44 protein-coding genes (1 of these 44 only partly in view) are annotated in these 57,383 nt (G+C 72.9%); 10 read left to right on the top strand and 34 right to left on the bottom strand.

All coding sequences use genetic code 11. The annotated features are described in order from the left end of the window. The 5 genes from WFI16_RS09765 to WFI16_RS09745 all read right to left on the bottom strand — a co-directional run. Positions 1–236 carry the 5' portion of a branched-chain amino acid ABC transporter ATP-binding protein/permease gene (locus WFI16_RS09765; RefSeq protein WP_419897636.1) on the bottom strand. It extends 1,573 nt beyond the left edge of the window, so the window shows 236 of its 1,809 coding nt (coding positions 1–236); its start codon is at positions 234–236; its stop codon lies beyond the left edge, outside the window. Further along, positions 236–1,099, bottom strand: a complete 864-nt coding sequence (locus WFI16_RS09760) for a branched-chain amino acid ABC transporter permease (RefSeq protein ID WP_419897635.1) — start codon at positions 1,097–1,099, stop codon at positions 236–238. The genes WFI16_RS09765 and WFI16_RS09760 overlap by 1 nt, the downstream gene beginning before the upstream one ends. Before the next feature lie 20 nt (positions 1,100–1,119). Then, entirely contained in the window at positions 1,120–2,307 is a 1,188-nt protein-coding gene (locus WFI16_RS09755; RefSeq protein ID WP_419897634.1) for an ABC transporter substrate-binding protein, read from the bottom strand. 131 nt (positions 2,308–2,438) lie between these two features. Further along, positions 2,439–3,512 (bottom strand): mandelate racemase/muconate lactonizing enzyme family protein, encoded by a 1,074-nt coding sequence (locus tag WFI16_RS09750; protein WP_419897633.1) that lies wholly within the window; start codon positions 3,510–3,512, stop codon positions 2,439–2,441. Continuing rightward, a complete protein-coding gene (locus tag WFI16_RS09745; protein WP_419897632.1) occupies positions 3,512–4,621 on the bottom strand; it encodes a mandelate racemase/muconate lactonizing enzyme family protein in 1,110 nt (369 codons plus the stop codon). The genes WFI16_RS09750 and WFI16_RS09745 overlap by 1 nt, the downstream gene beginning before the upstream one ends. 113 nt (positions 4,622–4,734) lie before the next feature. On the opposite strand from WFI16_RS09745, the gene WFI16_RS09740 reads away from it, so the two are divergent. Beyond that, the gene (locus tag WFI16_RS09740) at positions 4,735–5,640 is read left to right on the top strand and encodes a LysR family transcriptional regulator (RefSeq protein ID WP_419897631.1); all 906 of its coding nucleotides are present in this window, start codon (positions 4,735–4,737) and stop codon (positions 5,638–5,640) included. 3 nt (positions 5,641–5,643) lie between these two features. On the opposite strand, the gene WFI16_RS09735 is transcribed toward WFI16_RS09740, so the two are convergent. Beyond that, positions 5,644–6,621 (bottom strand): tripartite tricarboxylate transporter substrate binding protein, encoded by a 978-nt coding sequence (locus WFI16_RS09735; protein ID WP_419897630.1) that lies wholly within the window; start codon positions 6,619–6,621, stop codon positions 5,644–5,646. A 134-nt stretch (positions 6,622–6,755) separates the two neighbouring features. On the opposite strand from WFI16_RS09735, the gene WFI16_RS09730 reads away from it, so the two are divergent. Continuing rightward, complete coding sequence (locus tag WFI16_RS09730; RefSeq protein WP_419897629.1) at positions 6,756–8,534, top strand: ABC transporter transmembrane domain-containing protein; 1,779 nt, start codon at positions 6,756–6,758, stop codon at positions 8,532–8,534. Between the two features lie 22 nt (positions 8,535–8,556). Here the strand turns inward: WFI16_RS09730 and WFI16_RS09725 are convergent, their stop codons facing one another. After that, positions 8,557–9,378 carry a lytic transglycosylase domain-containing protein gene (locus WFI16_RS09725; RefSeq protein WP_419897628.1) on the bottom strand — a complete coding sequence of 274 codons (822 nt, stop codon included), beginning with the start codon at positions 9,376–9,378 and terminating at the stop codon, positions 8,557–8,559. Positions 9,379–9,547: 169 nt separating this feature from the next. Here WFI16_RS09725 and WFI16_RS09720 point away from each other — a divergent pair, with 169 nt between their 5' ends. Next, on the top strand, positions 9,548–10,552 hold the full coding sequence (locus tag WFI16_RS09720) for a magnesium and cobalt transport protein CorA (protein WP_419897627.1): 1,005 nt from the start codon (positions 9,548–9,550) through the stop codon (positions 10,550–10,552). Positions 10,553–10,670: 118 nt separating this feature from the next. Here WFI16_RS09720 and WFI16_RS09715 read toward each other — a convergent pair whose 3' ends face one another. The 7 genes from WFI16_RS09715 to WFI16_RS09685 form a co-directional block, all read right to left on the bottom strand. After that, complete coding sequence (locus WFI16_RS09715) at positions 10,671–11,984, bottom strand: hemolysin family protein (protein ID WP_419897626.1); 1,314 nt, start codon at positions 11,982–11,984, stop codon at positions 10,671–10,673. A 99-nt stretch (positions 11,985–12,083) separates the two neighbouring features. Further along, a complete protein-coding gene (locus WFI16_RS09710; protein ID WP_419897625.1) occupies positions 12,084–12,818 on the bottom strand; it encodes an aspartate/glutamate racemase family protein in 735 nt (244 codons plus the stop codon). 16 nt (positions 12,819–12,834) lie between these two features. Next, positions 12,835–13,875, bottom strand: a complete 1,041-nt coding sequence (locus WFI16_RS09705; RefSeq protein ID WP_419897624.1) for an amino acid ABC transporter substrate-binding protein — start codon at positions 13,873–13,875, stop codon at positions 12,835–12,837. A gap of 82 nt (positions 13,876–13,957) precedes the next feature. Then, complete coding sequence (locus WFI16_RS09700; RefSeq protein WP_419897623.1) at positions 13,958–15,220, bottom strand: NAD(P)/FAD-dependent oxidoreductase; 1,263 nt, start codon at positions 15,218–15,220, stop codon at positions 13,958–13,960. Continuing rightward, positions 15,220–15,570 (bottom strand): RidA family protein, encoded by a 351-nt coding sequence (locus WFI16_RS09695; RefSeq protein WP_419897622.1) that lies wholly within the window; start codon positions 15,568–15,570, stop codon positions 15,220–15,222. Before WFI16_RS09695 ends, WFI16_RS09700 begins: the two co-directional genes overlap by 1 nt. Before the next feature lie 64 nt (positions 15,571–15,634). Further along, positions 15,635–16,546 carry an NAD(P)-dependent oxidoreductase gene (locus WFI16_RS09690; protein WP_419897621.1) on the bottom strand — a complete coding sequence of 304 codons (912 nt, stop codon included), beginning with the start codon at positions 16,544–16,546 and terminating at the stop codon, positions 15,635–15,637. Between the two features lie 14 nt (positions 16,547–16,560). After that, on the bottom strand, positions 16,561–17,292 hold the full coding sequence (locus WFI16_RS09685; protein ID WP_419897620.1) for a GntR family transcriptional regulator: 732 nt from the start codon (positions 17,290–17,292) through the stop codon (positions 16,561–16,563). A gap of 133 nt (positions 17,293–17,425) precedes the next feature. On the opposite strand from WFI16_RS09685, the gene WFI16_RS09680 reads away from it, so the two are divergent. Beyond that, positions 17,426–18,148, top strand: coding sequence for a cupin domain-containing protein (locus WFI16_RS09680; protein WP_419897619.1), 723 nt, complete (start codon positions 17,426–17,428; stop codon positions 18,146–18,148). A gap of 38 nt (positions 18,149–18,186) precedes the next feature. Here the strand turns inward: WFI16_RS09680 and WFI16_RS09675 are convergent, their stop codons facing one another. Together WFI16_RS09675 and WFI16_RS09670 are read right to left on the bottom strand one after the other, a co-directional pair. Continuing rightward, positions 18,187–20,448, bottom strand: coding sequence for a calcium-binding protein (locus WFI16_RS09675; protein WP_419897618.1), 2,262 nt, complete (start codon positions 20,446–20,448; stop codon positions 18,187–18,189). 153 nt (positions 20,449–20,601) lie between these two features. Beyond that, positions 20,602–21,666 (bottom strand): Bug family tripartite tricarboxylate transporter substrate binding protein, encoded by a 1,065-nt coding sequence (locus tag WFI16_RS09670; RefSeq protein ID WP_419897617.1) that lies wholly within the window; start codon positions 21,664–21,666, stop codon positions 20,602–20,604. An 88-nt stretch (positions 21,667–21,754) separates the two neighbouring features. Here WFI16_RS09670 and WFI16_RS09665 point away from each other — a divergent pair, with 88 nt between their 5' ends. Together WFI16_RS09665 and WFI16_RS09660 are read left to right on the top strand one after the other, a co-directional pair. Continuing rightward, on the top strand, positions 21,755–22,234 hold the full coding sequence (locus tag WFI16_RS09665; protein ID WP_419897616.1) for a thermonuclease family protein: 480 nt from the start codon (positions 21,755–21,757) through the stop codon (positions 22,232–22,234). Positions 22,235–22,323: 89 nt separating this feature from the next. After that, positions 22,324–23,235: a heme-dependent oxidative N-demethylase family protein gene (locus tag WFI16_RS09660; RefSeq protein WP_419897615.1), complete on the top strand. Its 912-nt coding sequence runs from the start codon at positions 22,324–22,326 to the stop codon at positions 23,233–23,235. Positions 23,236–23,256: 21 nt separating this feature from the next. Here the strand turns inward: WFI16_RS09660 and lon are convergent, their stop codons facing one another. The 3 genes from lon to WFI16_RS09645 form a co-directional block, all read right to left on the bottom strand. Continuing rightward, positions 23,257–25,629 carry an endopeptidase La gene (gene lon, locus WFI16_RS09655; protein ID WP_419897614.1) on the bottom strand — a complete coding sequence of 791 codons (2,373 nt, stop codon included), beginning with the start codon at positions 25,627–25,629 and terminating at the stop codon, positions 23,257–23,259. A gap of 1 nt (position 25,630) precedes the next feature. After that, the gene (locus WFI16_RS09650; RefSeq protein ID WP_419897613.1) at positions 25,631–26,020 is read right to left on the bottom strand and encodes an Hsp20/alpha crystallin family protein; all 390 of its coding nucleotides are present in this window, start codon (positions 26,018–26,020) and stop codon (positions 25,631–25,633) included. A gap of 187 nt (positions 26,021–26,207) precedes the next feature. Beyond that, positions 26,208–27,410 (bottom strand): MFS transporter, encoded by a 1,203-nt coding sequence (locus tag WFI16_RS09645; RefSeq protein ID WP_419897612.1) that lies wholly within the window; start codon positions 27,408–27,410, stop codon positions 26,208–26,210. 210 nt (positions 27,411–27,620) lie between these two features. Between WFI16_RS09645 and WFI16_RS09640 the strand changes: the two genes are divergently transcribed. The 3 genes from WFI16_RS09640 to WFI16_RS09630 all read left to right on the top strand — a co-directional run bounded on the left by WFI16_RS09640 (position 27,621) and on the right by WFI16_RS09630 (position 31,901). After that, positions 27,621–28,985, top strand: a complete 1,365-nt coding sequence (locus WFI16_RS09640; protein ID WP_419897611.1) for a GDSL-type esterase/lipase family protein — start codon at positions 27,621–27,623, stop codon at positions 28,983–28,985. A 188-nt stretch (positions 28,986–29,173) separates the two neighbouring features. Beyond that, complete coding sequence (locus tag WFI16_RS09635; RefSeq protein ID WP_419897610.1) at positions 29,174–29,548, top strand: hypothetical protein; 375 nt, start codon at positions 29,174–29,176, stop codon at positions 29,546–29,548. Between the two features lie 169 nt (positions 29,549–29,717). Further along, a complete protein-coding gene (locus WFI16_RS09630) occupies positions 29,718–31,901 on the top strand; it encodes a TonB-dependent siderophore receptor (protein ID WP_419897609.1) in 2,184 nt (727 codons plus the stop codon). Positions 31,902–31,958: 57 nt separating this feature from the next. Here WFI16_RS09630 and WFI16_RS09625 read toward each other — a convergent pair whose 3' ends face one another. From WFI16_RS09625 to WFI16_RS09610, 4 genes are all read right to left on the bottom strand, one after another. Continuing rightward, complete coding sequence (locus WFI16_RS09625; protein WP_419897780.1) at positions 31,959–34,082, bottom strand: transglycosylase domain-containing protein; 2,124 nt, start codon at positions 34,080–34,082, stop codon at positions 31,959–31,961. A 77-nt stretch (positions 34,083–34,159) separates the two neighbouring features. Next, on the bottom strand, positions 34,160–39,859 hold the full coding sequence (locus WFI16_RS09620) for an alpha-2-macroglobulin family protein (RefSeq protein ID WP_419897608.1): 5,700 nt from the start codon (positions 39,857–39,859) through the stop codon (positions 34,160–34,162). Between the two features lie 8 nt (positions 39,860–39,867). After that, positions 39,868–45,168, bottom strand: coding sequence for a lysozyme inhibitor LprI family protein (locus tag WFI16_RS09615; protein WP_419897607.1), 5,301 nt, complete (start codon positions 45,166–45,168; stop codon positions 39,868–39,870). A 93-nt stretch (positions 45,169–45,261) separates the two neighbouring features. Then, a complete protein-coding gene (locus WFI16_RS09610; protein ID WP_419897606.1) occupies positions 45,262–45,870 on the bottom strand; it encodes a CGNR zinc finger domain-containing protein in 609 nt (202 codons plus the stop codon). 94 nt (positions 45,871–45,964) lie between these two features. Between WFI16_RS09610 and WFI16_RS09605 the strand changes: the two genes are divergently transcribed. Then, the gene (locus tag WFI16_RS09605; RefSeq protein ID WP_419897605.1) at positions 45,965–46,888 is read left to right on the top strand and encodes a DMT family transporter; all 924 of its coding nucleotides are present in this window, start codon (positions 45,965–45,967) and stop codon (positions 46,886–46,888) included. A 3-nt stretch (positions 46,889–46,891) separates the two neighbouring features. On the opposite strand, the gene WFI16_RS09600 is transcribed toward WFI16_RS09605, so the two are convergent. The 11 genes from WFI16_RS09600 to WFI16_RS09550 all read right to left on the bottom strand — a co-directional run bounded on the left by WFI16_RS09600 (position 46,892) and on the right by WFI16_RS09550 (position 57,212). Beyond that, the gene (locus WFI16_RS09600; protein WP_419897604.1) at positions 46,892–48,061 is read right to left on the bottom strand and encodes a right-handed parallel beta-helix repeat-containing protein; all 1,170 of its coding nucleotides are present in this window, start codon (positions 48,059–48,061) and stop codon (positions 46,892–46,894) included. Between the two features lie 84 nt (positions 48,062–48,145). Continuing rightward, a complete protein-coding gene (locus WFI16_RS09595; protein WP_419897603.1) occupies positions 48,146–49,741 on the bottom strand; it encodes a hypothetical protein in 1,596 nt (531 codons plus the stop codon). A gap of 98 nt (positions 49,742–49,839) precedes the next feature. Beyond that, positions 49,840–50,406, bottom strand: coding sequence for a hypothetical protein (locus tag WFI16_RS09590; RefSeq protein ID WP_419897602.1), 567 nt, complete (start codon positions 50,404–50,406; stop codon positions 49,840–49,842). Then, positions 50,403–50,711, bottom strand: coding sequence for a hypothetical protein (locus tag WFI16_RS09585; protein ID WP_419897601.1), 309 nt, complete (start codon positions 50,709–50,711; stop codon positions 50,403–50,405). Before WFI16_RS09585 ends, WFI16_RS09590 begins: the two co-directional genes overlap by 4 nt. Further along, positions 50,708–51,370: a hypothetical protein gene (locus WFI16_RS09580; RefSeq protein ID WP_419897600.1), complete on the bottom strand. Its 663-nt coding sequence runs from the start codon at positions 51,368–51,370 to the stop codon at positions 50,708–50,710. Before WFI16_RS09580 ends, WFI16_RS09585 begins: the two co-directional genes overlap by 4 nt. A gap of 4 nt (positions 51,371–51,374) precedes the next feature. After that, positions 51,375–52,400 (bottom strand): DUF1190 domain-containing protein, encoded by a 1,026-nt coding sequence (locus tag WFI16_RS09575; RefSeq protein WP_419897599.1) that lies wholly within the window; start codon positions 52,398–52,400, stop codon positions 51,375–51,377. 4 nt (positions 52,401–52,404) lie between these two features. Beyond that, positions 52,405–52,830 (bottom strand): DUF350 domain-containing protein, encoded by a 426-nt coding sequence (locus tag WFI16_RS09570; protein WP_419897598.1) that lies wholly within the window; start codon positions 52,828–52,830, stop codon positions 52,405–52,407. A 16-nt stretch (positions 52,831–52,846) separates the two neighbouring features. After that, the gene (locus WFI16_RS09565; RefSeq protein ID WP_419897597.1) at positions 52,847–54,016 is read right to left on the bottom strand and encodes a glutathionylspermidine synthase family protein; all 1,170 of its coding nucleotides are present in this window, start codon (positions 54,014–54,016) and stop codon (positions 52,847–52,849) included. 8 nt (positions 54,017–54,024) lie between these two features. Next, the gene (locus tag WFI16_RS09560; RefSeq protein ID WP_419897596.1) at positions 54,025–55,191 is read right to left on the bottom strand and encodes a glutathionylspermidine synthase family protein; all 1,167 of its coding nucleotides are present in this window, start codon (positions 55,189–55,191) and stop codon (positions 54,025–54,027) included. A gap of 108 nt (positions 55,192–55,299) precedes the next feature. Then, positions 55,300–56,235, bottom strand: a complete 936-nt coding sequence (locus tag WFI16_RS09555) for a lytic transglycosylase domain-containing protein (protein ID WP_419897595.1) — start codon at positions 56,233–56,235, stop codon at positions 55,300–55,302. Further along, positions 56,232–57,212 carry a glutathione S-transferase family protein gene (locus WFI16_RS09550; RefSeq protein ID WP_419897594.1) on the bottom strand — a complete coding sequence of 327 codons (981 nt, stop codon included), beginning with the start codon at positions 57,210–57,212 and terminating at the stop codon, positions 56,232–56,234. Before WFI16_RS09550 ends, WFI16_RS09555 begins: the two co-directional genes overlap by 4 nt. Positions 57,213–57,383: the final 171 nt, after the last annotated feature.

The following is a 57,383-nucleotide window of genomic DNA, read 5'->3' as shown; positions in this document are numbered from 1 at the left end:
ACATAGCCGATGGCCAGCTGGCCGGCGAAGCCGACCACCAGGTTCAGCCCGGCGACCAGGATCCAGTAGATGGCGGCCCGCGTCGCGATCAGCGCCCAGTAGTCGTTGCCCGAGAAGGGCAGCAGCAGGGCCAGCACCAGGATGCCGAGGAAGGGCAGCACGGCGCGCGGCAGCAGGCCGGCGCGCGGGGCGGGCAGCGGCTCGAAGGCGGCGGTGGCAGGCTTGGCGCTGTCCATCACACCCTCCGCTGCGGCGCTGCGCCGAACAGGCCTTGCGGCGCCGCCAGCAGGATGACGATGAACAGGGTGAAGACCGCAACGCTGGAGAAGATGCCCCCCACCGTGAAGTTGGCCGCCTGCTGGAACAGTCCCAGCGCCAGCCCGCCGATGACGGCACCACGATTGTTCCCCAGCCCGCCCAGTGCCACCGGGATGAAGCCGTAGAAATTCAGCAGCGGCCCGTTGGCGAAGAAGGCCAGGAGAAGCTGGCCGCCGGAGAAGCCGGCCAGCGCGCCGATGGCGCCGGCCAGGGCATAGCTGGCGACGCGCAGGTTGCGCTCGGGCAGGCCGAGCGCGCGGGCGGCGAAATTGTCCTCGGCGACGGCGACGAAGGCGCGGCCGACGAGCGTGTGCTTGTAGAGGTATTCGAGCCCCAGGATGGTCACCGCGCAGGCGACCACCGGCAGCCAGTATTTCTGGTCCCACGGCCCATGCGCCGCGCCGAGCTCGAGCAGGCGCGGGAAGGGGCGGGGCTCGGTGCTCCATTCGATGGCGGTGACCTGCTGGATCATCAGGGCCAGCGCCAGGGTCGAGAGCACGTAGAGATGCTGGTCCAGGCTTTTCAGCACCGGCCGGACGGCGACGAATTCGGTCACCACGCCGATCGCCGCTGCCGCCAGCAGGGTCAGCACCAGCCCGGGCAGCACCGGCAGCTGGAACTGCAGGATGAAGAGCGAACCGAAGACGCCGCCCAGCATGCCGAGCTGGCCCGCCGTGAAGCTCATCACCCGCGAGGTGGCGAACATGGTGTTGTAGGTGATGCCGATCAGCGCATAGATCGCGCCGACCGCCAGGCCCGAGGCGAGGATGGAGGCCAGCATGCTGCCCGCGCCCCCGTCGCTCAGCCGTAGCCCGGGGCGAGGGCGAAGGCGCCGTGCTTCGCCGTGTTCGCCGCCGACATCACCACTTCTTCCGTGGGATAGCCGTTGTGCTCGTCGGGCGTGAAGCTGTAGGTGCCGAAATAGCCGGCATGCTTCGTGAGCGAATTCCAGTGGCGGATGATCGCCTCGCTGGAGGACGAGCCGGTCGCCTCCACCGCGCCGGCGATCAGGTTCACCGCATCGACGCCGGCCGCCACCCACCAAAGCAGCGTGTCATCCAGCGCCACCTTGCCCTGCAGCCGGCTGACCAGCTCCTGGCTCTTCGCCGGCAGGTTGCCGTCGGCGCCGTAGCTGCAGCTCTTGTAGCCGATGGCATAGACCTTGTCCCAGTTGGACGGGCGGCTGAGCAGCCGGCCGATCTCGCCCGAGGCCATCGAGGGGTGGCCGACGAAGGGCACGTCCCAGCCCATGTTGCCGCGGGTGTTGAACAGCCGCGCCTCCATGCCGGTGGAGACGCTCCAGATGATGATCGCCTCTGTCCCGGCATTGCGGGCGCGCAGCATGTCGGGCGTCATGTCGGGCTGGGTGGCGTCGATATTGGCCTGATAGACCACCTCGGCACCGTCCTTCTGGAAGGCGGCGACCGAGGCCTTCAGCGCACTGACGCCATAGCCGGTGGTGTCGCCGATCACCGCGACCTTCCGCACCTTCAGCACGTTCAGGCAATAGGCGCGCACCGCATCATCCCACTGCCCGTTCGAGGGCGCGGTGCGGAAGGCGTTGGGATAGCGCTTGGTGTCGATCAGCTGGTCGACCACGCAGGGGTGGATGTTGGGCATCTTGGCGCGCGCCATGATCGCCGTCACCGCCAGCGATTCACCGGAATTGGTCGGGCCCCAGACGGCATGCACCTTGGCCTGGCTGATCATCTCCTGCGTGGCGTTCACCGCCTTGGTGGGATCGCCCTGGGTGTCGCGGGTGATGATCTCGATCTTGCGGCCCTTGACGCCGCCATCGGCGTTCAGCGCATTGGCGGCGAAGAGCACGCCGCGGTTGAAGCCGATCGCCGGCGCCGAGCTCGGCCCGGTCATGGCGGCCAGCCAGCCGATGCGGATGGCCTCCGTCTGCGCCAGGGCCGGCCTGGCGAGCGGCGTGGCCGCAAGGCCGGCGAGCGTGGCGCGCGTGAGATCGCGGCGGGTGATGCGCATCCTGTTCCTCCCATCGGTCCGGCCCCGTCTTGCCGCGGGCGCCTGGTCCGTCATTGCTGCAGAAGCCTGGCATTGAGGCAGAAGCCGGGCGGGCCGGCCCGTGAAAAAGCCGTCACGCCGTGCCGCCCGGGCTAGAGCCGGGCGATGTAGTCCTCGTCGAAGGTGAAGCCCCAGCCGGGCCGGTCCGGCACCACCACCGCGCCGTCCCTGAATTCCAGCCGCTCGCGGTAGAGCGGCGAGAACCAGGGCATGTATTCCAGGAAGCTGGCATTGCTCAGCGCGCCGAGCAGCTGGGCGCTGGTCTCGGGGAAGAGGTGGCTGGAGACCGGCAGGTCATGCGCCGCGGCCAAATGGCCGACGCGGATGAACTCGCTGACGCCGCCGACGCGCTGCAGGTCGGGCATCAGCACATCGGCCGAGCGCAGCTCGATCATCCGGCGGAAGCCGTAGCGGGTATAGTCGGTCTCGCCGCTGGCGATCGGCGTGTCGAGCGCGGCGGCGACGCGGGCCAGGCCCTCGACATCCCAGGCCGGCAGCGGTTCCTCGAACCAGGTCAGCTGGTGCTCTTCCAGGCCGCGGCCGAGGCGGATGGCGGCGGCCTCGGTCATGCCCTGGTTGGCGTCGGCCATCAGCTTGATGTCCGGGCCGATGGCGGCGCGGACCGCGGCCACCCGCTTCAGGTCTTCCTCCAGCCCGAGGCCGAGCCGCATCTTCATCGCGGTGAAGCCGGCTTTGAGAAAACCCTCGGCCTCGGCGACCAGCTCCGGGATGCTGCGTGACAGCCAGAGCCCGCCGCTGTGATAGGCCGGCACGCGCGACTGCGCGCCGCCCAGCATGCGGTGGATCGGCAGGTTCGCCGCCTTCCCCGCCGCATCCCACAGCGCGCCATCGATCGCCGAGATGCCGACGACGCTGACGCCCTTGTGGCCGAGGAAGTTGATCTCCTTCCAGGCGCGCGCCCAGAATTCGCCGATCATGCTGGCGTCATGACCGACGATCACATCGGCCAGGGCATCGACCATGGCGCGCAGCACGGCGGTGCGCCGGTCGTTCAGCGTGAAGATCAGGTTCTCCCCAGAGATGCCCTGGTCGGTGCGGAGCGTGACCAGGATGCAGCCGAAGCCACGGATCTCTCCGAGCGCGCTGCCGATGGGTTCTTCCAGGGGCAGCTGGACGACGCGCGTCTCGACCGCGGTGACCTTCATCACAGGGCGCTCCGCACAACAGCGCCATCGGCATAGCGCGCCAGCACCGCCGGATCGGGATCGCAGCCCAGGCCGGGGCCGCGCGGCACCGGGACCATGCCGTCCTTCACCCGCACCCAGGGATCGAAGGGGTTGGCTTCCATCTCCAGCCAGAGGACCTCGATCATCGGCTCCTCCAGCATCGCCGCGGCGACATGCAGGGTCGCGATGAAGCCGGGACCGAAATAGGGGCAGTGCGGCACCAGCTCGACCCCCTCGGCGCGGCAGAGGCGGATGACATCCAGCATCTCGCCGATGCCGCCGATCTTGGTGACGCTGGGCTGGGCGACGTCGATGGCATCCGCCTCGATCAGCGCCTTGAAGGCGAACAGCCCGGCGACATTCTCGCCGGCCGCCAGCGGGATGCCGAACTGCCGCAGCCGGGCCAGGCTCTGGGCGTCCTCGGGCGGCCAGACGGGTTCCTCCAGCCAGCGCAGCCCTTCATCGGCAAGCGAGCGGGCCATGCGCTCGGCCGGCTGCGGCGTCCAGGCGCAATTGACGTCCAGCATGATCGCCGCCCCGGGCGCCGCCTGCTGCGCCGCCAGCACCGAGGCGCGGGTCACCTCGTGCAGCTTCAGCGACCGGTATCCCGCGGCCGCCGCCGCCGCGCAGTTCTTCGCGACCAGCGCGTCATCGCCGTAATGCAGCAGCGAGGCATAGGCCGGCAGCCTCTCCGGCGCCGAGCCGCCCAGCAGCCGCCAGATCGGCTGGCCGCAGCGCTTGCCGAGGATGTCCCACAGCGCGATCTCGACGCCGGAGAAGGCATAGGTGAAGGGCCCGTTGCGGCCGAGCAGATGCGTGCCGTGCAGCACCTCGCGCCGGGCCCGCTGGATGTCGCCGGAATCACGCCCCAGCATCAGCGGCGCGACGATGGAATCGAGCGCCGCCCGCGTCGCCGGGATGGCGGCATGGCCGAAGGCCTCGCCCCAGCCGACCAGACCGTCCTCGGTCTCCACCCGGACCAGCAGGATCTGCATCCGGTCCCAGAGCTGCCCGGCGAAGCGCTGATACGGCCCGCCCATGTCGAAGGGCAGCGACACGACCTGGCTCTCGATGGCGGTGATCTTCATCCGCGCGACGGCTCCTCCTGTGGCGGCGCGCTCTGCGGCGCGCTGAGAGGAGGCTAGGCAGCGACGAAGATAAGCTCAATTGTGCAGGACTTATTTCTGTATAAGCTTAGCTGATGCCGCTTTCTTTCCGCCAGTATGAGGTGATCCGCGCCGTCAGCCGGCATGGCTCGGTGACGTTGGCGGCGGCGCAGCTCGGCATCTCGCAGCCGGCGGTCAGCATGCTGCTGCGCGACGGCGCGGCGCTCGCCGGCTTCCCGCTGTTCCGCCGCCGCCAGGGCCGGCTGCAGCCGACGCCGGAGACCCGGCTGCTGCTCGGCGACCTCGACCGCGTGTTCGAGGGGGTCGAGCGGTTGAACCGGCTGGTGGAAGACCTGCGCGACAGCAGCGTCGGCTCGGTGCAGATCGCCGCCACGCCGACGCTCGCCGACAACCTGCTGCCGCCAGCGCTGGCGCTGCTGCGCCGCGCCCGGCCACGGCTGCAGCTGGTCGTGCACACCATGGACAATCCCGGCGTGATCGATGCGGTGCAGCGGGAGCGGGTGGATCTCGGCCTGGCGCTGACCCCGGTGGGCGAGCCGGAGCTGCGCCGCATCGAGCTGGCGCGCGGCCCCCTGGTCGCCGTGGTGGCGCGCGACCATCCGCTGGCCGGGCGCGGCGTGGTCAGCCCGCGCGATCTGGCCGACTTCCCGCTGATCTCCTTCAGCCGCAGCCTGCCGCTCGGCCACTTGGTGGAGCAGGCCTTTCGCGAGGCCGGGGTGCCGCGGCGCATCGCGCTCGAGGTGACGCAATCCTCGCTCGCCGCCGCCATGGCGCGCAGCGGGATCGGCGTGGCGGTGACCGATCCCTTCCTGCTGCTGGAGGCGCGCGACCATGGCGTGGCGCGGCTGGTGCTGCGGCCGGCGCCGCTGGTCAGCGCGCTGGCCCTGCTGCCGCGCCAGGCGCAGCCGCCGCGCGCCGCCCTGCTGCTGCTGGCGGCGCTGCGGCGGCTGGCGCGGTCGCTGCCGGAATTCCCGGCCTAGCGCCTATTCCACCTGGACATTGGCGGCGCGGATCACCTTGCCCCAGCGGTCGATCTCGGACTGCAGGAAGCCTGCCGCCTGCGCCGGGTCGCTGCCGACCACCTCGAAGCCCATCGCCTCCAGCTTCGCCGCCATGGCGGGATCGCGGACGATGGCGGCGCTTTCCTGCGACAGACGCTGCACGATCGGCGCCGGCGTCGCGGCGGGCGCCAGCAGCAGGCACCAGGTGGAGGAGACGAAATCCGCGATGCCGGCCTCGGCGAAGGTCGGGATCGCCGGGGCGAAGCGGGCGCGGGCGGCGCTCGATATGCCGAGCGCGCGGATGCTGCCGGCATCGATCTGCGGCTTCAGCGTCGAATAGGTGTCGAACATGGCGGCGATATTGCCGGCCAGCAGGTCCTGCAGCGCCGGCTGGGTGCCGCGATAGGGCACATGGGTCATCCGCGTGCCGGTGCGCGCCTGCAGATCCTCCATGGTCAGGTGCGCCGCCGCGCCGACGCCGCTGGAGCCGTAGTTCAGCCCGCCCGGATTTTTCCGCGCGGCGTCGAGCAGCTCGGCGACCGACTTCACCGACGACTTGCCGCTGCCGGCCAGGATCAGCGGCGCCGAGACCACATGCGAGACCGGCGCGAAATCCTTCACCGGATCGAAGGGCAGCCGGCCGGCGAACAGCGTCGCATTGGCCGCATGCGCGCCGATCACCATGACCAGGGAATAGCCGTCGCCCGGGCTGCTGGCGACGCTGCCGGCGCCGATGATGCTGTTGGCGCCGGGCTTGTTCTCGATCACCACCGACTGGCCCAGGCGCTTGCCCAGCTGCTCGCCCAGCAGGCGGGCGGCGATGTCGGTGGTGCCGCCGGGGGCATAGGGCACCACGATGCGGATCGGCTTGCTGGGAAAGGTGTCGGCGCGCACCAGCGCGGGGGCGGCGAGCAGCGCGGCGGCCAGCGGGGCCAGGGCGCGGCGGGGCAGGGTGGTCATTCGGCGTTTCTCCGGCAATGCATCAGGACCCCTCTTTTGACGCGGGGGATGGCTGGCAGCATGACCATGCCTGCCCCAGATACCAAGCCCCCACGGCCAGGCTCCTGGTCGCGCCCGCCGGAGTGCCGCCCATCTTGTCCGAACCTTCCTCCAGCGCCCCGGCCCGCCCGCCCGCCGGGCTGCTGTCGCTGCGGCTGCTGCTGCCCTTCCTGCGGCCCTACCGCGCCCGCGCGCTCGGCGCCGCGGCGGCGCTGCTGACGGCGGCCGGGCTGACGCTCGGCCTCGGCCAGGGGCTGCGCCACCTGATCGATGGCGGCTTCGGCGGCGGCGGGGCGGCGGTGCTGGACCAGGCGGCGCTGGCCATCTTCGCCGTCATCACCGGTCTGGCCCTGGCCAGCGCGGCGCGCTTCTACCTGGTCACCTGGCTGGGCGAGCGGGTCTCGGCCGACTTGCGCAGCGCCGTCTTCAACCATCTGCTGCGCCTCTCGCCCGGCTGGTACGAGACGGCGCGCACCGGCGACCTGCTGTCGCGGCTGACCGCCGACATTGCCCTGCTGCAATCGCTGATCGGCAGCGCCATCTCGATGGGGCTGCGCTCGGCGCTGACCGCGGTCGGCGCCTTCGCCCTGCTGGTGGCGACCAGTCCGAAGCTGGCGGCCCTGGTCGCCGTGGTGGTGCCGCTGGTGGTCGGGCCGCTGATCCTGTTCGGCCGGCGGGAACGCGCGCTGTCCAAGCTGGCGCAGGAGCGGGTCGCCGATCTCGGTGCCATGGCCGAGGAAAGCCTGAACGGACTGCGCACCCTGCAGGCCTTCACCCAGGAACGCGCCACCGAGGCGCGCTTCGCCGCCGCCGCCGAGGCCTCGGTCGCCGCCGCCCGCCGCCGCATCCTCAGCCGCGCGGCGCTGATCCTGGTCGTCATCCTGCTCGGCTTCGGCGCCATCACCCTGTCGCTCTGGGTCGGCGGCCATGACGTGGTGGCCGGGCGGATGACCGGCGGCGAGCTGTCCGCCTTCGTCTTCTACGCGGTGATGCTGGCTTCGTCGGGGGCGGCGGTCAGCGAGTTGTGGGGCGAGGTGCAGCGCGCCGCGGCCGCCGCCGACCGCCTGGCAGAGATCCTGGCGGTGGCGCCGGATATCGCCGCCCCCGCGCAGCCCCTGTCGCTGCCGGCCCGCGCCGAGGGCCGCCTGCACTTCGACAATCTGTCTTTCAGCTATCCGACGCGGCCGGGACAGTCGGCCTTGTCCGGCATGAACCTGGTGATCGAGCCGGGCGAGACGGTGGCCTTCGTCGGCCCTTCCGGCGCCGGCAAGACCACCATCTTTCAGCTGCTGCTGCGCTTCCACGACCCGCAAGCGGGGCGGATCCTGTTCGACGGCGTCGACATCGCCCGGCTGGACCCGCTGGCCTTGCGGGCGCGGATCGGGCTGGTGCCGCAGGACCCGGTGATCTTCAGCGCCGATGTCGCCACCAACATCGCCTTCGGCCGCCCCGAGGCGACAGCGGAGGAAATCCGCGCCGCCGCCCGCGCGGCCGCCGCGGAAGAGTTCATCGACGCCCTGCCGCAGGGCATGGCGACGCATCTCGGCGCCAAGGGGGTGACGCTCTCGGGCGGGCAGCGGCAGCGCATCGCCATCGCCCGCGCCATCCTGCGCGACCCGGCGCTGCTGCTGCTGGACGAGGCCACCAGCGCGCTCGACGCCCGCTCCGAGCAGTTGGTGCAGCAGGCGCTGGCCGAGCTGTCGCGCGGCCGCACCACGCTGGTGGTGGCGCACCGGCTGGCCACCGTGCGCAATGCCGATCGCATCGTGGTGCTCGACCAGGGCCGCATCGTCGCCACCGGCCGGCACGAGGCGCTGATGGCCGAGGGCGGCCTCTATGCCCGGCTGGCGGCGCTGCAATTCGCGGAGGGGTGAGGCGGCGCGCGGCTCCGGCGGCTCAGCGCCGCCCGGCCGGCCGCAGGCAGGCGATCCGCGGCCGTGCCGCCGCGGTGCGCACCAGCGGCGGCGGGCGGCCGGCGCGGCGCGCCTCGGGGGTCAGGAAGCGGCGCGCCTCGGCCCGGCCGCCGATCAGCAGGGTGGGCGTCAGGCCGGGGGCGCAGATATCGCGCGCCAGATTGCCGGGCAGCGGCACCCCGCCGCCGCTGTTCCAGGCCGCCCCCATCCGCGCCAGGGTGACGCGGCGCTGATAGGCGGCGCCGCGCTCCGCCTCGCCGGAATGGTAGCGGGCAATGGCCGCGCCCCAGTCGCCGGTCCGTCCCTGCAGCTCCTTCAGGAAGCGGATGGCGTAGCGAAGGTTGGCCGGCGGGTCGAAGGCCTCGTCCAGGGTGGCGAAGGCGGTCGGGTGGTGCAGCAAATTGACCTGCATGCAGCCGACATCGATCGAGCGGATGCCGCGCGCCTGCAGCGCCGCCACCTCGGCCACCGCCGCCGCCTTGCTGGGCGGCGAATGGCTCTCGCCATTGACGTTGTAGGACCAGGGCCAGGGGGTGGGGGCGCCGGTCGCCGGATTGCGCTGGCCGCTCTCGACCAGGGCGATGGCGCCCAGCAGCCCGGGCGGGATGCCCGAGGCCGGCTCGGCGGCGGCGATGGCGCGGGTGCAGCGCGGCCAGTCCTCGGCGCCCTGCGCCAGGACCGGCCTGGCGAAGCACAGGGCGAGGAGGGGCACGGCGAGAAGCGGCAGGGTGAGCCGGGGAAGGGCGAGCCGGGGAAGGGCGAGACGGGGAAGAGCGGCGGGCAGGCGGGGGGGCATGGCGCCCATCTGGCCCTGGATTCCTGACCAATCCATGGCCAGCGCCGCCTTCCGCGCCGATTGTGATCGGCCCGGCTTAATTCGCGGACAGGCTGCAGCCCCGCCGGCCTGGTGGCGTTGACCGCCCGGGCCGGCCGCTGCCATGGCTCCGCCCCCCCTCCGCGCAGGCTGCCGCCCTATGGATCTTCCGCATTCCCCTGCCGTGCTGCCGCCGCCGGGCATCACCGCGGCCGTCGCCTATCGCGACGGCCACCGCCTGGCCGAGCTGCCGCCCGAGGCGCTGGGCAGCCATCTCGGCCAGCCGGGGGTGCTGACCTGGATCGGCCTGCGCGACCCGGATGCGGCGCTGCTGCACCAGGTGGCCGGCCAGCTCGGCCTCGACCGGCAGGTGGTCGAGGAGCTGGCCCTGCCGCATCGCCGCCCCAAGGTGATCGAGTACGAGGGCGTCATGCTGGTGGTGGCCATCACCATCGGCATCGAGGACCATCTGCCGCAATTCGGCGAACTGACGCTGATCCTGGGCGAGGATTTCCTGCTGACGCTGCGGCGCGGCCCGCTCTGTGCCTACCGGCCGCTGCGCCAGCGGCTGGAAGCGGCGCCCGAGCTGCTGGCGCGCGGCCCGGATTTCATCGCGACCGAGCTGCTCGACTTCCTGGCCGACCAGTTCGTCGCCGTGGCCACGGCGATGGAGGGCGGCGTCGAGCAGATGGAGCAGCGGCTGGTGCTGCATGGCGCGACGCAGCTCGACATCCGCCGGCTCTACCGCATGCGGCGCGACCTGCTGCGCATCCACAACGCCATCTCGCCGCTCGCCGAGATCTGCCGGCGGCTGTCGCGGGTGGAGAGCCCCTCGATCGACGCCCAGGCGCGGCCCTATTTCGGCGAGGTGGCCGACCGGGCGCAGCGGCTGGTGGAATGGTTCGCCGCGCTGCGCGAAAGCCTGGCCTTCGCCTTCGAGGCCGGGCTGATGATCGGCCAGATGCAGCAGAACGACACGACGCGGAAGCTGGCGGCCTGGGCCGCCATCCTGGCGGTGCCAACCGCCATTGCCGGCCTCTACGGCATGAATTTCGAGAACATGCCGGAGCTGAAATGGCGCTATGGCTATCCGGCGGTGCTGCTGGTGATCGCCGGGGCCATTCTCTTCCTCTACCGCCGCTTCAGGAAGGCCGGCTGGCTCTAGAGCGGATGGCCTGCGGAAGGACGCAGGCAATCCGCTCTAGCCCTTTGTTGGATCGCGCGATTCAGGCTTTTCGGTGATTCCACGTCAAGCCATCGCGCTCTAGCCCCGGCGCGGCCGGTCAGCGGCCGCGCGCCACCCGGTGCAGCTCGATCGCCGCCTTGGCCGGCTGCGCCAGGACCTTGTCGATGCGGTGCCCGTCCAGGTCGACCACCTCGAAGCGCCAGGCGTCCAGCTCGATATGCTCGCCGGTGCGCGGCAGCCGGCCAAAGGCCTGCAGCAGGTAGCCGGCCAGGGTCTGGTAGTCGCGCTCGGCCGGCAGGCGGATCGACAGGTGCTCGGCCATCTCGTCGGCCGCCAGCCAGCCGGCCAGCAGCCAGGAGCCGTCCTCGCGCTGCACGGCGGCGGGCTCGTCGGTGTCGGCATCGGCGCGGAAGGCGCCGGCGATGGTCTCCAGCAGGTCGGCCGGGGTCACCACACCCTCGAAATGGCCGTATTCGTCATGCACCAGCGCCATCGGCACCGCCGCCTCGCGCAGCACCGAGAGCGCGTCCAGCGCATCCGCCGTGTCGGGAATGACCGGCGCCGGCTGCACATGCTGGCGGACGTCGAGCGGCTTGCCGGACAGCACCTGGGCCAGCAGCTGGCGGGTCTGGACGACGCCCAGCATGGCATCCGTGCTGCCCTCGCCCACCGGCAGGCGGGAATGCTGGGTGGTCATCAGCAGCTCGCGGATGCGCTCCTCGCCGGCGGCGAGATCCAGCCAGTCGACCTCGGTGCGCGGGGTCATGACGCCGCGCACCGGGCGGTCGCCCAGGCGCATGACGCCGGCGATCAGGTGCCGCTCGGCCGCCTCGATGGTGCCCGAGCCCTCGGCCTCGGCGACCACCGAGCGGATTTCCTCGTCGGTCACCACCGCGGCCTGCTCCGGGCCGACGCCCAGCAGGCGGAAGACCAGCCCGACCGAGGCGTCCAGCAGCCAGGCGACCGGCGTGCCCACCCGGGCCAGCAGCCGCATGCCGGGGGCGACCAGGCAGGCCAGGGTCTCCGGGCTGCGCAGCGCGAAGCGCTTCGGCACCAGCTCGCCGATGACGATGGAGAGATAGGTGATGACGACGATCACCAGGCCGAAGCCCAGGGGGCCGGCCACGCCGGGCGAGACGCCCTGTTCCTGCAGCCAGGCGGTCAGCCGGCCGCCCAGCGCCTCGCCCGAGAAGGCGCCGGCCAGGATGCCGACCAGCGTGATGCCGATCTGCACGGTGGAGAGGAAGCGGCCCGGCTCCTCGAGGAGCGCCAGGGCCGCGCGGGCGCCGGGGCGGCCCTCATCGGCCAGGACCTGCAGGCGCCGCGGACGCGACGACACCACCGAAAGCTCCGACAAGGCAAAGATGCCATTGAGGAGGATCAGCGCCACAACGATGACGATTTCGAGCATGATTCGTCGAGCATAGCGCCAAAGCCGGGCACCACGCTAGGCAAGCATGAAAAGAAAGATCGGGGGAAAGTATTCCCCCGAATCCCCCTTCTATTTCTTTCAGAAAGCCCGCGGGCGCAGGCCGGCGTGGAAATAGGTGATCATCGAATAGATGTCATAGACAGGTATTCCAAGCTCACGCTGCAGGGCGGCGGCGTAGGGGGGCATGTTGGTGCATTCGAGCACGATCGCGCCAACCTCCGGATGCCGGGCGACCAGCCGGCGGCCGGCCTCGAGGATGTCCTGCTCGGCCAGGTCGACATCCATGTCGTCCTTCTCCGCCCTGATCAGCACGCGGAAGAACTCCTGGCCGCGCTCGGTGCCCTCGACCGGGATGTCCAGCGGGACACCGGCGGCCTCAAGATGGCGCGGGGTCAGGGTGGCGCCGCTCACCGTCAGCAGGCCGACCCGGCGGCCGGGCGGCAGCATCGACTGCACCCAGGGCACCTGCATCAGGCTGCTGGTCGCCACCGGCACGCCGACATGCGCCGCCAGCTCCTTCTGGAACAGCGAGAGAAAGCCGCAATTGGTGGTGATCGCCTCGGCGCCCTGGCTGACCAGGTCCTGCGCCGCGTCGAGGAAATCCTGCAGCAGCCCGTTGGCGCCGTTGAGGACGACCTTCTCCGGGCTGGCGCCGCGCACCACGCGATAGAGCACCGGGAAGGGCCAGGTGGTGCCATTGCCCATGTCGCCGGCGATGCGCGGGAAGCGCGCCTCCAGCATCAGGATGCCGAGCGGCGCGCCATAGATCGCCTTGCCGCCACGGGCCACGCCACGGCGCGGGGAGTTCTGCATCGGTCGCGGTCCCGTCTCAGCGGATCGGCGGGGCGTAGTGCAGCCCGCCCTGGGTGTAGAGCGCGTTGCGGCCGCGCGGCAGGCCCATCGGCGCCACGTTGCGGTCCCAGATCTCGGCATAATTGCCGACCTGGCGGATGATGTTGGCCGCCCAGGCGGCGTTCACCCCCATGTCCTTGCCGAAATCGCCGCTGCGGCCGAGCAGCCGTTGCACGTCCGGCTGCGGATCGTCCATCCGCTGCGCGAGGTTCTGGCGGGTGATGCCGAACTCCTCGGCCAGCGTCATGGCGTATTGCGTCCAGCGCACCAGGTCGAAGAAGCGGTCATCGCCCTTGCGCACCACGGGGCCGAGCGGCTCCTTGCTGATCAGCTCGGGCAGCACGACGAAATCATCGGCGCGGCTGCCCAGCCCGGCACGGAAGGCGGCCAGCGTCGAGGTGCCGACGGTGAAGGCATCGCAGCGCCCGGCGATCATGGCGTTGCGGATCTCCTCGACGCTCTCGATGACGACGGGGTTGAGCCGCATGCCATTGGCGCGGAAATGGTCGGCCAGGTTCTTCTCGGTGGTGGTGCCGGGCTGCACGCAGACGCTGGCGCCGTCGAGCTCGCGGATCGACTTCACGCCGAGCTTCTTCGACACCAGGAAGCCCTGGCCGTCATAGAACAGCACGCCGGTGAACATCAGCCCGAGCGCCGCCTCGCGCGGCTGCGTCCAGGTGGTGTTGGAGGAGAGGATGTCGATCTCCCCCGATTGCAGCGCCGTCAGGCGGTTGGCATAGGTGGTGGTGACGAAGCGCACCTTGGTGGCATCGCCCAGCGCCGCCGCCGCCAGGGCGCGGCAGAAATCGGTATAGAGGCCGGTATACTCGCCCTTCTGGTCGAGCATGGCGAAGCCCGGCAGATCGGCCGAGGTGCCGCAGACCAGCGCGCCGCGGGCGCGGATGGCATCCAGCGTCGCCGAGCCGGTGGACTGCGCCGCCGCCGGCGGGATGGCGGCGGCGAGCGCCAGCCCGGCGCCCCCGGCCAGCCAGGAGAGAAGACGTCGTGTCAGGGACATGCGGAGCCTTTGCGGGGAGTGAGCCTCGTGATCCGTGTCTGGTCGCCGCCGCTTTGTGCGGTCGGAAGTTCCACGCGCCGCTTCAGCGGAAGCGGCGCGGCGAGAAGGCGTCGATGGCGATCTCCGGCGCCAGGCCGGAGACCAGCTGGGCGACGATGCGGCCGGTGCGCGGACCGGCGACCAGCCCGACATGGCCATGGCCGAAGGCCAGCACGATATCGGGCGAGGCGCTGGACGGGCCGAGGCAGGGCATGCCGTCCGGCATGCTGGGCCGGTGGCCGAGCCAGGTGGTGAGGCGCTCGGCCGGATAGGGGTTGGGCAGGCCGGGGAAGCTCTTCTGCAGGTGGTCGCGGAGAATTTCGGCCCGCTGCCAGTTCGGCGCCGCCTCCAGCCCGGCGATCTCCACCTGGCCGGCGGCGCGCAGCCCGTCCTGCATCGGGTTGACCACCATCTTGGCGCTGGACAGGTTGATCGAGTGACGCGGCCCGCTGTTGGCGCCGTGGAACATGACGTGGTAGCCGCGCTCGGTCTCCAGCGGCACGAAGTCGCCGGCGCGCGCCGCCAGCGGCTTCGACCGCGCGCCGGCGCAGATCACCGCCGCGTCGCAATCGAGCGAGGTGCCATCGGCCAGCTCCACCGCCTGCAGCTGCTGCGCGTGGATGCGGAAGCCGCTGGCGGCGACGCGGCGGCGGGTGGCGCCCTGCCGCTCGGCCTGCGCGACCAGCGCCGCGACATAGCGGCCGGGATCGAGGCAGCGGCCGGCCTCCTCGATCAGCACGGCGAATTTGTAGGACGGGTCGAGATGCGGCTCCAGCGCGTGCAGCGCCTCCGCCTCCAGCTCGGTCCAGCTGATGCCGACCTGGCGGCGGATGCGCCAGCCCATGGCCTCGCGCTCGAAGGCGGCGCGCGACGGATAGGCGTGCATCAGCCCGCGCTGCTCGATCAGATGCGCGACACCGGCCTCGGCGGCCAGCGCCGCGTGCAGCTGCGGCGAATCCTTGAGCAGCGGCCGCAGCTTCTGCGCGATCGCCAGCACGCGCGGCTCGGTCCAGCCGGCCAGCAGGTAGCGGGTCAGCCAGGGCAGCACGCGGGGCAGATAGGACCAGCGGATCGCCAGCGGCCCGAGCGGATCGCGCAGGAAGCCGGGCACCTGCTTCCACAGGCCCGGGCTGCTCGGCGGGATCACCGACATGGAGGAGAGCCAGCCGGCATTGCCGAAGCTGGCCGCCTGGTCGCCGCCCGGCTCGCCGGGGTCGAGCAGGGTGACACGATGCCCGGCGCGCAGCAGCTCGAGCGCGCTGGCGGCGCCCTCGATGCCGGCGCCGATGACGGCGACGTGGCGCATCAGCGGGCCGCGACCGCCATGATCTCGACGCGGATGTCGGGCAGGGCGAGGGTTACCGCCCCGCAGCAGCGGGCCGGCGTGTGGCCCGGCACCACCCAGGCGTCATAGACGGCGTTCATCGCGGCAAAATCCGCCATGTCGGCCAGCCAGATGGTGATGTTCAGCAGCTTCGACTTGTCGCTGCCGCTTGCTGCCAGCATCTCGTCGATCTTGGCCAGCACCTGCTTGGTCTGGCCGGTGACGTCCTGGCTGCGGTCATCCGCGGTATGGCCGGCGAGATAGATGGTGTTGCCGTGGATGACCGCGCGGGAGCGACGGGCGTTCTGGTCGAGCCTGCTGATATCGGTCATCTGTGGCTTTTCTTTCCGACAAAAATAGAAGGGGGCGTGGGGGGATACCTCCCCCCACCCTTTCTTACTTGCCTTCGATCCTGCGGCAATGCTGCAGCGCGGCCTCGAACAGATTGTCGGAGGCTTCCGGCGTGCGGAAGGCGGAGTGCGCCGAGAGGGTGACGTTCTCCACCTGGGTCAGCGGATGGCCGGCCGGCATCGGCTCGATGTCGAAGACGTCGAGCCCGGCATGGGCCAGCTTGCCGGAGGCCAGCGCCGCGATCATCGCCGCCTCATCGACCACGGCGCCGCGGGCGGTGTTGATCAGGATGGCCCCGTCCTTGACCTTGGCGAGCTTGTCGGCGCCGAGGAAGCCGCGCGTTTCGTCGTTCAGCAGCAGGTGGACGGAGAGCACGTCGCTGGTCGCCAGCACCGTGTCGAGATCGGTGAAGGTGACGCCCTCGGCCGTCTTCGGCGAGCGGTTCCAGGCCTGCACCGTCATGCCGGCACCGCGGCAGAGGCGCGCCATCTCGGCGGCGATGCCACCATAGCCGATCAGGCCCACGGTCTTGCCGGTCAGCTGCACGCCATCGGTGCGCAGCCACTGGCCGGCGCGCATCCCGCGATCCATGCGGGCGAAGCCCTTGGCGGCGGCCCACATCAGCGCGAAGGCACATTCGGCGACGGCGGTGTCGCCATAGCCCTTGATGATATGCACCTCGATGCCGAGAGTCGCCAGCTCCTCGGGGTTCATGTAGCTGCGGGCGCCGGTGCCGAGGAAGACGACATGCTTGAGGCCCTTGCAGGCCTTGGCAATGTCGGTCGGCAGGTGGGTGTGGTCGACGATGGCGATCTCGGCATCGCCGAGCAGCGCCGGCAGCTGCTCCGAGGTGATGTCGGGCTGGACATTGACCTGCAGCGGCATGTCCTCCGCGCGGTGCAGGCGCTGGGCGACGGCGCCCAGGGTGGCATTGGCATCGACGAAGACAGCGCGCATTCTTCTCGTCCTTCTCAGGCGACGTCACCCAAGGCTTGGGCAGCCAGGGCATTGTCGGTGTAGATCTCGGCGAAGCCGGCGCGGATCATCTCGCTGATCTCCTCCAGCCGGCGGGTGATGTGGCGGGTCATCAGCCGCGCCGCCGCCTCGGCGTCGCGGGCGCGCAGGTGGCGGACGATCTGCAGATGCTCCTGCTGGGTCGTCGGGCGGCGGCCCTTGCGCATGTCGATCCAGCGGATGAAGCGCACCCGCTCGTTCAGCGACCGCAGCGAGCGCAGCATCTCCTCATTGTCGGAAAGCTGCGCCAGCCGCTCGTGGAACTGCTCGTCCAGGGCGAGCAGGCGCAGCGCCTGGATGTCGTCATCCGGCTCGTCGCGGCTGCGCTCGGCGAAGGCTTCCAGGGCGGCGAGTTCCGCCTCCGTCGCGCGCTCGGCCGCCAGGCGCAGCGCGCCGACCTCGAGCATCGCGCGGTATTCGTAGAGGGTCAGCACCCGCTTCGGATCGAGCGGCCGCACGCTGTAGCCGCGATTGGCGGTGGCGATCAGGAAGCCCTCGGCGGCGAGGCGGTTCAGCGCCTCGCGCAGCGGCGTGCGGCTGACGCCCAGCGCCCGGGCCAGCTCGACCTCATTGACCCGCTCGCCCGGCCGCAGCCGGTAGGTGACGGCCATGGCTTTGACCTGCTCGTGCACACGGTCGGCGGAGCGGCCGGCGGGTGGCGCGGGAAGGGGCGGGGCCTCGGTCGTCATGCTGGGCGCAAAACTGAATACACTTCTGAATACCTGTCAAGCGGCGCCAACCGGGCGCGGCTGCCCTATCGCCGCCCGGTGAATTCGGGGAAGCTGCCGCCGACGACCGCGCCTTGCCAAGGGGATCCCGCCTGTGAGCGCCAGCCTGACCACCTCGCTTCTCGATTTCCGCCGGCCGGCGGCGCAGGGCCTGCCGCTCGCCGCGCTGGACTGGCTGCCGGCGGCGCCGCTGGCGGACGGGCGGATGCTGCGCGACCAGCCGGAGCACGGCTACGCGGTGGCCGAGGCGACGCTCGACGCCTTCGACGGCCGGCTTCCGGCGCTCGACCGGCATGTCTTCCTGCTGGTGCAGGCCGGGGCGGTGACGCTGGACGGCGCGACCATCGCGCCCGGCGAGACCGTGCTGCTGCCGCGTGGTCTTGCCGGCCAGTGGCGGAATGACGCGGCCACCCGGCTGCTGGTCATCACCTATCGCGGCGAGGCGCCGGCGGCCGGCGCGGCACTCTCCCCGGTGCGGCCCGACCTGGCGGCGCCGCTCGAGCCCTGCGGCGGTCCTTCCGCCGCGCTGCTGACCACGCCGGCGCCGCACTGCGTCAAGCGCATGAGCTTCGAGGACAGCACCGGGCAGTTCGAGCTCGGCGTCTGGGCCGCCACCCCCTATGCCCGCCAGCCGAGCGCCTTCGGCCATGACGAGCTGATGGTGCTGCTGGAAGGCGCGGTGACCATCACCGATCCGGAGGGCGTGGCCACCACCTTCCAGGCGGGCGAGAGCTTCCTGATCCTGCGCGGCATGCCCTGCGCCTGGGAGAACACGGTGGCGGTGAAGAAGGTTTTTCTCTGTTTTTCTGAGGCTTGATGTAGGGGGCGGCGAGGACACTCCCCGCCGCCGTCCGATCAGAGAATGAAATCGCTGACGCCAATGGCATCTCGGGCGGTGTCCAGCACAAAGAAGTTCCGGCTGCCCATGTCGACGAGCACGTCGTCGACCTCGCCGTCGCCATCCGCGTCGATGCTGTCGATGAAGAGCGCGGCGAAGCTCCGCACCAAGCCGCTGATGTCGAAGCGGTCGATGCCATCCTCGAAATCGACGACGATGTCGGTGCCGGGATCGCGGCTCATGCGGAAGATGTCGGCGCCGCTGCCGCCGGAGAGGCGATCATTGCCGGCGCCGCCGATCAGCAGGTCGTCGCCGTCGCCGCCGAGCAGGCGGTCATCGCCGGCGCCCCCCACAATGACGTCGTTGCCGCCACGGCCGTTGAGCGCGTCGCTGCCGGCGCCGCCTTCGATCCTGTTGGCGCCGTCGTCACCACGGAGGCTGTCGTTGAAGGCCGAGCCGATGAGGTTCTCGATCTCAACGAAGCGGTCTCCCGCGGCATCGCCCAGATTGTTGCGGCTGCCGTTCAGCAGGTCGGCACGCACCTTGGAAGTGGCACCGGCATAGGAGACAGTGTCGATGCCGTCGCCGCCATGCAGATAGTCGCCGCCGGCACCCCCTATCAGGACATCGTCGCCGCCACGCCCGCGCAGCGAATCGTCGCCGGCGCCGCCCTCCAGCCGATTGGCGCCGGAATCACCCCGCAGGCTGTCGTTGAAGGCCGAGCCGATGATGTTCTCGATGTAATTGAGGTTGTCGGCATGGGCGTCGCCGCCGCTGTTCTGCCGGTCATTCTCCAGGTCGACGCGCACCTGGGCCGAGGAGGCGGCGTAGGAGACGGTGTCGATCCCGGCGCCACCATCCAGCACGTCGCGGCCGGCGCCACCGATCAGGAAGTCATCGCCGTCACCGCCGAACAGGATGTCGTCACCGAGGCCGCCCTCGATCCGGTCGTTACCGGCGCCGCCATGCAGGCGGTTGGCGAGCGCATCGCCGATCAGGGTGTCAGCGGCGCTGGTGCCTATGACATTCTCGATCGAGACGATGGTGCCGTAGCTGCTGCCGCCCGCCGTGATGGACGCAAGCCCCAGATTGACCGTGGCCGCCGCCGTGAGGCGGCTCAGGTCGAGGGTGTCGACCCCATCGCCGCCATCATAGGTGCCGCGTGCTCCAAGGCTCAGGAGATCGTCGCCGTCGCCGCCGAAAAGCTGGTCGTTCCAGCCCCTCGACAGCAGGATGTCGTCGCCGCCGCGGCCCATCAGGATGTTGGTGCCGCCGCCGCCATCCAGCCGGTTGGCAGCCCCGTCGCCATAGAGTCGGTCGTTGCCGGAGCCGCCCGTCAGGTTCTCGATGGCGATGAAGACGTCACCTCTCGCTTCCCCTGTGTTCAGGGAGGGATCGGCCAGGTCGACCCGGAGGGCGGCGGAGGCGTTGCGATAGGAGGCGGTGTCGCTGCCTTCGCCGCCATCCAGCCGATCCTCGCCGCTGCCGCCGTCCAGGACGTCGTCGCCGAGGCCGCCCGACAGGAAATCCCGGTTGGCGCCGCCCAGCAGCGTGTCATCGCCGGAACCGCCGGTCAGGTGGTCGGAGCCGACCAGATAGACCGTGCCGGATTCTGTCGAGTAGTAGGTGGCATCGACGGTGATGTCGCCCGTCGAGCCGGTCAGGTCGATATTGGCGCCGTCCACCCGGACCGAGATGCTGCCGGAGAGGAAGTTGACACCGTGCAGCAGGCCTGTATCGGCCACGATGATCTGGCCCGAAACGGTCTTGAACTGGTTGAGAAAGGCGGTCGGCACCTCGGCGATCCAGCTAGCGACGAGGTTCTCGACCGAGGTCAGGCTCTGGGCGGAGAACTGGACCGGGCTGGTGTCGTCACCGAACCATTGGATGAGCTCGATGGTGTCGTTGCCGCTGCCGCCATCGATGGTTAGCGACCCCCTGGCGACGGTCGGGGTAATGATGATGCGGTCGCTGCCACTGTCGCCGAAGACCGCGAAGGCTGCTTTGCCTGAGATTTCGATGCTGTCGTTGCCGCTGCCGCCATGGATCTCGTTGATGGTTCCCGGGTAGGGCGCCGCGACATAGGCCAGGATGCGGTCATTGCCGCTGCCGGCATCGATGAAGAGGTGGTTCGACCAGACATTAATTGAGTCATCGCCAGCATAGGTGCGGACCCGGTCGAAGCCGAAAACATCCCAGCCCGCGAAATTGGGCAGCACGGTGTCGGCCTGATCCGTGCCTTCGACAATATCGTCCTCTTCGGTCAGCTGGTACTGCACGGCGTTCTCCCGAAGTCGTGACATGGGGCGCGCAGCCCAATGTATTCGGCGGCGCGGCGGGGAGGACGAACTTAGATCGAAACGATAGCGCTGACGAGGGACCCGTTACGTCAGACTTTCCAAAACTTGTATAAAGCGTTCACGGGAGGGCGATCACTCCCCGCCCCGGATCCCCGCCGCCTGCACCACCGCCCGCCACTTCGCCAGCTCGCGGGTCACGCGGGCGGTCAGCGCCGCGGGCGACAGCACCCGCACCATGGCGCCGAGGCTTTCCGCGCGGTCGTGGAATTCCGGCTCCATCACCGCCTCGGCGACCGCTGCCTGCAGACGCGCCAGGATCGGCGGCGGCGTCGCGGCGGGGGCGAAGATGGCGAACCAGGCCAGCAGCACGAAGCCCGGCAGGCCGCATTCGATCAGCGTGGGCACCGTGGGCAGCGAGGGGTGGCGCTCCTCCGAGGTGATAGCCAGCGCCCGCAGCGCGCCATCGGCGACATAGGGCATCAGCGGCGGCGGGGTCGTCATGAACAGCGCCACCTTGCCGTTCAGCAGGTCCTGCGTCGCCTGGCCGGTGCCGCGATAGGGGACATGGCGCAGATCCGTCCCGGTGCGCAGCTTCCACAGCTCCATGCCGAGATGCTGGATCGAGCCGGGCCCGGAGGAGGCGAAGCCCAGCGTGCCGGGGTGCTGGCGGGCGTACTCGGCCAGTTCCGCCGCGTCGCGCACCGGGACCGAGGGATGGGCGAACAGCACCTGCGGGCTGTCGAGCAGCAGGCCGACCGGGACGAAGTCGCGCAGAGGGTCGTAGCCGATCCCCGGCAGCATGGCCGGGATGGCGACGTGATAGCCGGAATACTGCACCAGCAACGTGCGGCCGTCGGGCGGCGCGGCGGCGACGGAGACCGTGCCGGCGGCGCCATTGGCGCCGGCGCGGTTCTCCACCGCGACCGGCTGGCCCAGCCGGCGGGCGAGCAGCGGCGCCAGCAGCCGGGCCGCAAAATCCGTGGTGCCGGCGCGGGCGGTCGGCACCACCAGGGTGATGCCCCGCAGGCCGCTCCGGGCCGGGAATGCCGTCCCCTGCTGACCCGGCAAGTCGGGCAGGATCCGCGGCAGGCCCAGCGCCGGCGCCGCGCCGCCTGCCGCCAGCAGGCCGCCGGCACCGGCCAGCAGCCGCCGCCGCCCCATCCCGTCGTGGCTCCCCGCCGACTGACCATGCCGCACGCCGATCCTCCCTCTCCCGCGCCCGAGGCGCAGCTAGAACCGGTTCGGTCTTACACACGGTTAAGGGGCCACCGTCTAAGCTGGCGCGATGCCGCCGCTCTCCCGCCGCATGGCCCTCTTCCTGCTGCTGGCCCCTCAGGCAGCGGCCGCGCCGCACGAGACGGCCGGCCGCGTCATCTATATCCATGACGGCAACAGCCTGACCCTGCTGCTGCACGACCAGCGGCGGCTGCGGCTGCGGCTGGCCGATATCGAGGCGCCCGCGCTCGACCAGCCGTTCGGCGAGCATGCGCGCCAGGCGCTGACCGCGCTGGCCTGGCAGCAGGACGCCATCGTGCTGGTGACCGGGGTGGACGCGGCGGCGCAGCCGGTCGGCAAGCTGTTCATCGGCGGGCGCGAGGCCGGGCAGGTGATGTTGCGGCTGGGCGCCGCCCGGGTGTCGCGGCGGCAGGCCGGCGATCCGGTGCTGCTGGCGATCGAGGCCGAGGCGCGGCGCGCCGGGCGCGGCCTCTGGTCGGTGCCCGAGGGCGCCGGGGCGACCGCGGCACAGGCCCCGCCCCGCGACTGACCCCTTGCCCCGCCGTGCCAGGGATCGGCAGGATCCTCCCGCCTTCCCTGCACGAGCCACCCTGCATGCCCCCGGATCTGCCATCCGCCTTGTCGCGCCCCCCACTGCCGCCGCCGCTTCTGCACCTGCCCTATGAGACCGGCGCCTTCCGCATGGCGCTTGGCCTGCAGTCGGTGCCGGAGGTCGAATGGCTGGAGATCGACGCCACCTATCCGGCGCAGCTGGCCGAGCGGCGGCGGCTGATCGCCACCCGCCGCGCCGAGGTGATCGGCGCGCTGCCCGGCACCGAGGCGGCGCAGCAGGAGCTTCTGGCGATGCTGGCCGCGCATCTGCCGCGACGCTACCCCGGCTGGTTCGACAGCGCTGGCGGCGTGCTGGAGAACCGCCTGGACGGCACGCGGCAGGCGCTGGCGACGCCGGATCCGCTGGCCGCCCTCGGCGGCCTGGTGCAGGAGGATTTCTGCCTGCTGCGGCAGGAAGCCGGGGAGATCCACCTGGTCGGCGCGGCGCTCTGCTTCCCGAGCCGCTGGCGCCTGGCGGAAAAGCTCGGCCGGCCGCTGGGCCTGGTGCACCAGCCGGTGCCCTTCTATGGCGAGCAGCTGCAGCGGCCGGTGGACCGCTTCATTGGCCTGCTGAAGCCGGGACGTCTGGCGGTGCGGCTGAACTGGTCGGTGATCGACGACGCCGCCCTGTTCCAGCCCAGCGGCCATGACCGCGCCGAGCCGGCCGGCACGGTCACCGCCGGCAATGCCGGCAGCAGCCTGGTGCTGCGGGTGGAGCGCCAGAGCTTCCGCCGCCTGCCGGAGAGCGGGCTGGTGGTCTTCGGCATCCGCATCCATGTCACGCCGCTGGCCCAGGTGACGGCGCTGCCCGGCGAGGCCGCCCGGCTGCGCGAGGCCGTCCTGGCCCTGCCACCGGCGATGGCGCGCTACAAGAGCCTGCTGCCGTTCCGCCCGGCGCTGCTGGATTATCTCGACACGGAGGTGGCGCGCGGCGGCTGACCCGCCGCCGCGCGCCGGCGATCAGGCCGGGACCGCCTCGCGCGGCAGGGTTTCGGGAGGCAGGGTTTCGGCCAGGGCATCGTCCACCGTTTCCAGCCAGACGAAGCGCAGCTTCGCCTTGACGCTGGCCGGGATGTCGTCCCAGTCGCGGCGGTTGCGCGCCGGCAGCATCACGGTCGTGATGCCGGCCCGCGCCGCCGCGGTGACCTTCTCGCGGATGCCGCCCACCGGCAGCACCAGCCCGCGCAGGCTGACCTCGCCGGTCATCGCCACCGCCGGCGCCACCGCCCGGCCGAGCAGCAGCGACGACAGCGACAGGAACATCGCGACGCCGGCCGAGGGCCCGTCCTTCGGCGTGGCGCCGGCGGGGACATGGACGTGGATGTCGCTGCGCTCGAAGACCGCCGGATCGAGGCCCAGCCGTTCCGCGCGCCCCTTCACCAGGGTCAGCGCCGCCTGGGCGCTTTCCTTCATCACGTCGCCCAGCTGCCCGGTCAGGATCAGCCGCCCGCTGCCGGGCACCCGCGTGCTCTCGACGAACAGGATGCTGCCGCCGACCGGGGTCCAGGCCAGGCCGGTCACCACGCCGGGCAGCGCGCTGCGCCCGGCCACCTCGGGGTCGAAGCGGCTCGGCCCCAGGATGGAGGACAGCGCCTCGGGCGGCAGCGGAATCGGCGTCGCCTCGCCTTCGGCGACGCGCATCGCGGCGCTGCGCAGCACCGCGCCGATCTCCCGCTCCAGCCCGCGCACGCCGGCCTCCCGCGTATAGTCCTCGACGATGCGGGTCAGCGTGTCGTCCGGCAGGCTGGCCTGCTCGACCGACAGCCCGTTCTGCTTCAGCTGGCGCGGCACCAGGTAGCGCCGGGCGATGGCCTGCTTCTCCTCGGCGGTGTAGCCGGACAGCTCGACGATCTCCATGCGGTCGCGCAGCGGCCCCGGGATGGTGTCCAGCTGGTTGGCCGTCGCGATGAACAGCACCCGGCTGAGGTCGAAGGGCACCCCCAGATAGGCGTCGCGGAAGGTCGAATTCTGCTCGGGGTCGAGCACCTCCAGCATCGCCGAGGCCGGGTCGCCCTGGAAACCGCCGCCGCCGAGCTTGTCGATCTCGTCCAGCAGCATCACCCCGTCGCGCGCCCCGGCGCGGCGGATGCCCTGGATGATATTGCCCGGCAGCGCGCCGACATAGGTGCGCCGGTGGCCGCGGATCTCCGCCTCGTCATGCACGCCGCCCAGCGCCACCCGCACGAAGGGCCGGTCCAGCGCATGCGCGATCGACTGGCCGAGCGAGGTCTTGCCGACGCCCGGCGGGCCGACGAAGCAGAGGATCGGGCTGCGCCCCTCGGGGTTCAGCTTGCGGACCGCCAGGAACTCCAGGATGCGGCGCTTGATCTTCTCCAGGCCATGATGCTCCTCCTCGAGCACGGCACGCGCCTTGGCGATGTCGATCGCCGGCGCCTCGCCGAGCTTCCAGGGCAGCTCCGCCAGGGTCTCCAGGTAGCTGCGCACCATGCCGGCCTCGCCGCTGCCCTCGGGCATGCGCTCCAGCCGGCGCAGCTCGCGCATCGCCTGGCGCTCGACCTCCTCCGGCATGCCGGCGGCCGTGAGCTTCTCGCGCAGCGCGGCCACTTCCGGCCCCTGCTCGTCGCCCTCGCCGAGCTCCTTCTGGATGGTCTTCAGCTGCTCGCGCAGCATGAATTCGCGCTGGCGGCCCTCCATGGTCTCGCGCGTCTGCCGGCCGATATCGGCCGACAGCCGCAGCACCTCCAGGCGATAGGCCAGGTGCCACAGCACGCGGTCCAGCCGCGCCGGCAGCGCCAGCGTCTCCAGGATCTCCTGCTTCTGCGGCAGCGTCACGTCGATCAGCGCGGCGACCGTGTCGGCCAGCGGGCCCGGCTCCTCCAGCCCCTGCAGCGAGGCGATCAGCTCGGGCGGCGCCTGGCCGATCAGCCGCAGCGCCTCCAGCGCCTGCTCGCGCAGCCGGTGCATCCGCGCGGCGAGCTCGGTATTGCCCGGCCCGGCCGGGTCGGCGAGGCGCTCCACCCGCACGCTGCCCGCCTCCGGCTCGGCCAGCAGCCGGACGCGGCCGAGGCCCTGCAGGATCGCGGTATGCGTCTTGCCGTCCGGCGAGGTGACATAGCGCAGCAGCCGCGCCTCGGTGCCGATCGGGTGCAGGTCGTCCAGCGCCTGGCCGCTGCGGCCCTCGCGCGGCAGCACCACCGCCAGGCTGCGGCCCTGCCGCGCCGCTTCCTGCAGCGCGGCGGCGCTGCCGGCCTGGTCGGCCGAGACCGGCACCACCATGCCGGGGAACAGCACCAGCTCCGGCAGCGCCGCCAGCAGCAGGGTATCGGCCGGGGGAGAGGAAGAAGTCGGGGAAGAGGAATTCAGCGTGTCCATGTCAGGCCACCTTCCGCAGCACGATGGTCAGGCAGCCATCGGCCAGCTCGCGCCGCGACAATTCGAATGTTCCGGGAGGCAGGGTGACGCGCCGCTCGAAGCGGCCCTGCGGCAGCTCCATCCGGTGCACCCGGGCGTGGCGCAGCGCGGGCGGCAGGCGGCGCAGACCCTGGATGGCGATCTCGCCGCCGCCGACGACCAGCTCGACATCGCCGGCGGTGACACCGGGCAGGGCGACGACGATCACCAGGGCGCCCTCGGTCTCCAGCAGGTCGACCGGCGGCTCCCAGCCGGCCGCGGCAGGCTGGAAGAAGCCGCGGCGCAGCTGCTCGGCTCGGCTCATCAGGGCAAGGGCATCGGCCCACATCAGATGGGCAGTCGGTCTCGACATCGGCTCGGCCTCATACGTCAGGCGAGCAGATGGGACGGGGCAGAGGACACGCCAAGCATCGGGCTGGAGCATGGCGGCAACGCGAAACCGCGATCTTGAAAGTCCAGGCCAGGAAGACGACGTGAAGAAGTAAGCAAGGCTGGAGGGAGAAGGAATTCTCCCTCCAGACCTCCCTCATCTTCTTCTGTCAGTCGGCGCCCTGCTCCAGCGCGGGACGCTGCTTGGCGCGCGGCTCGGTCGCCAAGGCCGTCACCACCGTGGCGGCGATGAACAGGACGCCGAGCAGGAACACCCATTCCGGCCGGCCATGGTCCAGCAGCCAGCCGAAGACCAGCGGGCCGACCGCGCCGCCGATGTTGAAGCCGGTTGAGACGATGCCGAAGGTCCGCCCCACCGCGTCCGGCGGCGAGGCGGCACGCACCAGCATGTCGCGCGAGGGCGTGATCAGGCCGGAGAGGAAGCCGGCCAGGCCGAAGACCGGCACCAGCAGCAGCGGCGGCATCGGCACCAGCGCCACCAGCAGCACCAGCAGCCCGGCCGCGCCCAGCGACAGCGCCGCCACCGCGCCATGATGCCGCGTGCGGTCGGCGACGATGCCGCCCGCCAGCACGCCGAAGGCGCTCAGCAGCAGATAGGCGGTGAGCGCGACATTCGCCGGCTCCAGCGCCACGCCATAGCCGGCGTTCAGCGCCGCCACCGAGAAGTTCTGCATCGCGCCATTGGTCAGGCTGAGCAGCATGAACAGGAAGGTCAGGGCGAGGATCGGCCCGGACAGCGCGGCGCTGCGCACCGCCCCCGGCTTCGCCACGGCCCGCCGCGGCGCGGACGCGGCCGCCGCCGCCGGATCGGCGCGCAGCAGCGGCAGGGCGGCGATGAAGCCGGTGGCGCCGGCGACGATCAGCGCCGTCTGCAGCCCGAAGCCGGCCGCCAGCCCAAGCACCAGGGGCGGCGCGATCGCGCCGCCGAAGAAGCCCGCGAAGGTGTGGATCGAGAAGGCGCGGCCCATGCGCTCCTCGCTGATGCCCTTCGACAGCAGGGCGTAATCGGCCGGGTGGTAGACGCTGTTCGCCCCCCCCGCCAGCGCCGCCGCCACCAGCAGCCAGGTGTAGCTGCCGACCAGCCCGACCGAGACGAAGGCGCAGGAGCCGAGGCAAAGCCCGGCCACCAGAAGCCGGCGCGGCCCGACGCGGTCGACCAGGAAGCCCACCGGTGTCTGGGTCACCGCCGAGACCACGTTGAAGATGGTCAGCGCCAGGCCGAGCTCGACGAAGCCCACGCCCATGCTGTCGCGCAGCAGCGGGAAGAGCGGCGGCAGGATCAGGATATGCAGGTGGCTGACCAGATGCGCACCGGAGATTTTCGCCAGCAGCAGGCGCTCATGCCGATCCATTCCTGGCTTTCCTCACATTTGCCGCCAGCCTAGGCGCCGGCCCGCCGCCCGACCAGAGCGCCCGGGGGCATCGCAGCCATGATCGCGCGGCGCCCTGCCGAGACCAGCGGCCCTAGGCTGCGGCGCGGAAGCGTGGAACTGTGGCACCGCCGGACGCAGAGCCGGGTGCAGAGAGGACATGCCGCCATGAAGCGCAGGGATCTTTCCCGAATGATGCTGCTCGCCTCGACCGCCGCGGCGGGGGGCACCCCGGCCGGCCGCGCCCTGGCCCAGAGCCCCGCCGCGACCCCGGTCGCCGCCAGCGCCGCCCTGCCGGCGGGGCAGGGCTGGGCCACCGCCTGGACCGGCTCGGTGCAGGGCCCCTATCCGGTGGGCAATCCCTCGGCCCAGCCGAACCAGTCCTTCGCCTTTCCCGATGCCGCCGAGGGCGCCCGCGACCAGAGCTTCCGCCTGGTGCTGCGCCCCGACCTCTGGGGCCGCAGCGCGCGCCTGCGCTTCTCGAACGCCTTCGGCAGCCGGCCGCTGCGCCTGGGCAGCGTGCATGCCGGGCTGCAGCTCGGCGGCGCCGCCCTGGTGCCGGGCAGCAACCGGCCGGTGCGCTTCGGCGGCCAGGCGGGCGTCACCATCGCCCCCGGTGGGCAGGTCTGGTCCGACCCGGTCGAGCTGCCCTTCGCCGCGGATCCCGACAGCCCGATGCTGGCCGGCCGCAAGCTCGCCGTCTCCTTCGCCGTCGAGGGCAGCAGCGGCCCGATGACCTGGCACGCCAAGGCGCTGCAGACCTCCTATGTCAGCCCGCCGGGCAGTGGCGCGGTGGGCGGCCAGGACGGGGAGGAGGCCTTCCCCTTCTCCACCGCCTCCTGGTTCTTCCTCGACGCGGTGGACATGACGGCGCCCGCCGGCACGCCGGTCATCGTCTGCTTTGGCGATTCCATCACCGACGGCACCGCCTCGACCATGAATGGCGACGACCGCTGGCCGGATGTGCTGTCGCGCCGGCTGCATGCCCGGCTCGGCAACCGCGTCGCCGTGGTCAATGCCGGCATCGGCGGCAACCAGGTGGTGGGGCCGGCCAGCTATTCGGTCGACAAGCCCTTCCCCGGCGGCCCGTCGGCGCTGGACCGGCTGGAGCGGGACGTCATCAGCCTCTCGGGCGTCAAGACGCTGGTCTGGTTGGAAGGCACCAACGACTTCAGCCGCAACGGCAATGCGACGCTGGAAGCGGTGCAGGAGGGCATGCGCCAGGGCGTCCGCCGGCTGCGCGAGGCGGTGCCCGGCATCCGCCTGGTGGCGGCGACCGTCACCCCGGCGCTGGGCAGCAGCAGCCCGGCGCATGGCCATGCCGAGCAGGACGAGAAGCGGCGCGGCCTGAACGCCTTCCTGGCTTCCTCCGGCCTGTTCGACGCGGTGGTGGATTTCGACGCGGTGACCCGCGACCCGGCGACCGGCGGGCTGCGGCCGGAGATGGTGCCGGATTCCACCACCGGCGCCGCCGGCGACAAGCTGCATCCGAACCGTGCCGGCTACCTGGCCATGGGCAGCAGCATCGCGCTCGCCGACCTGCTGCCGGGGCGCTGAGCCTCGCCCTGGAAATCCCTGTCCCGCGACCGCTGCGGGGCAGGGAGGCGACGTTCCGAAGAAAGAATAGAAAATTCAGCCGGAGTGACTACGAAGTAAAAACGAGAAAACCGGGCAAACTCACGAACCCGTGACGGATTTTATCAGTTTTATTACATATCCTCTTCCGAAAGGGAGAGAACGACATCATGAACGTCATCCGCTTCGCCCATCGTTATTCCGATGTCGCCGGATGGGTCTGGCCGGACGAGTCCGACCGCGGCTTCGCCATCAGCGTCACCCCGCCCACCCATCCCGGGGCGGCGCTGGTGATCGAGACCGGCAGCGGCTCGGCCTTCCTGGCCACCTATCTGGGCCGCACCAACCAGGGCGAACCGGTCTTCCGCAGCGATAACGGGATCAAGCTGCTCTATTCCGACGCCCGCTACGAGGAGGACGCGCCTTTCCCGGCCTTTGCCCCGACCGCCCTGGAGCGCAGCGGCGCGAAGCCGGAGGGCCGGCCGCCAGCCTCCCCAGGCCGGAAGGGCCGTGGCGTGCCGGCAGCCTTCCCGGAATTCGCCTGACGCGCGACGCGGGCTGAGGCCATTCCGCCACAGCCCGTGACATTCTCGCACGCGATCCCGAAACAGCCGTTGCTTCTGATAGTCATTCTTAGTTATGCGGCGGCATGCCTTCACGAGGCCCGCCGGACATCCCTTGCTGGCCGGCCCCGGCCTGCCAGGAGAACCAGGGATGCTGTCGACCTTCACCAGCCAGCGCGGCCGGCGCCTGCTCGGGCTGCTGGCTGCCACGGCGCTGTCGCCGGTCGCGGCCTTTGCCCAGGGGTTCGCCCAGGGAACGGCCCCGGCCCAGATGCTGCTGCCGGAGGTCGACGTCTCCACCCAGGCCGAGCGCGCGCTCGACCCGGTGCGTGGCTTCGTTGCCCGCCAGGAGATCACCGGCAGCAAGACCGACACGCCGCTGATCGAGAACCCGCAATCCATCTCGGTGGTGCCGCGCGACCAGATCGACGCCCGCCAGGCGCAGACGCTGGGCGAGGCGCTGCGCTACACCGCCGGCGTCCGCGGCGAGAACTATGGCACCGACGCGCGCACCGACTGGTTCCAGATCCGCGGCTTCAACGCCCAGGACAACGGCATCTTTCTGAACGGCCTGCGCTACAACACCGGCTATGCCGGCACCGTCTTCGAGACCTACGGGCTCGAGCGCTACGAGATCCTGCGCGGCCCGACCTCGGTGCTCTATGGCCAGATCGCGCCGGGCGGCCTGGTCAACATGGTGCAGCGCCGGCCGAGCGACGTGCCCGCCGGCGAGGTCCGCCTGACCACCGGCAGCCATGGAAGGCTGCAGGCCCAGGGCACCGCGACCGGCGCGCTGACGGCGGACGGCAAGTGGCTCTACGGCATCACCGGGCTGGTGCGCGACAGCGACACGGCGGTGGACCATGTCCAGGACAACCGCATCTTCCTGGCGCCCTCGCTGACCTTCCGGCCGACCGACAACACCCAGCTGACGGTGCTGACCTTCTACCAGCGCGACCGCACCTCGGGGAACCAGTTCCTGCCCTATGAGGGCACGGTCAAGCCGACGATCTTCGGCCGCATCGCCCGCGACCGCTTCACCGGCGAGCCGGATTTCGACCGCTTCAACCGCACCCAGGTCGGCGCCGGCTACGAGTTCTCGCACCGCTTCGACAATGTCTGGTCGGTGCAGCAGAACCTGCGCTACTCGCGCGCCAGCATCAACTGGGACCAGGTCTATGGCGGCGGGCTGCAGGCCGACCAGCGCACGCTGAGCCGCTACAACTACCGCGCCAATGTCGACACCAACGCCATCCAGGTGGACAACCAGGTCAAGGCGGAGTTCACCACCGGCGCGCTGCGCCACACCCTGCTGGCCGGCTTCGACTACAGCCAGATCAACTACCGCAATGCGCAGCAGTTCTCGGCTGGCAGCGCCCTCGACGTGTTCCGCCCGGTCTATGGCGCGCCGATCGCTGCCCTGCCGGCGCCCTATGACAATGTCCGCCAGGTGAACAGCCAGTACGGCCTCTACCTGCAGGACCAGATGCGGCTCGACAAGCTGGTGCTGCTGGCCGGCATCCGCCAGGACTGGGCCTATTCGGACATCGAGGACCGCGATGCGGCCGGCGCCCGCCGCTATCAGAATGACGACGCCTTCACCTGGCGGCTCGGTGCGCTCTACCTGTTCGACAACGGTATCGCGCCCTACGCCTCCTATGCCCGCTCCTTCCAGCCGCAGATCGGCACCGACGGCGCCGGCAATGCCTGGAAGCCGCTGGAGGGCGAGCAGTACGAGCTGGGCATCAAGCTGCAGCCGACCGGGATGCGCAGCTTCGTCCAGCTGGCCGCCTTCCAGCTGACCCAGGCCAACACGCTGACCGCCGATCCGAGCTTCGCCTTCCAGCAGGTGGCGGTCGGCGAGATCCGGGTGCGCGGCGTCGAAGTCGATGGCGTCGCCGAGCTCGGCAACGGCATCACCGTGACCGGGCAGGTCTCGATGCTCGATCCGGAGATCACCAAGAGCAACACCGTGGGCGAGGTGGGCAACCGCCCGGCCGGCGTCTCCAAGCTGAATGCCGGGCTCTATGCCGAATACACCTTCGTCCAGGCGCGTGGCGCGCTGGCGGGCCTGACCATCGGCGCCGGCCTTCGCTACCTGGGCAACACGGCGACCGACAACGTCAACGGCCAGGTCGTGCCCTCGACCACGCTGTTCGATGCCGGGCTGCGCTACGACCTGCGGCACTTCGCCGAGAGCATGAAGGGCTTCGAGTTCTCGCTGACCGGCAGCAACCTGGCCGATACCCGCTATGTCGGCCGCTGCTCGGGCGTGAATGGCTGCTTCTACGGCAACCGGCTGAACGTGCTGGCGAGCCTGGCCTACCGCTGGTAATTCCCTGTCCCGTCCTTGTCGCGACGAGGCCCGGCGGAGCGATCCGCCGGGCCTTTCTCATTCGACGCTGATGCTGATGCTGCGGCCGGCCTCGGCGAAGGGCAGGCGCAGCTCGATGCGGTGGCGTCCGGGGCGCAGCGGCCACCAGACCGTCTCGCCGGGGGCGGCGGTGGCGAAGGGCTCGCCATCGACCAGCCAGAGCAGCTGCGGCGTCCCCGGCGGCGCGCTGGCCCGCAGCCGCAGCCGGGCGAGGGCGGGCGGCGTCTCCGGATTGCGCCAGATCCGGCTGTTGTTCTCGGGCGACAGAATGGCGAGGCCGGGCGGCACCGCGACGGCCGGCGCGCTGGCGCGGATCACCGGCGGCGTCGCCCCCGGCGCCAGCCATTCGACCAGCACCTGGCGGCACTGGCCTTCATCCGGCGCCCCGCTCTCGGCGCAGAGCGAAGCCGGCGCGCTGCCCTGCGGGGCCGGCAGATGGCCGGCGAGGAGCGCATCCGGCGTCGCCGCGTGCAGCGCCAGCATCGCCGCCTGCACCAGCGGCCCGGCGCCATTCGCCCCGCCCAGCCCCTGCATCGGCCCGGCATCGGCGCGGCCGACCCAGCCGCCGACCAGCCAGTCGGCCGACCAGGCCAGCATCCAGCCGTCGCGATAGCCCTGCGAGGTCCCCGTCTTCAACGCCACCGGGAAGGGGAATTCCGTGTGGCCGTAACGGGGGAAGCTCGGCAGCCGGGCCTGGGGGTCGGAGAGAAACAGCCCGATCTGCCGCGCCGCGTCGGCGGCCAGGATGCGGCGCGGCCGCGGCCGCGGCTGGCCGTCATACCAAATGATGCCGCTCATCACCCCGTCATCCGCCAGCGCGGCATAGGCGCCCATCAGCCGGTCCAGCCGCGTCGGCAACCCGCCGATCGCCAGCGCCAGCCCGTAATACGCCCCGGTGTTTCTTTCTGGCGTCAGGCCCAGGGTATGAAAATGGTCGAGCGTGGTCTCCAGCCCGACCCGGCGCAGCAGGGTCACCGCCGGCACGTTGCGCGAATTGGCCAGCGCCTGGCGCGGCAGCAGGGGTCCCAGGAACTGCCCGTCGGCATTGCCGATGCCCGAGGCACCGTCCGGCACATCGGCCATGATCTCGGTCGGGGTCAGCTGGCCACGCTGCAGCGCCAGCCCGAAGAGGAAGGGCTTCAGCGTGCTGCCCGGCGAGCGCAGCGCCGCCGTGTAGTCGAAACCGCCCCCCGGCGTGCCGGGCCCGGCCGAGGTGATCGCCACCCGCACCCGGTTGTCGCGCCGGCTGACCGCCATCAGCGCGACCTGCTCGGCGCCGGCCTCGGCCAGCGGCGGCCAGTGGCGGGCTACCAGCCGCCGCAGCCGCGCCTGCAGGCCGAGATCGAGGCTGGCGCGCAGCCGCGGCTCGGCGGGGTCGAGGCCCTCGGCGCCCTCCTCGGCGAGCATGTGTTGCAGCCGCAGCACCAGGCCGAGATCCTCCGGCCGGCGCGGGGCGGGGGGCAGGCGCAGCGCGGCCAGCTGGGCGCGGGCGGTCGACAGTTCCTCGGCCGGGATGGCGTCTTCCGCGGCCAGCCGGTCCAGCGCCAGCAGCCCGCGCGCCCGGGCCCGGCGCAGCCCGGCCTCGCGCCAGGGATTGTGCAGCGTCGGCGCCTGCGGGATGGCCGAGAGCAGGGAAATCTCGGCCCAGCCGAGGTCGCCGGCCGGCTTGTCGAAATACAGCCGCGCCGCATGACCGATGCCGTGGCTGCCATTGCCGTAGGGCACCAGCCGCAGATACTGCGCCAGCACGGCGTCGCGCCCGTGCCGCGCGGTCAGCAGCAGCGCCGCCCCGGCCTCGATGCTTTTCGGCCATAGCCCGCGCGGCGCCGGGCGCTGCAGCCGCACCACCTGCATGGCGATGGTGGACGCCCCCGAGCGCGGCCGGCCGGTCAGGTTGCCCCAGGCCGCGCGCAGCACCGCCAGCGGATCGACGCCGGGATGGTCGCGGAAGCGGCGGTCCTCCAGCGCCAGGGTGGCGCGGACGAGCCGCTCCGGCGGTGGCAGCGCCCAGTAGCCGTATTCGACGCGCTCGCCGGCCTGGTGGCCGAACTGGGCCAGGAAGGCGCCGTGCCGGTCGGCCAGCCAGGGGGTGGGGTCGGGGGCGGACAGATCCGAACGCCCGAGGCAGGCGGCGATCCACACCGCCCCCAACGCACCCAGCCCGACGCCGCCCAGGCAGCGCGCGGCGCCCCTGGCCAGACGCCGGGCAAAGCGCCTGGTCAGGGCGCGATCTCCACCGCCGCCCCCGCCGAGGCGCCGTAGAGCGAAGGCTGGTACAGCGCCTCGGCCTCGCCCGGCGGCTCGGTGAAGCGGCCGGCGACCTGGGCGCGCAGCCGCACCGCCAACTGCACCGTGCCTTGCGGCAGGCGGGTCCAGACGGCAGTCAACGCCTCGTCGCCCTGGCGCTGCCAGTCGGGCGGCAGGCTGGGCTGCAGGCTGGGCGTCGCCTCCGCCGGCGCCGTCGCCAGCGCCGGGTTCAGCGGCTCGAAGCCGGCGGCGAAGGGCAGGCGGAGCGCCACATGGTTGCGCGGCTCGGGATTGACCAGCTCAGCGCGGGCCTCGACCACCTCGCCGGCGGCGAGGCGGAGGACGCCGTCGGGGCCGGGCTGCAGCCGCTCCAGCGGGCCGCCGCCGGCCGGCACCCGCCACAGGCTGCGGCTGACCACGAAGCCCTGCAGCACCGGCTGGGCCTGCGCACCGGGGGCCGCCGCCAGATACTGCCGGGCGGCCAGGCCCAGCAGCGGCGCGCGCCCGCGGTTCTCCAGCCGGTCCAGGCCGGGACGGTCGGTCGCCCAGGAGAGCAGCGGGGTCGCCGCGTTCAGCACGCCCTGCCGCGCCTCGCCGCCGAGCTGCGCGGCCACCGGGAGCTCGGCCGATCCAGTGCTCCAGCCCGCGGCCAGCGCCCGCAGCGCCGCCGCATCGGCATTGGTATTGCCCCATCCCCTTGGACCGCCGAGCCGCAGCAGCCCGTCGCGCAGCGGGGCGAGGCGGGTGTCGGCCGGCGCGGCGCGGGCCACGGCCAGCGTGACATAGGCCAGCGCCCGCGTCTCGGAGGGCAGCACCGCGGCGCTGCCGCCGGCGCCGTCCATGCCGGCATAGACCAGCCGTCCGTCGCGGCTTTCCAGCCGGATGCGGCGCCAGAGCTCTTCCAGCAGCCCGGGCAGCTGCGCCTGGCTGTCGGCCGGCAGCGCGGCGACGGCGGCGACCGCCTGCGCCAGGCTTTCGGTCGGCATCAGGGTGGCGCGGCGGGCGAGCTCGGCGGCATAGGCGGGTTCCAGCCTGCCGGCCTCGGCGAGCGCCAGCAGGGCGGCGACGCGCTCGCGCAGCTCTTCCCCGGCCAGCAGCCGCGGGTAGTCGGAGCGCAGCGCGCGCCCCAGCACGGTGGCCATCCGGTCGAGCAGTGCGGCATCGACCGGCTGCCCGGCGGCGGCCGCCGCGGTCAGGAAACGGAAGCTCTCCGCCGTCAGCCAGACGCTGCCACGGGCGCGCGGCCAGAGCGCGACCAGCCCGTCCTCGTCGGTGGCGGCGCGGATGGCGGCCAGCGTCGAGGCAGTGTCGCGGGCCAGCCGGTCCTCCAGCCCCGCCGAGGCCAGCAGCGGCGCGAAAGGCGCCCAGGCCAGCGTCGCCGAGGCCCCGGCCAGCCGCTGCTCGGTGCCGCCCCAGCGATCGGTGCGCAGGGCGGAGAAGCCGCCGAGGATGCGGGCCACCGCCGGATCGGCCGAGGCGGTCAGCCGCGCGGCATAACTGCCCGGACGCGGCGCATCGGCGGGTGCCGGCCAGTCGGCGGCCTCGCCGGGGGCCAGGGCCAGGAGTTGCTGCTCGCGCGATGGCGGCCGGTCGGGATGGATCGGCAGGGTCAGCTCGATGGCATCCCCCGCGCCATCGGCCGCGCGGCGCAGCAGGAAGCGCAGCGGCACGCTGCCGGCGGCATTGCCGGGGACCACCAGGGGAAGGGTCAGGCGGGTCGGCCGGCCTTCGGCCCAGGTGAAGGCGCGATCGGCGGTCGGCACGCCTTCCAGCCCGGGGGCGGCAACCGACAGCGACCCCGCGCCGGCCGGCCCCTCGATCAGCCGGGCGATGATCGCGGCCTCAAAGCGGTCGCCGGGGCGCAGGAAGCGGGGCAGGGCCGGCTGGGCGATGACCGGCTGGCGGATGCGGATCTCGCCGGTGCCGAAGCCGAAGCGGTCGGCGCCGCTGACCGCCTTGGCCCGCATCCGGAAGACGGTCAGGCTGTCCGGCATGGTCACCTTGAAACGGGCGACCCCATCGGCGCCGACGCGCACCCGCGGCAGGTAGACGGGAACAGGAGAAAAATTCCGCCGAACGGAAATGCTTTCCTGGCCCCATTCCTCCTCGGCGCCGCCGCCGCCGGGGTTCTCGTCCAGCGGGATCAGGCCGAAGGGCAGGCGGCGGGTGTCATGGGCAATCATCAGCGAAGGACGCTGGCGGATGAAGGCGGGCAGCGGGTCCAGCGGCGCCTCCCGCGCCAGGCTGAGCACGGCCTGGTCGACCATCCAGAAGGCGGCCTCGCCGGCCATCGGGCGGCCATTCTCGTCGGAGAGGCGCAGCACCACCTCGATCTCGGCGCCGGGGCGGACGCTGGCCGGCGCCTGGAGGGCCACCTGCAGCCGGTGCTGCACCGGGCTGACGGCGATGCGCTGGCTGGCGGCCAGCGTCAGCGGCCTTCCCTGGTCGAAGGGTGCGGTGGGCGAGGGCGGCGGCCCCGGCAGCCGGCCGCGCATCAGCAGCACATGCGCCATGATCCCCGGCATCTGCAGCCGGCGGATCGGGATCGATGCCCGGCCAACGCCGCCCTGGATCTCGACCCAGTCATAGCCGAAGCGGCCTTCCGGCTGCTCGGTGACGACCAAAGCGCGGGCTTCCTGGAAGGGGCTCTGGATGAGGAGCGTCGCGGTCTCGCCGGGAGCGTATTCGGCCTTGTCGGTGGACAGAGAGACCGTCTCGGCCGGCGGGCGCGGCCAGGTGGTGGCGCCCTGGCCGGCCATGAACAGGTCGACGGTCAGCACCTGGCGGCGGCCCAGCCGGTCCTCGGCCGAGAATTCCACCAGATAGACGCCGGCGGCATCGGCCTGGAAATCGAGGGCCAGAGGTGCGGCCGTGCTGGTCACCTGCCGCTCGGTCACCAGCGTGTCGGTCTGCTGGGTGACGTAGCGCGCCGCGCCCTGGCTGAAGTCGCTGGCCTGCAGGACAGAGACCCAGTCTCGGCGGATCAGCTTGGCGGTCACCGCGACGCCTGGCTGCGGCTGGCCGCCGGCATCGGTCACCAGCAGCTCGGGCGCGATGCGGCCGGGCTGGGCGAGGTAGCGCTCCTGCTTCATCCCCAGCACGAAGGCGGGCAGGGCGACGACATTGCGGGTGGCGCGCACCTCGATGTCGTCATCGCCAGTGACGGTGGCCTCGATGCGGTAGCGGCGCGGCTGGGCGGTGGGCTCCAGCGTCGGGTCGAGCTCCAGGCGGGCATTGCCGCCGGCATCGGTCCGCGCCTGCCGGGTCAGCACCGGGCTGGCGCGGAAGCTCTCTCCCCCCGAGAAGCGGCGATCGGTCGAGAAGACGAAGCCCTCGCGCGCCGGCGGCGACCAGGCTTCGGGGAATTGCGCGACGCGCCAGGTGATCGGACGATCCGCCGCCAGCCCGCCCGAGAAATACCGCGCCGTCAGGCCGATGCCGAAGGGCTGGTCGAGCGGCGCGCGCTCGGCGCCATCCAGCAGCACCTCGAAGGTGGGCAGGCGATAGGCTTCCTTCTTGAACTCGACGCTGCCGCATTCCTGCGGCGCCTCGCCATTCGGCAGCAGCAGGGTGGCACGGTAGTCGCCCGTCGCCTCGGTCCTGGCGTCGAACAGCAGGTGGAAGCCGCCCGCCTCGTCAGGCGTCACCGGGAACCGCCATTCCTGGTCGGAAGGGCCGGAGACCAGCAGCTCGGCCGGGCCGCGTTCCAGGCTCAGCGCACCATGGTCCAGCCGGCGCAGCCAGCCCTGCAGATGCACCGGCTCCTCAGGGCGGTAGATCGGCCGTTCGGAGAAGACGTGGCAGAGCCGTTCGGCGGCGACGCGGCGGCTGGCGGGGTCACTGGCCATCCAGCCCAGCCAGGGATCGCGCCCGGCACGCCAGCGGCCCTCGGCAAAGCTGCGCGGCGGGCGGGCCGGGTCGAGCACCAGCGTGTCGGCGCCCTTCACCAGGCTGATCCGCTTCAGCTCCCGCGCCACGCGCTGGCGCGAGGGCGTGCCGGCGGGCGCCTGCCAGAGGAAGCCGCCCTGGGCATCGGTGACGCCACGGGCGAGCAGGGTGAAGCGCTCGCCCTCCAGCCCTTCGAGCCGGATCTCCGTGCCCTCCACCGGGCGGGCGGTGGCCAGCGAGGTGACGGTGAGGCGGATGCCGGCCTCTTCCTCGACCGTGGTCAGCGACAGGTCGGTGACCTGCAGCCGCAGCCATTGCCGCTCCGCCTGGCCGGGCGGGCGCAGGCCGAGCAGGTAGGTGCCGGGCTGGCGCTCACCGGCGATGCGGGTGAAGTCGGCGGCGAGATCCAGGCCGAAGCGCCCCTCAGCCCCGCCCGACAGCCGCGGCAGTGGCCGCATCGCCGAGACCGAGGGCGTCCCCAGCGCCCGCAGCCGCTCCCGCATCCTCTCCTGGCCGAGCGCGGCCGCCCCCTGCCAGGGGCGCGGCTCATTGCCGGCGAGCGGCGGCGCCTCGGCATCGAGGCTGGTCAGGCCCTCTTCCGGGAAGGGCCAGAAGTCGCGCGCCAGCGGGTCGATCGGGTGGATGCGCAGGTCGGCACTCGAAAAACCCTGGCCGCGCAGCGGGACCATCTGCGGGCCCAGCCGCTCGACCAGGCCCTCGCTGGCGCCCCAGCGCAGCGTCGCGGCGGGGGCGGCGAAGGCCAGGCGGCCGGCGAAGGGCGCCGCCAGCGGCCGGCCACGGGCATCGCGCAGCGCCCCGGCGGCGATCTCCAGCCGGTAGGTGACGTCGGCGCGGAAGCGGCCCTGGATGTCGAGCAGCTCTCCGCGCGGGTTCACCGCGAGATCCTCGACCGGTGGCGTGAAGCGCAGCGCCTGGCGCGCAGCCAGGATGTCCGGCGGTGCCAGCCGGTCGGAGAAGCGCAGCGACAGCACCCGCGGCTGGCCGGCCTCGGGCGGCAGGCAGCGCAGGCGCTCCGCATCGGCCTCGCCGTCGAAGCCCGGGCCGCAGCGCAGCGCCTGCACCAGGAAGGCCGAGGGCGTGCGGAAGTTCAGCGTGAAGGCCGGCTGGTCGAGGCCAGGCTCGGCCGATTGCAGCAGCCGCAGCGCCACGCTGCGCCCATCCGGCAGCGGCTGGCGCAGCAGCAGCAGATAGCGGGCCGCGGCATCGCCGGCCGGCAGCGGGCTGACGGTGACATCGGCCGGCGTCAGGGTGACGGCAGGGCCATCGCCCAGGCTCGGCCGGTGCTCGATGCGCAGCAGGCGGGCCAGGTCATCCGGCGCCACCGGATCGGCGAAGCTCAGCGTCAGGCTGTCGAGGCCGGCGAGATTGCTGTCGCCCTCCGACGGCGTCGAGGCGACCGGCGCCGGCAGCAGCGCGGTCAGCACCTGGCGGCGGCCGTCCAGCGTCATGCCGACCGGCCGCCCGGCCGGCCAGGGGGCGGTCGGGCGGAACTGCAGGGTGCGGCCGTCCAGCCAGCGCCATTCGCCGTCCAGCGGCGGGTCCATGGCCAGCAGCCGCTCGGGATTGTTCTCCACCCCACCCGCGGCCGGGCCGCGGGCACCGTCGAAGAAGACGGTCAGCGGGTCCCAGCGGTGCAGGAAGCGGTCGGGCACCAGCCGGGCGCCATCGGCGCGCTGCACCCGGTCGAGCGGCGCGGCGGGCGCCTGGGCGATGGCGGGGGTGGCGAGGCCGGCGGCCAGCAGGCAGGCGAGGAGGCGGTGCATCGGGGCGCTCACGGTTGGGCGGCCAGCGCCTGGTAGGCGCGCAGGATATCGTCGGGCGGGCCCTGCGGCCGCGGCGCCAGGCCGAGGATCGCCGGCCGCAGCAAAGCGGGCGGCGCATCCGGCGGCAGGCGGGCTTCCATCAGGTAGGTTCCGGGTTGGAGGTCGACCAGCTGCAGCAGCCCTTCGCCGATCTTCTTTCCCGCAGAATCAAGCAGGTGCAGCGTGGCCTTGTCAGGATCGGCGCGCAGGCCGAGGCCGATCCTGGCCGGCCGTTCCAGCGAGAACCCCCAGAGCGCGGTACCGCCGGGGGCGACCAGCAGTGGCTCGCCCAGGCCTTCGCCCAGCATCCGCACCGGGCTGGCCGAGAGCGAAAGCTGCCCGCCCGGCGCGCCCGGCACGGGCGAGAACAGCCGCAATTCGGCGGCGCCCGCCGGCAGGAAGCGGTGGAAGGCCGCGCCGGCGGCGAAGATCTCCGGCCGGCCGCCCGGCGGGGCGATCACCAGCGGGGCGCTGCTCTCGGCATGCAGCAGCACCGGGGTGGAGGGCGCGAGGTTCAGGGCGATGGCCTCGGCATCCAGCGCCACCAGCCCGGGGAGGGCCGCGTCGCGCCGGGCCAGGGTGCCCTCGGCGCCGTCCAGCCAGGCGAGCACCGGGCCGGGGGCATGGCGCAGGGTCACGACATGGCGGCCGGTCAGCGGCTTCTCCCTATCGGCAGAGCTGAGGATACGGCCGGAAGCCTCTGAGATTGAAAGAATGTCGGCGCCCGCCACGGAAAGGCGCTGACCCTGCGCCTCGACCGTCAGCGCCAGGCTGCCGGCCGTGCCGAAGAAGCGGCGGAAGGGCGCGCCGGGGGCCACGCGCAGCGGGGTGGCGTCGGCCGGCAGGAGGGTCAGCGCGGCCGCGGCATCGGCCTCGCCGGCATTGACCAGCAGGGCGGTCGGCCAGTCGCCCTCGGCCAGGCGGCTGAGCGGGGCGGCGCCGGCCCAGGCCACCGGGCCGTCCTCCAGCAGCAGCGCCACGCCGGCGCCGAGCTCGGCCCGCAGCCGCTTCGACCCCGGCGGCAGGGTGATGCGGCGGGCGCTGCCCGGGGGCAGGCTCAGCCCGGTCGCGGGAAAGGGTTCAGCGGCGGCGGCCGGCAGGTCGATGGCGCGCAGCGACAGCCGCGCCGGGCCACCATCAAGAAACTGCAAATCCAGCGGCTTGCCGTCCGACATGGCCACGGAGGATGTACCCGAAAGACCCATCCCCCGCCCGGCCTGCAGGGCGACAGGCGCGCTGCCCTCGGCGATCCAGAAGCGGTTCGGCGGCGAGGCGAGGCGCGCCGTCTCCCCGGCCGCCAGGTTCAGGACCAGGGCGCGATCGGGACCGACATTCTCCACCGGCAGGGCGAAGGGCGGCGGCGCAGCGCCCTCGGCCAGCAGCCAGAGCGTCTCGCCGGCGGGACGGATCGGCTCGGCGCCGGCCGGGGCCAGGGCAGCGCCTTCCGCCGACCCGGCGCTGACCCCCGCCGGCAGGCGGCGGGCCAGGCTATCGGGCAGGGCCACGGCGGCGAGGCTGATCCCGGCAAAGCCCTCGACGGCAACCAGGGTGACCCGGTCCGGCGCCTGCGGCGCCGGTCCCTGGCGGGCGACGCGCAGTGTGGTGGCGCTGCCCGGCGTCTCAGCCCAGAGCGCCAGGCGCCAGGCCGCGCCGCCCGGCGCCGGCACCGCCAGGACCGGCGCGGTGCCGCGGGCGGTGGCCAGGGCGCGCCACTGGCCGGGGCGGGCCGGGTCGGGGGCTTCCAGGCTCAGCGCCACGCCGCCGGGATTCTCGGCGCGGGCCAGCAGCAGGCCGGGCCGCTCGGCGGCGGGCAGCGTCAGGCGGTGCACGCCGGCACCCTCGACGGTGACCGAGGCGCCGGCCGGCAGCGGGCGGGGCGGCAGCGCCTCGGGCAGGTCCAGCATCACCTCCACCTGGCCGGCCGGGATGGCGGCCGGGCCGAGGTTCTCTTCCGGCGCCTCCTCGGAACCCGCTTCCTCATCGCCCTCGGCGGGCGGCGCCAGCGAGGACAGCTCCAGGCTGTACGGCCCCGCCGGCAGCGGCGCCCCGAAGGACAGGTTCCAGTCGCGGCTGTCGCCGGCCTGCTGGGCGACCAGGCGCCCCTCGGCGTCGAGCAGCCGGGCGCGCAGCGGCACCGCGCCGAAGCTCTGCAGGGCGACGACCCGGTCCTCGGCGATGGCGAGCGGCAGGCTGGCGGGCAGGGTGACGCAGCGCGGCGCGCCCGGCTGCAGCGCCGGGCTGTCCAGGCTGACGCGGTAGTCCAGCCGGTCGTTGCGGCCGATGGCGCTGGCCGCCAGGCGATAGGCCCCGGCCGGCAGCCGGCCCGAGAAGGGCGCGGCATCGCCGATCCGCGCCAACACCGGGCCGCCGTCGCGGGCGGTCAGCAGGCCGGCCATCCCCTCGCTGAGCGACAGCGAGATGTCCGCCTCGCCGAACAGCACAAAATCCCAGGCGTCGGGGGTGCGGTCGGCGGTCTCGCGCCATTGCCGGGCCTGCGGTCGGTCGAAGGGCAGCGGGTGCGGGCCGTCGCCCTCGATGGCGGCGGCCGGCGGCGCCAGCGGCACCAGCCGCGCGACCAGCCGGCCGGGCTGCGGCGTCGCCGCCAGCGGCGGTTCGACCACCAGCATGGCCTCGCCGGCCGGCAGGTCGAGCACCAGGCCATCGGCCGGCCCCGGCGCCGTCAGCGGCCAGCCCGCGGCATCCTCCAGCCGGGCGGCCAGCGGCGCGCCGGGGCTGGGCAGCTCCAGCCGGTGCGGGCCGGCGCGGTCGATGCGCAGCGGCACGCGGGCGCCCTGGCCGGCCGGCAGCGCCAGCCGCAGCACCTGGCCGGGGGACAGGGTGGGCGCGTCCAGCAGCGGCGCCGGGCGCGCCTGCAGACGCAGCCGGCCCTCGCCATCCTGGGCGGTGACCGCCAGACGGTAGCGCCCGGCGCGCAGCGCGCGCTGGATCACGACATTGCCGCCCGGGCCATTGGCCGAGGCCTCGGCCAGCTCCGGCAGGAAGGCCGTTCCCAGCCGGGCGCCGAGCTGCAGGCGGCCCAGGCTTTCGACGCGCAGCAGCCCGCCCTCGGCGAGTTCCAGCGCCACCTCGCGGCTCTGCTCGCGCTTCAGGTCGAGCGCCAGCGGCGCGCCGGGGCGCAACAGCGGCAGGTCGGGCTCGGGCTGCGGCGCCACCGGCGGCAGGGGCACGGCGGCGGCGGGGCGCGACAGGGTGACCTGGCGGGCCTCCGGCACCGGCGCAATCTCGCCAGCGGGCAGGCGGACACCCCCGGCCCAGGCGGCGACGCCGTCGGGTCGCGGCAGGCGCAGCGCCTCGCCGGCCGGCTGGGTCAGGGTCAGCGGCAGCAGGGCATCGCTCAGCGGCAGCTTCGCGGCCAGCAGCGCCACCTCGCTCTGGTTGGCCAGCAGGCGGAAGCTCTCGCCCTCGGCCAGGGTGTGGCGGCCGAAGGGCAGGACAGGGCCGGGCGGCTGCCGCTCGGGGGCGGGCGGCGGCAGGTCAGGGCGGCCCAGGGTGATGTCGGCAATGCCGCCGCTGTCGCCCACCGTCAGCTGCAGCCCGTACCAGCCGGGCGCCAGGTCCCAGGGCGGGGAGGGCGGCAGCGGGCCGGCGCCCTCGGCCACCGCGCCGAAGCGGGTCAGCCGGGCGGTGACCGGCACGCCCTGGCTGGTCAGCGCAATGGGGCCGGCCTCGGTCACCTCGAAGAGCAGCCGGGCGCTGCCGGACAGGTTGAAGCGCCCGCGCCAGGCGCGGCGGCCATCGAGCTGCGGGGCCCGGCCGGCGATGATCCGCTCGGCCTCGCCGGATTTGCGCAGCAGCAATACCGCCTGCAGCGGCAGCGCGTCGCCGCCGGCGGCGGGCGCCTCGGCGGCCAGGAAGAAGTCGCCGGGCGCCTGGGCAGCCAGCCGCGCCGGGCCGCCGAAGCCGCGCACGGAAAATTCCTGGCCGGGGCGGCCTTCGACGAGCAGCTCGAAGGGCACCTCGCCGGCATGGCCGCCGCGCAGCGTCAGCACCGGGCTGCGGCTCTTCTCGGTCAGCGACAGGCGCTGGCGCAGGCGGCCCTCGACCGAGAGGCCGGCGAAGAAGGCCGCTGGCTCCGGCAGCGTGACCTGCAGCAGCGATGGCGCGTGGTCGAGACGATAGACATTGCTGCCGAAGGGCCCGATGCGGTCGCTGAAGGCGCCCTCGGCCAGGACAGCGGGCCCGTCCAGCCGCAGCCAGAGCGGGGTCTCTTGCGCGCCATCGGTCCAGGCCAGCGGCGGTCCGCCGGCGGCGGTCAGGCGGTAGCTGCCGGGCTCCAGCACCGGGGTCAGCAGCAGGCGGCGCAGCGGATGCGCCGGCTCGGCGCGAATCTCTGAAGGCATAGCGGCGAGCGGCACCAGGTCGCGGCCGTCGCGCCAGAGCTGCAGATCGGCCAAAGCGCGCCCTGCCGCCTCCAGGCGGATGCGGCGGCGGCTGGGCACCACGATCCAGGCCTCGGCGGTCTGCCGGTCGGCCAGCGTCGTGGCGAGGGTCTGTCCGGGCAGCAGGCGCTGCGCCGGCTGGGCGGCGAAGGGGGTCAGGGTCAGGCGCGCGGGGCCGGGGGCGCCAGCATCGCCGCGCAGCCGCAGCTGGTAGGTGCCGCGATCCAGCCAGGCATCGACGCGGCCGGGAGAGATCTCGCCGGGGCCGGCGAGCAGGTCGACCAGCTGCAGGGTGACCGGCGTCGCCGCCTCGGCGGCCAGCGCGAAGCGGCCGGGGCTGGTGATGACGACCAGCGTGTCGAAGCCGGTGGCGGGGCCCTCGGCGCGCTCGACCCGGCCGGCGGGGGCGGCGGTCGCCGGCAACGGGCCGGGCGCGGGGGCGGGGGCGTCGGCGCGCTGCGGCGGGCGCGGCACGGCCGGGATCGGGGCGGGGGCGGCTGCGGCGGGTGCGGGGGCAGGGGCGGCAGCAGCGGCCGGCGGGCTCAGCGCGGCGATGCGCTCGTCGAAGGCGGCGCGCAGGCAGGCTTCCAGCACGGCGCCACGGCGGCTGCCGCAATCGCGCGCGCGGCGGGACAGCCAGCCGCGCTGCTCCTGGCGCAGGGCCGCGGCGTCGCCGCGCGCGCTGGCGGCGCGGAAGGCCTCGACCAAAGCGCGGTCGCGCTGCATCAGGTCGGGGGTGGCGCAGATGGTGCGGTCGATCGGCGTGGTGGCGCGGTCGCAGGCGATCTGCGCCCGGGCGGGCGTGCTGGCCGGGCCGGTCGCCGCCAGCGCCAGCAGCATCGCGGCACCGCCCATCAATCTGTTCCGCATTGCCGCCCGCTTCCTTCCGCTCGCGTCCTGTCTCTCCGCCGAAATTGCGGAGGGCGCAATCGGCCCAGGCCAGGCTCCCCCGGAAGTGAGCGGTCAGCCGGATGAACGGCGCGCGCGCAGGCGGCGGACGCGGTCGAGCACGCCGCAATCCGCCTCGGCGCACCAGCGGCGCTGGCCACCACGGCTGGTGTCGAGGAACAGCCAGCCGCAATGATGGCCGGGGCATTCGCGCACCCGCGCCAGACGCGGATCGACCAGCAACTCGGCCGCCTGGTGCGCCAGGCGATGCACCAGCGCCATTGGCCGTGGGTCGGCCGGCCAGTCCCAGGCATAGTAGCCCGCCTCGACGCGGCGCAGGCGGCGGCGCGCCCTGGCCGCCAGGGTCTCGACGAGGGCGAGGTCGGCCGCCGCCGGCTCGGCGCCCTGGCCCAGCGCGGCAAAGATGCGGAACACCGCCTCGCGCAGCGCGCGGACGGCCCGCAGCGCCGCCGCCGCCGCCCGCGGCTGGCCAGCAAAGCCACGGCGCAACGCCGCGAGCGCCGGACCCTCGCCAGCGCCGGCGCGCTCGGCCCAGGCCAGCAGCTCGGCCGGCGTGCGCAGCACATCCTCCTCCTCGCCGCCGCGGCGGGCGGCGACGGTATTGGCCAGGTCCAGCACCGGATGGCCGCCGCGCAGCGGCAGGGTCGCGACGGTGCGGGTCATGGTGCCTCCTTCTCCGACTCGCCAGGCAGGGTGACGGCGGCAACCGTAACGGGTATCGGTGGTTTTGTCCGTAACAGCGTACGAGGCGAGGGCCATGGCCGCCACCACCGACGTGCCTGGCGACGCTCCCGGCACCGCACCGGCACGGCTCGACCTGCTGCTGTTCCTGGTGATGAGCCTGGTCTGGGGCAGCACCTGGATCGCCGCCAAAGCGGGGATCAACGCGGTGCCGCCGGTGTTCTTCGCCGCCTGCCGCTATGTGCTGGTCGGCGGGCTGCTGCTGGCGCTGGTGCCCGGCGTGGCGCGGCTGCTGGCCGGGCCGGGGGCAGGGCGGCTCTGGCTGACCGGCACGCTGGTCAATACCGGCACCTATGCGACGCTGCTCTGGGGCATGCAGCATGTCGCCTCGGGCGTGGCCGGGCTGGTCAACCTGCCGATGGTGGCGATCGGCCTCTATGCGCTGGAACTCGCCCGCGGCGAGGCACGGCTAACCTGGCGGCATCCGGCGGCGCTGCTCCTCGGGCTGGCCGGGCTCGCCATGCTGTTCCGCCAGGATGCGGCGATCGGCGGCGGCGGCATGGAGATGCTCGGCATCCTCGCCATCCTGGCGGGCACCTTCAGCTACTGCCTGGGCTCGGTGCTGTCGCGGCCGCTGCTGCAGCAGGGGGTGACGCCGTTCCAACTGACCGGCGCGCAGGCGGTGGTCGGCGCGCTCGGCCTGTCGCTGGTCTCGGCGGCGCTGGAGCCGGTGCGGCTCGCGGATTTTGCGACCCTGGCCGAGCCGCTGCCGCTGGCCAGCCTGCTGTTCATGGTGATCCTCGGCACCTTCACCGCCTACACCATCTATCTGCGGCTGATGCGCAACTGGGGAGCGTCGAAGGCCGGGCTCTATGCCTTCGTCTCGCCGGTGGTGGCGCTGGTGCTGGGGCGGCTGGTCTATGACGAGCCGCTCGGCCTCGACCAGGCCGCCGCCGCCCTGCTGCTGCTGGGGGCGGCGGTTATCGCTGTGCGCCGGTAGAGTCTAGCGCGCCATGCTGTTGCGCGCCGCCCGCACCGCGGTCTGCGGCACGGTGGTCAGCTCGCCGCGCAGGCACTGGTTGTCCTCCACCGTCAGGCCCTGCACCGGATGGCCCAGCCGGCTGCGGCTCTCCGAGCCCAGCAGCAGGCAGGTGCGGACGGCCAGGATGCGGTTGCCACGGATGATGTTGGAATCATCGGCGACGCGGATGCCGGTGCCGACCTGGCGCAGGGTGTTGCCGAGGATCTGGTTGCCCGGCGCCGCATCGGTGAAAACGCCCGCCGCCGCATCCGGCACCAGGCGGCACTCGCCCGGCCGGTACTGCCGCTCCTGCCGCGAGGCGACCCAGATGCCGACGAAGCCGCCCTCGATGGTGTTGTTGCGCAGGATGTTGCGGCTGGGCGCCAGGCGCGGTGCGTCGGTGGCCGGGTCCTCCGGATGCTCGCCGCAGTTGCGGTAGAGGAAGATGCCGCCGGCGGCATTGTCCTGGAGCAGATTGTCCTCGATCACATTGTCGATCGCGCCGTCGAGCGCGATGCCCTCGCGCGTGCCGGCATCGGCATGGGGCACGCCGCCCTCCCGCCCGCGCCCGTTGCCGGTGATGCGGTTGCCGGCAATGCGGCTGTTGCGCAGGCCATTGGTGACATAGATCCCGACGCCGCCATTCTCCTCGATGCGGCTGTCGGCCAGGGTCACGTTCTGCACGTGGTCGTCCAGATAGATGCCGACCCGGCCGTTGCGCCGCACGGTCAGCCCGGTCAGGCGGATGTCGTGCGGATGCCCGTCATACAGCGTCCGGCCATCCGCGCCGCGCGGCTTGCGCCCGTCGGCCTCGCCCCAGCCGACTTCCAGGCCGTGGCTGCGGCTGCCGGTGACGACGCAGTTGCGGATCTCGACATTCGCCACACCCACCGTGCCGCCAACGCGCAGCGTGCGGCGCACCTTGCCCTCGCCATCCAGCACCGCGCCGCGGCAGTCCAGCACCAGGTTCGAGCCGGTGACGGTCACCATGCCCGTGTAGCGGCAGGCAGGGTCGAGCTGCATCGACTGCCGCACCTCGAGATCCGCCTGGCCACAGGCGGCGGCCGGCGCGCGAGGCTGCGCGTCGGCGCCCGGCAGGCCGAACAGCAGCGCGGTGGCGGAGAGGGCCAGCAGACGGACGGGCAGGCGCATCGGGGAACCTCCATCACCGAGCATGGCGGCGGGCCATCGCCAGGAGAAGCCCCGGCCGCTTCACGTTGCCCGGCGAGGCGGCGCCTAGCGCATCGCCGGCACCCCGGCAGGCCCCTCGCGCACCAGGCACCAGCGATGCGCCTCGGGATCGGGGGCGCAGCCTTCCCAGAAGCCGGCGCGGCAGGAGCGGTTGGCCGGCGTCATCCAGCGCGACGCCGCCTGGCATTGCCGCCATTGCGCCGGGCCGGAGGCCACGCCGTCGAAATACAGCGTCTCGAGCCAGAGGTAGCCGAGCTCTTCCAGGGGCGGCGCCAGCGCTTCCACCCATTCCCATTTCGCCGGCACGGCGGGGCGGGCCAGGGCAATGGCGCCGCGCGCCACGGCCCGGCGGTAGCCCTGCAGGAAATGCGATTCCAGCCGCACGCCGAAGGCGCCCGGCTGCAGCCCGATGACCGCCTCGGCCACCGTGGTGTCGCAGGCCTCGGGCAGGATCAGCGCGGTGGGAAAGGCCAGCGTCACGCCGGGAAAGGTGCCGGCGCGGGCGAATAGGTCGATGTCGAAGAAATAGCCCAGCACTCGCGCGCCGGCCATGCGATCGCGGATCCAGGCGGTCTCAGACCCCGCCGGGATCGCGCGCCAGGCCGCGGCGACGACCGACCAGAAGCCGGCCGCCTCGGCATAGCCGGGGTCGATCGCCGCCCAATGCGTCTCCAGGCTGCGGGAGAAGCCGCGCCCCTCGCCGCGGCGCAGGGCGTCGATGGCGCGCAGAAACACCTCCTCGGCGCCGACCGCGCCCCAGGAGACGACATGCACCAGGCGGTGCGGCACGGCCCGGGCATCGAGATAGCTCTGCAGCAGGAAGCCGAGGCCCTGCGCGGTCAGCCCGCCCTGGCTCTGCCCGGTGAAGACCACCTCGCCGCCCTCGGGGCTCGTGGCATAGCGCGCCGCCTCGGCCAGCATCCGCAGCGCGGCGGTGGAGGAGAACTGCGCCCGGCCGAAGGTCAAGCCGGAGGCCCAGCTGCGGAAGTCGCGATGCTGGAAGACATGCGTGCCGGCCACCGCATAGATCCGGTGCGGGGCACGGCCGGGACGGGGCTCGGCCTCCAGCACCAGCGCGGCGAAGCCGGTATAGGCATCGGTGTGGAGCGCGACCTGGCGATAGCCGGACAGGCTGCCGGCCACCTCGGACTCGGCCAGCACCGGCGGCAGGCCGGCGGCGGCGGCCTCGGCGCTCTGGCGGATGTCATAGGCGCGGTCGGCGGCCTGCACCGTCGCCTCGTCCAGCCGCCATAGCGCGGTCAGGCGCGAGCGCGGATCCTGCATGACGCGCGCCGCCGCCTCGGGCGGCAGCCAGGTGGTGGCGGCGGGGCCCGAGGGCGTCGCCAGCGCCCGCAGGTTGTCGAGATGCAGCTCGATGCGCAGCTCGCCGCGGGCACGGTCGAGGCGCGGGCGCAGGGCGTGGCGGGACAGCACCTCGGCGGCGAAGGGCGGCAGGCCGGAGAAGGCCAGCGACAGGCGCTGGCCCGGCGCGGCGGCGGCGCAGCGGGCCAGCTGCGCCCGGCCTTCCTCTGCCCGAGGATCGGACGCTCCCGGATCGGCTGGCTGGGCCAGCGCCGGTGACGCGATCAGCAGCAGGGCCAGCAGCAGCAGGCGGCCGAGAACGGAAAGAAGGCCGCGCACAGAATCTCCCGGGGCTGCGCCGATCTATCCCGGTTTTCCTGCCGCGGCGGAAGGCGGCTTTTTGGCACGGATTGCAACCGGCCGCCGGGGCCGCCGGGTCAGCGGCGGTGCGATCCGCCCCAGCCGCCACGGCGGATGCGCCGCCGCTCGATCCGCACCCGCAGTCCGCGCGGATCGCCGAGCTGCAGCAGCAGCTGCCGGAAGGGCTCGCGCGGGATCGCGATGCCGCCCTGGCTGGTGCCGTCGCCGCGCCGCGCCCCATGCAGCAGCAGCGGCCGGCCCTCGCCCTCCGGCCCGAGGATCAGCGCCGCCTCGCCGAAGGCGCTGCGGATCGCCGGCAGGGCAGCGGAGAGATCGGCCGCGCCCAGCACGCGGTAGTCGCCGGCCGGCGCGTCGCCGCCGGGCCGCTCCGCCAGCCGCTCGGGATTGCCCAGGGCCACGGCCATCGCCGGATCGGCCTGCCACAGCGCCGAGACCGGGCCGAAGACCACGGCGTCGCCGCGTTCCAGCCGCAGCTGCGGCTTGTCGCTGCGCGGCGCGGTGCCGATCACCAGGCGCGTCGCCTGGTCGCGCACCCAGTCGCCGCGCGCGACGCCACGGGCCCGCCGCCAGCCGAGGACCAGCAGCGCCGCCGCCAGCAGCGCGAAGAAGCCGGCCATGCTCATCGCGGCTCTCCCTTGCGGCCGCCCTGGACCGGGCCAGGCGAAGCGCCGCGCAGCGTCTCCAGGCGGGACTGGACATCCAGCCGCGCTTCCAGATCAGGCCGCAGCCGGGCGCCGGGGGCCGGCATCCAGACCCAGGTGCCGCGGCTCGGCGGCGGCGCCTGCAGCGCCTGGCGGGCGGCGGCGACATAGGCGCGATCGTCGGCCGCCGCGTCCCAGCGGTCGATGGCATGCAGCAGCCCGGCCAGGAAGGCGGCCATGGCGCCACAGACCAGGTAGAGGCGGATGCCGCTGAGCTGGTCCTTCATGGCGCGCCTCCGGCCGCGGGATCGGGGACGGCCGCCAGGGCCGTGGCGAGCGCGCCGGCGGTCTCGGCGCCCGGGCGTTCCAGCGCCTCGGCCAGGGCGGCCGCCAGCGGGCCGGCGCCGGCATGGCTGGCCTCCAGCGCGGCGACGGTGGCCGGCAGGTGGTCGATCAGCAAAGCGATGGCGGCCGGGTCCAGCAGCCGCGCGCGCGCCGTGGCCAGCAGGTGGCGGGCCGGCGTGGCGAGCTCGGCGCGCTTGCCATTGGCGACCCGGCTGACGGCGCCGAGAAGGGCGGGCAGCGCCGCCCGCTCCAGCGCCTGGCGTGCCGCTTGGGTCATCGAGGCGACATCCTGCAGCTGCACGCCACCGCCGCGGTTGCCGAGCAGCAGCCAGGCATCGAGCCGGCGGCCCAGCCGGTCGCCGGCCAGGAACCAGGCCAGCGGCATGACCAGGCCGGGCAGGAGGGCGAAGAGAACCCAGTAGCCGCTGTCCCACGGCGCCCTCAGCACCGGGGTCAGGCCGAGCGCGACACCGCCGGCCAGGAAGGCCAGCACCCAGCGGCGCTGGCCGGTGGTGAGCAGCGGCTCGGCCTCGATCGGCACGGGCGCGTGGCGGCGCGAGCGGCGGTCCGGGGCGGAACGGGGCTGGGGGCGGGCCGCCATCGCCTCAGCCTCCCGCCGAGAGCGAGCGGCCGGTCGAGCCGAAGCCGGCCCGCGCCACCGTGCCGCTGCGCCCGCTGGCCGTGGTCTCGGAGGAGGCCACCATGCGCCCGGCCGGGCCGAGGCTGCGGCTGCCGCTGTCCCAGGCCTGGGCGGCGGCGCCGTGCACGCCGGGGCGGCGGTAGACGGCGATGGGCTGGCGGTCGCCGCTCCAGGACCAGCCCTGGTAGCGCGGCGCGTAGCTGCCGGCATAGCGGCGCTGCCAGCCCTCGTTGTAGCTGCTCCACCAGAACAGGTGGCCGCGCCCCCCGCCACCGCCCCCGCCCCCGGCGCTGCTGCCGCTGCCGCTGTAGCCGCCGGAGCCGCCTTCCGCCGTCGGCGTCGTCGCCGGCAGGTCGATCCGCGCCTCGGTGCACTGCTCCCAGACGGCGCGGCAGCTTTCGTCATCGGCGAAGCGGTTGGCCACCACCAGCGGGCCGCCCTCGCAGCGCTGCCAGTCGGTCTCGCAGGCGGCCTGGTCGGCATAGGTCGGCGCCAGCCGGGCATGGGCGCGGCGCTGGCGGATCGAGGGCGACAGCCCGTCGCCGGTCGGCGCCGCCACCATGGCCGGCGGCAGCACGCCGCGCAGCGCCCAGGACTGGCCGCGCCGGTCGGTCACCACCGGGCCGGGATCGCCCTCCTGCGGATAGCCGGCGGCGCCGCCGGCCAGCACCGGGCGCCACAGCGCGCCGGGCGACAGGGTGCCGGACTCGCCCTCGCAGGCGCCGGGGCCGAACTGCATCTCGCAGCGCAGCCGGGTCTCGAAATGCGGCCGGTCGGCCTCCTGCTCGCGGCGCGCCAGCCGCTCCAGCGCCGCGCAGCCGGCCGGGTCGGCGCCCAGTCGCTGATGCGCCGCGGTGCAGTCGGCCTCGCGCCGCGCGGCGTCCTGCGGCGTGTCGGCCGGCACCGGCGCCTCGTCGCAGGCGGCGACGCCGAGGCCGAGCCCGACCAGCGCCGCGGCGCGGATGGTGGTCGAGCGGCGGCGGAGGGTCACGGCGTCAGCCCGCCATGCAGGCATTGTTCAGGATGCCGGCGCCGATCTGGATGAAGGCGATGAAGACGGCGCCGCCGCCGACCTCGTCGCGCTCGATCTCGCGCTTCAGCCTTCCCTGCAGCAGGATCGACAGCAGCAGATGCACGAGAAGCTGCACGGCGACGGCGACGGCGCACCAGATCGCCTGGTCGAGCGGCCCGCCGGCGGCGCGCGCGACCGCCGCGATCGGCAGCACCATGCCGACCGCCTTGCCGCCGAAGGCGATGGCGGTGGGCAGGTTGCCCTCGCGCAGCAGCGCCAGCTCCTTCTGCGGCGTCGCGGCACTGACCAGCATCAGCCCGCCCATCCAGAAGGCGGCGCCCAGCCCGAAGGCGATGGCGAAGTCGAGCAGCGTGGCGGGAAACAGGGTCAGCAGGTCGGCGGCGGCCATCTCTTGTCTCGTCTCTTCAGGCGGGGCGGAGGATATGCGGGACGAAGCGGTGGTCGGCGTCGGTCACCGGCCCGCTGCTCTCGCGGAAGCCGAGGCCCGAGGCGGTGTCGCCGACCATCCAGACGCTGAGCGCGGCATGCGCGTCCCGCCCGTCCCGGGCCGCGAAGACCGGCAGCGGGCAATGCTGCTGGAAGAGCAGCGCGGCGCCCTTCTCGTGGCTCTGGTTGGGCAGGCTGATGCCCTCGCCATCGCCGCCGCGGCAGGGTTTTGCGACCCGCTCGCCAGCGATCGCCGCCGGGTCCAGGCTGGACGGCAGCAGATAGGGGCAGTCGGGAAACATCGTCCACAGAACTGCCAGAAAAACCTTGTCGGCGAGCAGGCGGGTCCAGGCGGCGGGCAGCAGCCGGGTGCGGTTGACGCCGAGCGTCTCGACATTCGGCTCCTGCTCCATCCAGTGCCAGGGATAGAGTTTCAGCAGGGCGGCGAGCGGCTGGTCCTGCTCGTCGGTGAAGGCGCGGGCATCGCCGTCCCAGCCCACCGCCTCGATGCTGCAGAGGCCGATGGCCAGGCCCGCCTCGCGCGCATTCTCCACCAGGTATTCGGCGGTGAAGCGCTCGGCGGTGTCGGCCGGGCGGCCATCGCTGGTGGTGGCGCCGCCGCAGGCGATCGCCATGCGCGGCAGCAGCCGCAGCTTCGGCCATTGCGCCAGCAGATTCTCGTAGAGCAGATTCTCCTGCGAGGCGCCCTGGCGCTGCGACGAAGGCAGCGCCTCGAACCATTCCCATTGCAGGTAGGAGGCTTCCGGCAGGGCCAGCGGCCCGTCCGCCTCGTAATCCAGAAGCTTCGGCGTGCCGTCAGGCGCGAAGGAAAAATCCATGCGGCCGTAGAGCGAAGCCTCCTTCGCCTTCCAGGAGGCGGTGATCGCCTCCTTCATCGCCGCGCTCTCGATGCCGAAGGGGGCAAAATCCTGCGTGTCGATGATGGTGGCGACGGCGCGGCGGCACAGCGCCTGCACCGTCTCGGCCGCCTTCAGCAGCTGCGCCGCCGGCGGGGCGCCGATCTGATAGGCGGCTTCGGTCTCCCAATAGGGAATGCCCGCCTCGCCGGGGACCAGCAGGCCGAGCTTGTCCAGGCGGCGGCGGAAGGCCTCGGAGGCGGGCAGGGCGATGCGGGAGAAGGGCGGCATGGCGGCGCTCACAGCACGGTATGCGGCACGAAATGATCCTCCAGCGTGGTGACCAGGGCGCGGCCCTCGCGGATGCCGAGGCCGGCGGCACGGCCGCCGACCATCCAGACGCCCATCACCGGATAGCCGGGACCATCCGGCGTCGGATGCGCCGGCAGCGGGGCCCATTGCTGCCAGACCGTCGGGCTCGCCGGCAGCGCATCGGGCAGCGGCGTGGAGGCCGCGGCCTCCGGCCCCTCGATGCGCATGCCATGGCCCTCGAGGCCGAGGGCCGGCTTGCCGATCGCCGGGCCCTCGACGGCCGCGCGGTCGAGCGAGGCCGGCAGCAGCAGCGGATGGCCGGGAAAGAGCGACCAGAGCTCCGCCAGCATGGCCTTGTTGGCGGCCAGCATGCGGCGGGCGGGCTCGATGAAGCGGCTGCGGCTGCCGGGCAGCAGGGCGCCGCCTTCCTCCGCCTCCATCCAGTCCCAGGGGTAAAGCTTGAAGCAGGCCTCGATCGGCGCGCCGCCGGGCTCGACCAGCTGGCCGGCCGCGTCGCGGGAGATGTCTTCCATGTCGATGAAGGCCGTCTGCAGCCCGGCGGCCTGGGCGGTGGCCATCAGATAGGCGACCTGGGCGACCTCGTCCTCCCGCGCGGCCTCGGCGGCGAAATGCACGCGGCCTGCGAGGCCGAGTGCCGGCCAGCGCGCCACCAGCGCGTCGTCGATGCTGTTCCACTGATCGCTGCCCGGCTTCTCCGCCCGCTCCTCGAACCAGGCGAGCTGGATCACTGCGGCTTCGAGCAGGGCGGCCGGCGTCTCGGCATTGTACTCGTACAGCTTGATGCCGCCGCGGCGGTCGAGGCGGAAGTCGAAGCGGCCATAGAGCGTCGGCTCGCCGGCGCGGTGCGAGCGCTCGACCAGCGCCACCAGCCGGTCGGTGAACCCGAAGCCGCGATAGTCGCCGCGGCGGACGACACGGTCCGACGCCTCGGCGATCATCCCTTCCAGCTCGTTGGCGGCGGCTTCCAGCGCGTCGATGGTCTCGGGTGTCAGCGCGTAGCAGGCGTCGCGCACCCAGTATTCGCGGCCCTCGGGCGTGTGGAAGCCGAAGCCCAGCGCCTCGGCCCGGTGCGGGAAGGCGTCATCACGCGGCAGGGACAGGCGCCGGATGGCGGCCTGCTGCATCGCCGGCATCACCGGCTCCCTGCGCAAATGTTGCTGCTTCGTTGCACGAGGCGCAAGGAGCCGGCCGGGGGCCACCAAGTCAAGCCAGGGGCCGATCACAGCCCCGCCATGGCCGGGTCAGATGCCCGGCACCGCCAGACAGGCGCGGCCCCGCTGCGCCAGATCCTGGCAGGCGGCCTGGGCGTCGTCGGGCGAGAGGCCGATGACGCGCGCCCGGTACAAGCCGCCGGGACCAGCGGAGACCTCCGCCCGGGTGCCCGGCAGCTCGGCGCCGGCGGCCTCGGCGATCTGCCGCGCCGCCGCCGGATCGGCGAAGGCGCCGAGCTGCAGGCCCCAGTCGCTGCCGGCGGCCGAGGCGACCGGCATGGCCGGGGCGGCGGAGACCAGGCTGCCCGGCGCCAGCCCGCCGGGCGCCATGGCAGGGGTGGGGGCGGCGGGCGCCGCCGCCATCGCCACCGTCGCCGGCCCGAGGCGGGGCGCGATGCGGGCGACGTAGTTCTCCGTCTCGTCCGGCAGGATCTTGGCGCCGCTCAGATAGAAGGCGACGCGGTCGGGACCGGCATTGTAGGCGGCGAGGAAGAGGGGCGAGCCGAAGCGGTCATACATCTCGCGCAGATAGGCGGTGCCGGCCAGGATGTTGTCGCGCGGCTCGTAGGCGTCGAGCCCGAGGCCGAGCCGCGGGCGCAGCAGGTCATAGGTCTGCGGCATCACCTGCATCAGCCCCATGGCGCCGGCGCCGGAGGTGATCAGCGAACCGTCGGCGGCATAGAGCCGGCCGCCGGATTCCTGGCGCATCACCTCGCGGATCCAGTTCTCCGGGAAGGCGAAGCGGGCCGAGGCCTCGCGGATATAGGGGCCCCAGGGGTCGTCCGGCGGGCCCGGCACCGGATAGGCGCCGGCGGCCTGGGCGCGGTATTGCCGGGCCTCGCTGCGGTTGGCGTTCAGGTCATAGCCGTAGTCGCCGCTGCCGCCATAGCCGCGGCGGCCATCCCACCCGGGCTGCGCCGCGCAGCCGGCCAGCAGCAGGCCGGCGAGAAGGGCGGCGCTCCTCATGCGGCGGCAAAACCCCGGCTGGGCAGCGCCTCGAAGTCGAGCAGCGGGCCTTCGGGAACAATGCCGGTCGGATTGATGCGGTCGTGGCTCATGTAATAGTGGCGCTTGATGTGGTCGAAATCGGTGGTCTCGCGGATGCCGGGCATCTGGTAGAGCTCGCGCGTGTAGGACCACAGCGCCGGATAATCGATTAGCCGCCGCAGGTTGCACTTGAAGTGCCCGACATAGACAGGGTCGAAGCGCAGCAGCGTGGTGAACAGCCGCCAGTCCGCCTCGGTCAGCACGTCGCCACAGAGGTAGCGCTGCCGCGACAGCAGGTCCTCCAGCCAGTCCAGGCTGGCGAAGAGCGGATGCAGCGCCTCGGCATAGGCCTCCTGGCTGGTGGCGAAGCCGGCCTTGTACACGCCGTTGTTCACCGTGTCGTAGATGCGCGCGTTCAGCGCGTCGATGCGCGGCCGCAGCGCCTCCGGGTAGTAGTCGCCGGGTGTCGCGCCGATCCCGTCGAAGGCGCTGTTGAACATGCGGATGATCTCCGCGCTCTCGTTGCTGACGATGCAGCGCTGCCGGATGTCCCACAGCACCGGCACGGTCGCGGTGCCGGAATAGTGCGGATCGTCACGGGTGTAGATCTCGTGCACCGCCCGCGCCCCCTCGGGGTCGGGGATGACGCCGGGGGCGGCTTCGAAGGTCCAGCCCTGGTCGGCCATCAGCCAGTGGGTCACCGCCAGCTCGATCATCCCCTCCAGCCCCTTGAGGCGCCGGAAGATGACGGCGCGGTGTGCCCAGGGGCAGGCGCGGGCCACATACAGGCGATAGCGGCCCGGCTCGGCCGCGAAGCCGCCACGGCCCGAGGGTCCGGGGCTGCCATCGGGCGTGATCCAGTGGCGGCGCTGCGCCGCCGCCCGGTCGAAACGGCCCTGGTGGCTGGCATGGCCCCAGCCGCTGCGCCATTCACCATGGTCGAGGTAACCAGCCATGAACCCTCCTGCGCCATGCTTGCGGCGGCCCCAGGCTTGCCACCGGTGCCGGCCAGGGTCCAGTCCGCGCATCGCCCGATCGCGCGGGCCAAGGCCAGGGCAGCCGGGCACGCTTGCGTGAACGACCCTCCGCAGCGGGTGAACTTTGCCGAGGGATGCGGCTTAAGACCC

The sequence above is a fragment of the Roseomonas sp. USHLN139 genome (assembly GCF_037145735.1).
Lineage (GTDB): Bacteria > Pseudomonadota > Alphaproteobacteria > Acetobacterales > Acetobacteraceae > Pseudoroseomonas.
This window is presented reverse-complemented; position numbering and strand designations above follow the sequence as displayed.

Excerpts from the sequence above, each read along its gene's own strand:
- WFI16_RS09760 (WP_419897635.1), bottom strand. The coding sequence starts at position 1,099 with ATGCTGGCCTCCATCCTCGCCTCGGGCCTGGCGGTCGGCGCGATCTAT.
- WFI16_RS09755 (WP_419897634.1), bottom strand. The coding sequence starts at position 2,307 with ATGCGCATCACCCGCCGCGATCTCACGCGCGCCACGCTCGCCGGCCTT.
- WFI16_RS09750 (WP_419897633.1), bottom strand. The coding sequence starts at position 3,512 with ATGAAGGTCACCGCGGTCGAGACGCGCGTCGTCCAGCTGCCCCTGGAA.
- WFI16_RS09745 (WP_419897632.1), bottom strand. The coding sequence starts at position 4,621 with ATGAAGATCACCGCCATCGAGAGCCAGGTCGTGTCGCTGCCCTTCGAC.
- WFI16_RS09740 (WP_419897631.1), top strand. The coding sequence starts at position 4,735 with ATGCCGCTTTCTTTCCGCCAGTATGAGGTGATCCGCGCCGTCAGCCGG.
- WFI16_RS09735 (WP_419897630.1), bottom strand. The coding sequence starts at position 6,621 with ATGACCACCCTGCCCCGCCGCGCCCTGGCCCCGCTGGCCGCCGCGCTG.
- WFI16_RS09725 (WP_419897628.1), bottom strand. The coding sequence starts at position 9,378 with ATGGGCGCCATGCCCCCCCGCCTGCCCGCCGCTCTTCCCCGTCTCGCC.
- WFI16_RS09720 (WP_419897627.1), top strand. The coding sequence starts at position 9,548 with ATGGATCTTCCGCATTCCCCTGCCGTGCTGCCGCCGCCGGGCATCACC.
- WFI16_RS09715 (WP_419897626.1), bottom strand. The coding sequence starts at position 11,984 with ATGCTCGAAATCGTCATCGTTGTGGCGCTGATCCTCCTCAATGGCATC.
- WFI16_RS09710 (WP_419897625.1), bottom strand. The coding sequence starts at position 12,818 with ATGCAGAACTCCCCGCGCCGTGGCGTGGCCCGTGGCGGCAAGGCGATC.
- WFI16_RS09705 (WP_419897624.1), bottom strand. The coding sequence starts at position 13,875 with ATGTCCCTGACACGACGTCTTCTCTCCTGGCTGGCCGGGGGCGCCGGG.
- WFI16_RS09700 (WP_419897623.1), bottom strand. The coding sequence starts at position 15,220 with ATGCGCCACGTCGCCGTCATCGGCGCCGGCATCGAGGGCGCCGCCAGC.
- WFI16_RS09695 (WP_419897622.1), bottom strand. The coding sequence starts at position 15,570 with ATGACCGATATCAGCAGGCTCGACCAGAACGCCCGTCGCTCCCGCGCG.
- WFI16_RS09690 (WP_419897621.1), bottom strand. The coding sequence starts at position 16,546 with ATGCGCGCTGTCTTCGTCGATGCCAATGCCACCCTGGGCGCCGTCGCC.
- WFI16_RS09685 (WP_419897620.1), bottom strand. The coding sequence starts at position 17,292 with ATGACGACCGAGGCCCCGCCCCTTCCCGCGCCACCCGCCGGCCGCTCC.
- WFI16_RS09665 (WP_419897616.1), top strand. The coding sequence starts at position 21,755 with ATGCCGCCGCTCTCCCGCCGCATGGCCCTCTTCCTGCTGCTGGCCCCT.
- lon (WP_419897614.1), bottom strand. The coding sequence starts at position 25,629 with ATGGACACGCTGAATTCCTCTTCCCCGACTTCTTCCTCTCCCCCGGCC.
- WFI16_RS09650 (WP_419897613.1), bottom strand. The coding sequence starts at position 26,020 with ATGTCGAGACCGACTGCCCATCTGATGTGGGCCGATGCCCTTGCCCTG.
- WFI16_RS09645 (WP_419897612.1), bottom strand. The coding sequence starts at position 27,410 with ATGGATCGGCATGAGCGCCTGCTGCTGGCGAAAATCTCCGGTGCGCAT.
- WFI16_RS09640 (WP_419897611.1), top strand. The coding sequence starts at position 27,621 with ATGATGCTGCTCGCCTCGACCGCCGCGGCGGGGGGCACCCCGGCCGGC.
- WFI16_RS09635 (WP_419897610.1), top strand. The coding sequence starts at position 29,174 with ATGAACGTCATCCGCTTCGCCCATCGTTATTCCGATGTCGCCGGATGG.
- WFI16_RS09630 (WP_419897609.1), top strand. The coding sequence starts at position 29,718 with ATGCTGTCGACCTTCACCAGCCAGCGCGGCCGGCGCCTGCTCGGGCTG.
- WFI16_RS09620 (WP_419897608.1), bottom strand. The coding sequence starts at position 39,859 with ATGCACCGCCTCCTCGCCTGCCTGCTGGCCGCCGGCCTCGCCACCCCC.
- WFI16_RS09615 (WP_419897607.1), bottom strand. The coding sequence starts at position 45,168 with ATGCGGAACAGATTGATGGGCGGTGCCGCGATGCTGCTGGCGCTGGCG.
- WFI16_RS09610 (WP_419897606.1), bottom strand. The coding sequence starts at position 45,870 with ATGACCCGCACCGTCGCGACCCTGCCGCTGCGCGGCGGCCATCCGGTG.
- WFI16_RS09605 (WP_419897605.1), top strand. The coding sequence starts at position 45,965 with ATGGCCGCCACCACCGACGTGCCTGGCGACGCTCCCGGCACCGCACCG.
- WFI16_RS09600 (WP_419897604.1), bottom strand. The coding sequence starts at position 48,061 with ATGCGCCTGCCCGTCCGTCTGCTGGCCCTCTCCGCCACCGCGCTGCTG.
- WFI16_RS09590 (WP_419897602.1), bottom strand. The coding sequence starts at position 50,406 with ATGAGCATGGCCGGCTTCTTCGCGCTGCTGGCGGCGGCGCTGCTGGTC.
- WFI16_RS09585 (WP_419897601.1), bottom strand. The coding sequence starts at position 50,711 with ATGAAGGACCAGCTCAGCGGCATCCGCCTCTACCTGGTCTGTGGCGCC.
- WFI16_RS09580 (WP_419897600.1), bottom strand. The coding sequence starts at position 51,370 with ATGGCGGCCCGCCCCCAGCCCCGTTCCGCCCCGGACCGCCGCTCGCGC.
- WFI16_RS09570 (WP_419897598.1), bottom strand. The coding sequence starts at position 52,830 with ATGGCCGCCGCCGACCTGCTGACCCTGTTTCCCGCCACGCTGCTCGAC.
- WFI16_RS09565 (WP_419897597.1), bottom strand. The coding sequence starts at position 54,016 with ATGCCGCCCTTCTCCCGCATCGCCCTGCCCGCCTCCGAGGCCTTCCGC.
- WFI16_RS09560 (WP_419897596.1), bottom strand. The coding sequence starts at position 55,191 with ATGCCGGCGATGCAGCAGGCCGCCATCCGGCGCCTGTCCCTGCCGCGT.
- WFI16_RS09555 (WP_419897595.1), bottom strand. The coding sequence starts at position 56,235 with ATGAGGAGCGCCGCCCTTCTCGCCGGCCTGCTGCTGGCCGGCTGCGCG.
- WFI16_RS09550 (WP_419897594.1), bottom strand. The coding sequence starts at position 57,212 with ATGGCTGGTTACCTCGACCATGGTGAATGGCGCAGCGGCTGGGGCCAT.